Raw genomic sequence first — 57,671 nt, 5'->3', positions numbered from 1 at the left:
CCCCGGTTTGCTCCTCGACCGCGGTGCGGTCGGTGGTGAATTCGTCGCTGGCGCAGAGCACCGTGCCGCAGGGGCTGATGGTCTCGCCGTTGGCCGCGGCAATGGCCGAGATGGCGTCGATCATGCCCTGGAAGTCCGCCGCATAGTAGTAGGGCGTCATCTCCGCACTGTCGGCACTGCCGAACTGGTCCAGCGCGTCGGCCATGCTCTTCCGCTCGAAGATGTCGTCCGGATAGTCGGCGGCGGTGCCGTAGCCACCCCAGCTATCGCGCTGGGCGTTGGCGAAGGCGGAGCGGTTTGTGGATTCCAGGTAGGCCAGGCCGAAGTCGATGCTCTTCACGGCGCCGGCATCGAACTCGAAGCTGCCGTCGAACTTCGCCTGCTCTATCTCGTGCTTCATGTAGCTGTTGCGGAAGCTGCTCCCGGAAGTGAGCATCTGCGCCGGATCGAATTCCTGGCCGTCGATAAATTCGAAACTGGTGGCGGGCAGGTCGTAGCCGTAGTTCACCCGTGTGGCGGCGCGGTTGTACTGGACACCGGCGATATTGTTGTTGGTGCCGCGGCCGTCTTTTGCGCCGTTCTCCGCGCTGGAGTTGTGGTAGTCGAAGGCCAGGCTCAACCGGTCGCTGGGGCGCCAGGCCAGGTTCACGCCCACGGAATTGTTCTCGTTGACGGTGCCCCAGTCGCCGGCGTTGAAGGTCACGTCGGTACCGGTGCCGTCGACATAGATCACCGGCGCCACCACGCTGCCGTTGCCGGAGCCTTCGGTGAACTCGCCTTCCAGGGGCACGCCATTGAACCAGGCGCCCATGGCGTTGTACTGCTGCTCTACGTCCTGCTCGGCGTAGGTGTAGTCCACGATGGCTTCAAAATTGTCGGATGGGGCCCACTGCAGGGTCAGTTGCGCGTTGGTGCGCTCGCGCTGCACCTCGGTGAAGTTGTAACCGATGCCGCGCGGCACCGAGTAGATGTCGCCCTCCTGGGGCGCGTTTACGAAGTTGGGATTGTCGGGCGCAATGGAGCCCCAGTCGCCCTGGCCGCCCTGGATGGTGTACCAGCCCGGGCCCGTCTCGGCCTTGGCGAAGCCACTGTGGCGCTCGGAATAGGAGCCGGTCAGGGCCACGCCGATAGTGTCATCGGCGAACTTGGTGCTGAAGATGCCCGACACCTCCGGCGTCCAGTCGTCCCCTTCCTGGTTGGAGGTATCGTGGGTGCTCTTCGCGCTCAGGTTCAGCACCAGGTCGTCCTGTTCCAGGGGGCGCGCGGTGCGGATATTAATGACCGAGCCTATGCCGCCGGTGGACAGGTCGGCCCTGCCGGTCTTGTAGATTTCCACCGCGCTGACGCTCTCGGCGGCCAGGTTGGCGAAATCGTAGGAGCGGGACGAGGAGGCGGAGGTGGCCTCGATATTGGCCGCCGGCATCTGCCGGCCGTTCAGGGTCACCACGTTGTAGTCGGGGCCGAAGCCGCGCACTGTGACCCGGCTGCCTTCACCGTTCTGCCGGTCTATGGATACGCCGGTGATACGCTGCAGCGACTCTGCCAGGTTGGTGTCCGGCATCTTGCCGATGTCCTCGGCGGAGATGGCATCCACCACCCCCCGGGCATCGCGCTTGACGTCCATGGCGCGCTGCAGACTGCCGCGGATACCTACCACGACCACCTCTTCCAGCGCCGTGTCCTCCTGGCCCTGTGCCAGGGGTACGCCGGAGAGGGCGCAGGCGATGGCCGCGGCCATGGATTTCTTCCTAAACCCGGTTTGATTGTTCATGAAGTTCTCTCCCCATCATCGCGTCGTTATTTTTTGTTTACGGGATGCCTACCCCCGGGGAAGCCCGAAGGATAGCGCTATCTGGTGCCAGCTTATACTCCTTCCGGTGCCAGCCCGCCGTCGTCCCACCTTGGCAAATAAGCGCAAGGTGGCCCGGTCCCACCTTGCTTCCGGGGGAAACTGGAACTGAGAAAATTCAATAAAAACAATGAGTTAGGAAAACAGTACAGAAATGCGCCGGCATATCGGAACGCGGCGGAGGAAAGGAAAAAAGCAGGCGGGAAACGGACCCCGCCCCAAGCTTGCACCAAAAGTTGTGTCCGATAGCCGGAGGGTGGCTGTCGGTCAGTCGCGATTCCAGTGGGTGAGGGCGCCGTACCTGGCGCGGATGCTCCTCCGCTGGACCGCACCCTGTGGGAGCCAGCCCTGCTGGCGAATAATGGCGTTGCCATTCAGCACCGTCTTTTCGCCTGCGGGGCAGGCTCCCACAGCCTTGATCTGAATTCCGAAACTTGAGGCCCTAAGATGCCCCTATTGGCTTTAAACGCAGCAGGATCACACTGTGCGGGGGGACTTTCAGATCCAGCGCCCGCTCGGTACTGCCTCGTTCCCTGGACCAGAGGTCTTTCCAGGCAAACTGGACACGGTTAAAGTCAATCGAGCGGCTATGGACATCGTCTTCCACTTTATGTGCCCTCCAATCGTAGTGGTAGCGAGCCACCTCTCCGCTGCGATTAAGGAACATAAAGCCCCACTCATCTTCTTCCAGCGGCTTGACCCATATTTCAAAGTCGCCCTCATCGATAAACTTCATCGCCTGAATCCCGAGCCTGTCCTGATTTATGGCGATAACATCCTTATTGGTCAGGATTTCCACAGTTTGCTTTTTCATATGGCGCAGATCGTTTCCGGCAATCAGCGGAGATGCCATCATCGCCCAGATACTGAAATGTGCGCGATCCTCTTCCGGGCTCATGCCATTGCCCACCTCCAGCATATCCATGTCGTTCCAATGGCCCGGTCCGGCATATTGGCGCAGGCCCGCCTGCTTATCGAGAATCGGCAGAACGCCCCAGGACGACCAGGACCCATGGCTTAGTTCACAGTTCCAGCAAGGATAGATATCTCCGGTTGTGCGCCATGAGTGCCCCATATCCGCCGCCCACTCCCAGGGTTTATTGTCCCCCCATTCGCAAATACTGAAGAGTATGGGCCGGCCCGCCGCCCGTATGGCATCGCGCATGGTGGTGTAGGCGCCGGTGGGATCGAGGTTCTCGGTGTCGCACCAATCGTATTTCAAATAGTCTATTCCCCAACTGGCGTAGGTAAGGGCATCCTGGTACTCATGGCCGCGGCTGCCGGGCCGCCCGGCGCAGGTGGTGGCGCCGGCATCGGAATAGATGCCCAGTTTCAGGCCCTTGCTGTGGACATAGTCCGCCAGAGCCTTCATGCCCGACGGAAAATGCTCGGGGCTCGGCTGGATAAATCCCCGGGAATCCCGCTCGCCGTGCCAACAGTCGTCGATATTGATGTATTCGTAGCCAGCCTCCCTCATACCGCTGGCAACCATCGCATCCGCCATCTCGCGAATAATCTGTTCATTGATATCACAGCCGAAGTGATTCCAGCTGTTCCAGCCCATTTGCGGAGTTGCGGCCAGATCGGGAAACTTCTCCGCCCGACTGAACACACTAATGGAAATCAGCAAAACGGCCAAAATCCACTGGCTCTTCTTCACGCTTGAGCACAATATATTTTCATGGCACATATTTCTTATTTCGACTGGGATGCTCGAGTTTATTGAATTTTATCAACCCCGGATTCGGTTACCGTGACACACCACCCTGCGAAGCACAGTGCCGCGCGATATATTCTCCGTGGGAGGGCATCATCTCAAGGCGCTTGCGAATGCCGTCCCGAACTTTGACCATGCGCAGGTTGAGTTCATCGGACGTTATGGCATCGGCCACCGGGTGATACGACTGCGGCACCATCCCCTGCCCAACCAGCACAGAAAACCAACTGTTCTCCTTGAACAACTCCGTCTGCCGGACAAACACCTCGCCCCGGCTCCTGAACAAATGAAGCCGCTCCGACAGCGCGGCGGGAATCTCCATGGAGCGGACATAGCGCCAAAACTCACTGTCCTCGCGCTCGGTTACGTAGTAATGGGCAATCAGGAAATCCTTGATGCTTTCGTACTCATCCGCCATCTCGGAATTGAACCGGCGAACGACAACATCACATATATGTGTTCCGGGAAACATCGCCAGCAACTTGGAAATAGCCACTTGCACCAAATGAATACTGGTGGACTCCAGTGGCTCCAGAAACCCACCGGAAAGACCGATGGCCAGACAGTTTTTAACCCAGCACTTTTTGCGCTTTCCGGTCACAAACTTCAGCACCCTCGGGTCAGCCGTTAATTTTCCGTCCAGATTGTCCAGCAATACCTGCGTGGCCTCATCGTCGCTGATGTACTGATCACAGTACACATAGCCGTTGCCCGTTCTGTGTTGCAAAGGAATGCGCCACTGCCATCCTGCCGCCAGAGCAGTTGACCGGGTATAGGGCGTTGGCTCCCCGACTTTTTCGCAGGGTGCGGCAACCGCCTTGTTGACCGGCAGCCAGTGGCTCCAGTCATCGTAGCCGGCCTGGTACACCCCCTCGATCAGGAGCCCCCTAAAGCCCGAGCAGTCAATGAAAAGGTCACCGCTGACAGACTCGCCACTTTCCAGCTGCACCGAAGCGATGTTGCCGGTATCAGGGTCCTGCTGAACGTGAACAATCTTGCCTTCAATACGCTCAACGCCCTGTTTAATGGAGCGCTTTTTCAAGTATTCGGCATATTTCCCGGCATCGAATTGATAGGCGTAGTTGACATCCGGCATCAGTTTCGGACCGGCTTCATGCATGGTCCGCATAAACCGGTTCGATCTGGCCGCTTCGGTTTCGACATTGAAGTGGGAGAAATCGAGAGCACCGCCCTCGCGCTGCCACCGCATCCAGAAATGGGAGAAGCTGATGCCATCCATATCGACCCCATAGAGGCCAAAGGGGTGAAAATAACTGTGACCGACCTTTCTCCAGTCCCTGAATTCGATACCCAGCTTGAAGGTGGCGTTGGTTTCCCTGACAAATTCGTTTTCATCGATACCCAACACGTTGTTGTAAAGAGCAATCATGGGTATGGTCGCTTCCCCTACACCCACCGTACCGATCTGTTCGGACTCTATCAGACGGAAGCGATAGCGCTTATCGCCAAGCACCTTGCTCAGAGCAGCCGCCGTCATCCAACCCGCGGTACCACCTCCGACAATAATAATATCTTTGATCATAGGGAAAGCTTCCGCGCTTTGAATAGCGTTTAAAATAAACCCTCGGAATAGCTCGCTGCGTCATGCACCTGGACAAACCTTTCCATGTCCGGCATTTGCTCCGCCTGTTCAGCAATAAAGGAGAGCATGCGTTGAAATTGCTGAATCTGATGCTCTTCCGGTATTTTATCCACAAGCGGGTCGTAACTGTCGGGCACTATGCCACAACCAGTTAGAAGCGCGCTCCAACTTTCCTCCTGGAAGGTTTCACTTTCGCGCATGGCAATAACACCCCGCGCTTTGAACAGCTCGATTTTCTCTCTCAGCGATCCGGGCATCTCAACCGCAGCGCAATCGCGCCAGAAGGGATCGGAGGAGCGTCTATTCAAGACGTAGTGCGCCAACTGGAAATCACGCAATCTCTCTATATGGCGGGTCAAACGCGTATTGTAGGTGTTGCGCTCCAGATCGTAGTCTGCCGTTACAGGCAAAAGCGTCAGGAGATAGGACAACGTAGTGTGCAACACATGCAGTTGCACACCCTCCAGGCCATCCATACGGGCGGCGGTCTTGCCTATCGCAATACAATTCCCCACCCAGGGCTTTGTGCGCGCGCCGGCTTCAAGCGCCAGGAGCTTCGGCTCCTGCACCGGCTGCCTCACCGCGGCATTCATCACCCTTAACGCCTCGCCATCGTTTATATGACGGGAACAAAACTGCATGGTGACACCTGTGCGGGAAGCCAGTGGGTAAAGCCCCAGCCAGCCGGCGGGTACGGCCGAAACCTGGTTAAAGGAGGCCATGGGTCTCAACCTTTCGACACTGGCCACAATGGCGCGGTCACATAAAAACCACTGATCCCATCGGCTAAACCCTTCATTCAACTGGCTGATTAACTCACCGTCACCACTGGCATCAATAAACAGGTCCGCCTCTAAACTCTTACCACCCTTTAGAAACACCGACTCAATGCGCTCTTCCTTGACCCGAATCCTTTCAACCTCTGCCACAATATGCTTTACACCGGCGGCCAAAGCCACCTTGGCAATGCCTTTGAGGTATGACAGCGCCGACAGGTTGTAACCATGATTCGCGTGACTGTAGGCGGACGTCCGATCATTGAGCATGATCATTTTCCCGCGTCGAGCCGCTGCCGCCGCGAGAGAGAACTCATCCAGCGCGACATTCAGTCCCCTGTGTCGGGCTTTTGTCCAGAACTGCAGAAAATCAATACCGTCAAGCGCCGTGCCGGTCGTATCGTACACATGAAAAAAATCCGATGATTCCCCGGTCCAATTGGAGTAGCGGTAACCCAGCGACTGCACGCCCCGGCCTGCCGACAACACATTGCTTTCAGACAACCCCAACAACTCGTGAAAGGCACGTTGCGAGGGAATAGTCGCGTAAAAATCCTGCGCGCCAACGTTGGACGGCAGCTCCACCAGCGTAACCTCAACCGGTTGCACGGACTTTCCCAGGCTCAATTGCAGCATAAGCGCCGTCATCCAGGCGTCTTCATCTCGTCCTACAACGGCAATGGTTTTAATCATTGACGGCACCTATGTACCGGCCGGGCAATAGCCGGCGATAAATGCTTCATGATCCTGCATTTGTGCCACCTTCCGGTCGATGGCGGCCTTCAGGCCGGAGAGCTCGTCTCTCACTCTTTCTTCAGTCACAACGCCCACCAGGGGCTCGACGTTCTCCGGCATCAACCCTTGCCCCATATAAACGCCGAGCCAGCTGGGAGGGGCGAAAAGCCCATGGCGATACTGTTCGATGTAACCGCGCCTTCCAAATAGTTCTATCTTCTCGCGCAAGCTGTCTGGCACCGCCATACGCTGGCAGTACCGCCACAGTACAGAGTCGTCCCTGCGATTCAGGTGGTAGTGGAGGATGAGGAAATCCCGTACGCGCTCGTATTCGAGATCAATCAGCCGGTTATATTCGCGAATCACACGAGGATCAGCGACCTTGCCGGGCATGAGCTTAAGGAAATTGATAATGGCGATCTGTATCAGGTAGATACTGGTGGATTCCAAAGGCTCCAGAAAACCACCGGACAGTCCTACCGCAATACAGTTCTTATCCCAGGCGCAAGCCCTTTTCCCCGCTTCGAACCGAAGCGTACGGGGCTCAGTGATCGCCGGCTCATCCAGCCCGGAAAGCAGCGAGATGGTGGCTTCATCATTACTGATAATGTCGCTTGAGTATACGTAACCATTTCCGGTCCTGTGCTGCAGGGGAATACGCCACTGCCAGCCGGCGCCCTTTGCCGTAGCGCGGGTATAGGGTGGGAAAAACGCTCCGCGCTCACTCGCCACGGCAACTGCGCTATCACAGGCCAGCCAATGTTTCCAACTCTCAAATGACACTCCCAGTGTTTCGCCCAGCAGTAGAGACCGGAAACCCGAGCAGTCGATAAAGTAATCGCCGATGATTTTCTCACCCGATTCAAGAAGCAGGGAATGAACGTGTCCGCTGTCAGGGCTGGTCTGCACCTGGACGACTTTTCCCTCCTGGCGTTTTACCCCTTTTCGTTCGGAAAAATCTCTCAGGTATCGGGCGTAGAGACCGGCATCAAAATGGTAGGCATAGGAATAGGCGGCATTGACTGCTGTTTTATTCTCTGCCGGGAAATCGAACTTTCCGGCCCGGCAGGCATTGACCGCAAAGGAGAATGCTTCAAGTGGTGGGACCTGATGTGCCTTGGCAAGCCGCAGCCAATGTTGATGAAAATCCGTGCCCGCTATGGTTTTGCCATAGGTTCCGAACGGATGAATGTAGGAAGTTCCCTTTTCCCCCCAGTCGACAAATTCAATGCCCAACTTGAAGGTGGCGCGGGTTTTTCGCATCATTTCAGGCTCGGGAATGCCCAGCCTGTCGTTAAACTCCTTGATCGCCGGGATGGTCGCCTCTCCCACCCCTACGGTGCCAATCTCCTCGGACTCTATCAGCACCACTTCGCAGACTTTGTCCGTTGCCACGCCGGCCAATGCCGCCGCGGACATCCAGCCCGCCGTACCGCCCCCTAAGACAACTATTTTTATTTTTTTTGACATAGTCTGCTTCCGCCCGAAAGGGCAGTTTTGGAAAATGCACTGCCACTCCGCAACTACTACCCTGGGGATAACAGCAACGTCGATATCTCCCTGTAGGAGCGGCCGTCGGCCGCTCCTACAGGGAAAGAATCGTTACGCCACTCCCACAGCAGCGCATTTTCCGTTCACCACAAGTGCGCATCAGAACTGGTAGCGCAGACCCAGCGTATAACGGCGGTCGTTGACAAACCGGGCGTTGGGAAGACGCAAACCACCATCGTCAGCATTGGTCACCTGCTGCTCAAGCACGGTTTCCTCACTCAAGAGGTTACTTCCCTGGAAGGTAATATCAAGATTGTCGGTCAGACTGTATTTTATGGAACCATCCAGAGACCCGTAGGGCTCGTTCCAAACCGGGTAGGCGACGCAGCAGTCGATGGCAGTAACCATATACTCGTCGCGCCAGCTGTACGCCAAACGAGCCTGCCAATCGCCTTTTTCATACATGCCGATGATGTTATAGGCGTGATCGCTCAGGCCCTCGAGCCGGTTGACACCGATGGTATCCGGTGCCTGACCGGTGACAGTGCTACCATCGGCTTGCTGGCTCTGAACATTGGTGTTGGTAATACCCTTGTTGTCGATATAGGTATAGTTGGCCTGCATACCCAGGCCGTTGAACGGTTCCGGCAGGAAATCGAAGAAGCGCTGGAAGGCGAATTCGAATCCCTTGATCTCGGCACCGTCGCCGTTGAGCGGCCGGCGCACCTCTACCGTACGGGTTACCCCGTTGTTGGTAAATTCAATGTTCTGGGCCCCAAACTGAATGTAATTGTCAAACTCCTTCTGGAAGACGGTGAAGGTCATAGAACCCACGTCCGCAAAATAATATTCCAATGCCAGATCAAACTGGGTTGCCTCAATCGGCTCCAGGAAGGGGTTTTGCGCCCCACTGGTGTAGCGGACATTGGCCCCGACGATCTCGCCCTGATCGTTCTTTATCCACAGCGGATCATTGGCATCTTCGATGTCCGGCAGGGTAGCCCTGATGCCGGTGTAGTTACGCAGGTTGCCGATATCCGGACGGGCTATAGCCTTGGAGGCGGCGAATCGCAACAGTACTTCGTCGGTCAGGTCGAACTTGATATTGAAGCTCGGCAGCAGATGGTGATGGGTTTTCTCTGTCTGATTGGTACTGCTGGCCCCGTTCATGAAGGCTATATCTTCCTCCGAAAGGTAGCACCCCACTGAATTGGGCACAGGCGGCTCTGGCTCTCCATCCGCAACCTCTACGGGTCTACACTCAGGATCCTGGTCCGGAGTCGGATAGGCTATACCACCGGAGCCGGTATTGACGGTTTTTACATATCGCACACCGATATTCCCGGAGTAAGGCACCCCGAATACCTCGGCCTCCGAACCGCCGAAGTTGAACTGCACATAGGCCGCCTGGGTCTCTTCGTTGACATCCGCGATTTCCGCCGGGGTAAAGCAGGTGCCGGGCACTTCTTCACTGCGATCGCCCATATTGGAACATATGGGGTCCCAGAAGACTTGGTTACCAACGATATCGAAACCGAGCGCGCTCGCACCGAGCGCGTTTGCCATACGCCGGCGGTCCTGAAGCAGGTCCATATCGGCAAATACAAACTGGTTTACGTTGATGTCGTGATAGCTGGAGGTGCCGAAATCACGTATTTCGTAAAATCCCTCCGGGTAGCCGGTGAACCCCGGCTGGGCGCCCTCGCCATTGGCCGGGTCGTGTTGATCCAGGTTGTAATAGGGCGCCTGCCCGCCCGCCCAGTTGTTGGCCATGCCCGTCCAATTATAAGTGCTCCAGCGCACATTCTGGTCGCGCTCGGCCCAGCGCACGCCGGTCTTGATCGATTCCATCCAGCCGTTGTCGATATCGAACTCGAAGTCGCCGCGCAGGGCAAGCTGGTCGCCTTCACTGTCCTCGACGTGATCCATGATCGAATTGATGCGGTAGTTATTGGGGTTGGACCAGTTGCCCGGGGACATATTCACGTTGGCGGGGTCCTGCAACGTCATCACCGGGCGATCGCCGCGCAGGTCCAGGCCGAGATTGGTGTAGGCGCCAAAATCCATTGCAATATCGTAGTTTTGCACTTCGGAGTCCACGTACTGGACATCGAACTGCGAGCGGATGCGATCGGTAAGTGCCCACTTCAGGTTGACCGCAAAATCTTGGGTCATGTTTTCATTGTTGTTGGAGCGGGTGGAGGTGGTCATATCCACGCCGCGCCTGCTCGGCGTACTACATCCAGCCCAGTCGTAACAGGGGTCGATAAAGGGGGCGCCGGCCGCATTGAAAGCGAATCCATCGCCCACAAAGTTGCCATTATTGGCGGTCATGACTCCGGCCTGGAACAACCCCCCTCTATTGAAGGTAAAAGGATCGGTTCCCTCTGCAGGTTGCGGGGCGCTGGCGGAATCCTCAATTTCATAGAACACACTCTGCCCGTAGGACAGATCAGCGGGAGCCACCTCTACGACGTACTCCTCCCAGGCATTATTGTATTCCGAGCGGTTGTACTGAGTGGTGAGAACAACGGTTTCATCCGGGTTTTGGAACTGAAGCGCCAGCGCTACGCCGTTGCGTTCACGCTCGTAAACGTTTTCCCGCATATTGACCTTAGCGGGGATGTAATAGAGGCTGTCCTCCGTTGGTTCGTACACATCGCGGAACCGATTCATCCGGAACAGCTGGGAGCCTTCGGTTTTGGTTTCCACGTCCGAATGGGCAAAGTTGGCCAGAAAACCGAATTCACCCACGCCGGTTTCCCAGCGGTTGCTGTACAGACCGGACACCTCGGGGGTTATCTTTTCGGACAGGTCGCCGTAGTTGCTGTTGACCGTCAGGGCGACCATTTCGCCTTCCTGGTCGAAGGGAACGCGGGTGCGCATATTCACGGTACCTGCAATACCGCCTTCAATCAGTTCGGCCATCTGGTTTTTGTAGGTATCCACACCGGACATCAATTCAGGAGATACATCGCCCCAGCTGAGTCCGCGGGATGAATTGGCACTGAACGAGGTGCGGCCATTGAATTCGGTGCGCACCTGGTTCAGGCCGCGCACCACCACACCCGAAGGTTCGGCCGAAAAGTGGGCAGTGTCCGACGAAGCGGCAAAACGATTGACGGTAATACCGGCAACCCGTTGCAGAGCTTCGGCGACAGACTTATCGGGAAAAGACCCCAGGTCCTTGGCGGTAATCGAATCCATCACCGTAGGGGCATTGCGTTTAAGGTCCTGGGCATTTTCCAGTGACATGCGCATGCCCTGGACAACGACCTCTTCCAGGAGAGTGGCTTCCAGAGCAGTGCTCTCTTCCGCAGTTTCTTCGGTGGATTCGGCCTCCTGGGCCGACACAGCCGGAACTCCAAGCAGGCCATAGGCTGCGATACTGGTGGCCAGGACTGCCCGGGCAAATGGAAGTTTATTAGACAGCATATTGTTTTCCCTCAAGTAATTATTATTTGTTGACCGCTCTGGGCAGAGTCCGGCCTATTGAGGCGCTACTGCATTACAACGGCGCCCACACTGAGACGCTCCCTGCCGTCATCCAAAATGGATGTAACCGGTTACACACTTCAGCCCATGACCCCGACTGAGCCTACTCCCTCCGGCGGCACCTACATGGTACTCCATCTACATGTAACCGGTTCCATATCGAGATTATTACAAGCACCAGGTCAGTGCAAACTTTTTATGGCCGGCGCCATTCTGAAGCAAAAAGGTAACGCACAGGTTTGTAACCGGTTACAAACCTGTGATTGAATGGCGGGAAACTTCGGCGGCCCACTCATGCCCGGTCTACCGGTACAGGCTGTTGAGAACATAATCCCCCATCGAGTCACAAAATAAAAAACAGGGAGAAGCTGAAATGACGAACCGCAGAGATCTCGCCATAGTCCTGGCTGTTCTGATAACCGCCATTTTCGGCAGCCTAGCAGAGGCCCGAGCCCCCACAGGCTTTGTCACCGTCGAGAATAGCCACTTCAGTATCGACGGCCGGACCTACGCCTACGCCGGAACCAATTACTGGCACGGGGCCTACCTGGGACATACTGATCCGGAAAGGCTGATGCGAGAACTGGATTTCCTGCGGGACAACGGGATCACCAACCTTCGGGTACTGGCGCTGTCCGAACTGAGCGAGCTGAGCCGCAGCGTGAAACCCGCCTTTATCACCAGCCCGGGGACCTACAACGAGAAGCTGCTGCGCGGCCTCGACCGCCTTCTGGTGGAGATGGCCAAGCGGGACATGAAGGCGGTGCTCTACCTGACCAACTTCTGGCAGTGGTCCGGCGGTATGTCCCAGTACCTGGCCTGGCATAACGGTGGGAAAATTCACGACCCGGACGTGGATGGGGAATGGAATCAGTTCATGGATAAGTCCGCGGGTTTCTATCGCTGCGCGCCCTGCCAGAAACAGTACCTGCAAGCCATCGCTGAATTGACGTCGCGCACCAATCACCTCACCGGCAAGAAGTACCGCGACGATCCGACCATCATGTCCTGGCAACTCGCCAACGAGCCCCGGCCCGGCAGCGATGCCTCCTATAGCGAGGAGAGGGCGCAAAGCTATATCGGCTGGATAAACGACACCGCCAAAGCCATCAAACAGCTCGCCCCCAGGCAGCTGGTAAGTAGTGGCAGCGAGGGCATCATGGGCAGCCAGCAGCGCGCCGATCTATACACTGCGGCTCACGATACTCCCTACATCGACTACCTTACCGTACACCTGTGGATCAAGAACTGGAGCTGGTTCGACATTAAGGACCCGGATTCCACCTATCCCGATGCACTGCGGAAATCCCGCGATTACCTGCAACAGCATATAGAGATCGCCGGGCGTCTCGACAAACCGCTGGTGTTGGAGGAATTCGGTGTGGAACGGGATGACGGAAGCCACTCTCCCGAGGCGAGCACTAAATACCGGGACCGTTTTCTCGGGGAGATATACGCACTGATCGAGAAGAATCGTAAAGAGAAGGGGCCGTTTAGTGGCTCGAATTTCTGGACCTTCGCCGGCTATGGCCGTGCGGCCTCCGCGGACGCAATCTGGAAGACCGGTGACCCCTTCCTCGGAGATCCGCCCCAGGAGCCGCAGGGGCTCAATTCCGTATTTGACAGCGACACGAGCACCCTGGCGATTATCAGCGGCCATGCCGAGAGAATTGCGGAAATAACCACGCTGGCGCAGAAATCAAAAGCCGAATAAAGCGCTTAAATGGCAGTTTCGCTCTTGTAGGGTGCGCCGTGCGCACCAGAAGGCGCCGGGGCCCGCATCAGTTCTGAAATGGTGCGCACGGCGCACCCTACCGCCCAGTACTTTGTAGGAGCCTGCTTGCAGGCGAAAAGATCAGCGCTCCGTAGCCGTTCGCCTGCAAGCAGGCTCCTACAGGTGTACCTGTAGCCGATGCGGAGTGGATTCAAGTTCGATCGCGGCCGTGGGCCGCTCCTACAGGGTGCCAAGTCTTCACTCAACAGTATTGATGGCCGGCAATCAGCGATCCGCCACACCACGGTTTTCGGCACACAACGTCTGTATATTGGATGGCTCCGACTTCCCCGATTCGTTTACAGCCACCAGGCGATAACTGAAACAGCCGTTTTCCGGCGGCTGCGGTTCACGATAAAGGGAGTCGCTCTGCGGATTCCAGAAATTCTCTCCGTCCACAAGATCATCGGCCTGCAAGCTCCAGCTTTTCCCGCCGTCTTCCGAGCGGTAGAGCCGATAGTGCTCACCCACGGGAGCCCCCATCCAGTTGATTTCGCCGTTGGCTTTTACCGGGTGCAACCAGGGCGCTTCCGGAGCCGGTAGTTTTCGCGCAAACCCGATCGCCCGGGGATCACTGGATATTTCCGCCTGGGTTCGGCGCAAAAGATCAACCACCCGGCGCTCGTTGTTGTCGTCATTGACGGAAAAACCCGGCAGGTGATAGCTCAGGTGCCCATCGAACTCCCTGTGCCAGTAAAAGCCGCCGGCCTCGCGGTGCCCGCGAAAGCCCCAGAGTAAAGCGCCGGCGATGGCGGGCTCCTCCGCCAGGGCCCGGGTGACCTCCTCTATACGCGCAAACGGTTGCAGGCCGTATTCGCCGACGAACAGCGGTTTGTTGTACTTCCGGGCCAGTTTCGCCTGATGTCTGACCACCTCCGGATCCATATAAGAGCCGTAGAAATGGTTCGACTGAATGTCCACGTTTTTATCCAGCAAGCCGAGGAACTCTCCGTTCCCCAAGTCTTCCTGCCGACCGCTGTTGATATTGTCGGCCTGCTGGTCCCCATCCACCACCAATTGGTTGGGCGCCAGCCGCTTGATCAATGCCGCCGTCTCGGCCAGAAAACGTTTGTTGGTTCCGCGCAGCTCATTGCCGGTCTCCCACGCCATTATCGCTTTCTCTTCGCGGTACTCCCGGCCGGTGCAGCTATTTTTGTGGCTCAGCAGCTGCTCGATAATACCCCGGTAGGCGGCATAGGTTTTGCTGTCCACATCGTACAGGGGACCCAATTCCTTGGTCTCCAGATGGCCCTCGCCAACCATGATGGCCAGCTCCCGCTTGCCACCCCACCAGCTCCAGTGGTCGATCACCGGCACGATCAGGCGCAGGCCGTGCAGGTCAGCGAGATACACCATCCGGTCGAATACCTGCATGGCATCGGGGTTCAATTCCACCCTGCCGGTGGACGGGTTCTTGACCACATGGGCGGGCATGTTTTCCCTGACCGCATCGGGGAGCGACATATCGTCGACGGAAAGCGTATATATCCTGCTACCGGTGTGCCCGCTTCTTACAAGTGCCTTTATCCAGTTCTCCTGCTCCCGGGCACTGGGCCAGCGAAAATGGTCCGCCTTCCCGATCTCGCTGTTTTTCGAGGCCACGTCATCCTCTATCCGATGCAACTCGGTGGCGTGCAGGCCGATAAAGCGAAGCGGCCTGTCGCCGTCAAATAATCTATAGCCTTCCCTGGTAACAAAATTGTGAAACCCCGAAAAATCACTTTTCCCGTCCGGAACAATACAGTGGTCCGGTAGATCGGCTTTCGCGTTCGAACAACCCAGCAGCACGGTATTCAGAGCTGCCAGCAGAAGAGTATTAATCAGCGATTTCATAATTCCGATCCGCTCTGTTTTTATTCCCGGATAAGCTCAGGTTTTTTATTCGCCGGCACACTTCCATCATCGCACGGCCATTGTGATAAGGCCCTTTCCAAAACCCCGCCTTGTAGTTCTGCTCTTCTTTCGGGCGATCCAGCGTTGAATGATAGAGCCATTCGCCATCTTCCCAGTCTATCTGGTGGTCCTTGACAAATTGCCACACCCTCAGGAAAGCCTTCCAGTAACGCTCTTCTCCAGTTGATTGCCAGGCGTTCAAAAAACCAACCAAGGCCTCAGCCTGAACCCACCACTCCGAATCCGTGTGGCGTGTTTGCAGTGAAAAGTCATAGGTATCCAGAACCTGGCCGAGCTCTCCAATTCCTTCGCGCAAACAGCTACCTGAAAGTGTGTGTATGCAGGGGGAAAACTCAGACTGAAGATGCGGATTTCCCAGGTCCTCCAGAGCCTCCGCCAGCAACCAGCTGGCTTCGATGTCGTGACCGTATGAGAAACTCGTGGAAATATCCGTCCAATCCCTGTTTAGGAACAGGCGTAGGTGTCCGCTCTTCTTATCAAGAATCTTTTCACAGAACCACTGGATACTATTTGTTAATGCACTCTCCACCTCCCGCTTCTTGCTTGCCCTGAATAACCCCGTATAAGCCTCCATGACGTGCAGATGGTTATTCATGGTTTTGGGAGCATTCATGTCCTTATCACTAAGGCGCACGTCTTCAATAGGAAGCCAGTCTCTCCCCACCGCCTCCCAATAGCCGCCCAACTCCCTGTCAACACAGTTTTTCTCGATTAACTCAAAATAGGAAAGCGCCTTATCCAGAGCCAGTCTGTTATTGCTAAGGCGGTAATAACTCGACAAGGCATAGATGGAAAATGCCTGGGCGTATGTCTTTTTTGTCCCGTCGACTATCTTTCCCTGATAGTCTACAGACCAAACAGCACCGCCGTGCACCTTGTCATCGAAGCGTTCCACGAAATAGCGAAATGCCCGGTCGGCCAGGTGGCGGTACTTTGCTATATATTCGGGGTTTTCCAGGTACAGGCATAGTTCGCTGAAGAACCAGAGTATCCTCGCATTGAGGACAACTCCCTTATCCGCCTGCAAATCCGGAGTCCCGCGGACGGAAACTTCACCAAAGAACCCCCCAAGATTTCTATCAAGCGCATTTTCCAGCCACCAATCGGCAATAGACAGCAGTTGCCGGCTGAATTCCTCCTGCAGCTCAGCGCAGAAAGCCGGGCCCGGTAATCCCGTGGCCAAGCTGTCCTTTATTGGCGGGATGTCCATATTCAAAGATCCCGCAAAACCGCTGCATTGCGTTCGATCAGGTCAATTCTGCTGGTGACCGATGTGGCGGAGCGCAAACCATCCCCAGGCGTGTTGATACAATAGTCAATCAACTGATCAACGGTAGTGGTGGCGACATGCAGGCGGGTATCGGAAGAGGCGTAGTAGATAAACACCTCTCCGCTGTCATCGGCTATCCAGCCATTGCTGAACAACACATTGGAGACATCCCCCAGCCGCTCGCCGCCTTCCGGCGCCATCAGGTGTCCGGCGGGGCGATGGATGACCTCCCAGGGGCGCTCCAGGTCCGTCATAAACATATACAGAACATAACGAAGTCCCGCAGCGGTGTTGCGCACGCCGTGGGCCAGGTGCAGCCAGCCTTGGGCTGTCTTTATCGGTGCGGGGCCCAGGCCGTTTTTTACTTCCTTGATGGTGTGGTACACCTTGGTATCAACCAATATCTCTTCGGTGATTTCCGCAGACTCCATGCTATCGGTCAGGCCCCAGCCGATACCGCCTCCGCTGCCGACGCTGATGAAACCATCCTGTGGTCGGGTATATAGAGCGTATTTTCCATCGACAAACTCCGGGTGGAGCACCACATTGCGCTGCTGGCCCGAATAGGTAGCCAGGTCCGGAAGCCGCTCCCAGCTGCGCAAGTCCCTGGTACGGGCAATGCCGCACTGGGCTTCGGCAGCGCTGATATCCTGCGGGCGGCTTTCGTCCTTGCGTTCCGTGCAGAAAAGGCCATAGATCCAGCCATCCTGATGCCGGGTGAGGCGCATATCGTAAATATTGGTGTCCGGCCGCTCGGTTTCCGGCATGACGATCGGTTTATCCCAGAAACGGAAACCGTCCACACCGTTGGCGCTCTCTGCGATCGCAAAGAATGATTTTCTGTCGACGCCCTCGACACGAACAGCCACAAGGTATTTTTCATCGAGCTTTATCGCGCCCGCATTGAATGTGGCGTTGATCCCCTGCCGCTCCATCAACCACGGATTGCTGGACTCGTTGAAATCGTAACGCCAGGAAACCGGCACATGGTGACGGCTGACAACGGGATTCTTCCACCGCTGAAATATCCCATTACCAATCCCGCCATCAGGCTCGTTTTCCCTGGAAAGAAAATCTTCCTGCAGCGCGACAAGGGCTCGCACCTTTCCAATAAAATCACTCATAAACCACTCTTATAAACCCTATAACTCGTGCATATATCAGGCAGATGTCAAAGCACCTCGACCATCTTCAGATGCATCCGTACCTTTCACTACCGCATCCGGGTCATTGCGCATCAGGACGTACCAGTTGCGCCACAGAAACAGACTGGTAACCACAACCACTACCGCAGCTACAAAAAATTCAGGCCAGCGGCGAATCACAAGGAATATAGGTGCAGCGGTCAAAGCCGTATGCCAGAAAATACCGACGGTGCAGTTGACCATATCCCGTAGGCAGTCCCCGTTCCTGCGCAGCCCCGGGTGGCTCTCTTCGAGGGCCTCGTGCACCGGCCGCCAGAATCCCCAGGGGCGTGTTTTGAAGTAAAACTTCTTTAGTGTCTCCATATCATCCGGCTTGGTGAGCAGCGAGCCCGCGATACTGGCCACTACACAGAGCCCAAACAGTGCCGGAAAGGCGTAGAGAGGGGACAGGTCGGTGAACATCAGCGGAATGGCCACCAGCAGCCCGGCGAGCATTCCATAGAAATAGCCGAATCCATTCATCCGCCACCAATACCACTTGAGAATATTTGCCGCGGTGTAGCCGCCATAAAGCGCACTGACAATCCACAGGATGATGTCGTTCAGCGAGGGGGCAAACAGACCGATCGCGGTTCCAAGCACCACAAATGTCACGGAGACCAGGTAGCTCATACGCACGTAGGTTTTCTGGGACCCGTTGGGGTTGAAATAGCGTTTGTAGATATCGTTCACCACATAGGCCGGCGCCGAGTTGGTGGTCGCGGCAAATGTGGACATAAAGGTGGCCAGCAGGCCAGCAATCACCAGGCCAAGAAGGCCCGCGGGCACATAATTGGCCAGTGCAAAAGGCAATATCTGCTCGAAGTCGACAGCCGTCCCCATCGCGCGCAGATCGCCCATAAAGAACACCAGCGCCAGTATGGTGAGGCCGGTGATCATCATGTAGCGCGGGAACAGCAAGACCAGGCTTACCAGCCAGCTCATCTTGGCCGCCTCCACCGGCGTGCGCGCCGAGAGGATGCGCTGCATATCATAGTTCGGCGCCGGGCCGGCAATACTCTGCAGAATTCCCTTGAGCAGCACCAACATGAAAAACACGGAAAACAGCGACCAGCCGTCCTCGACAATACGCTGGTTGGCACTTTCCAGAATTCCGCTCCAGTCCAGCTCCAAAGTCCGGCCAAAGCCCATACTGAACCAGCCCTCTGGAACTGCGGCTTCGAGCATCTCCGGCGACACCTGCACCATCGCGATAACACCGATCGCAATACAGGCCACGGTCATGATGACGAACTGCATCACTTCCGTGAGCACCACACCGAACATACCGCCCTTCACCACATAGACAGCGGTGACCGCGGTCAGAATCAGCCCATAGAGGATCTCGTTGGTATGCGCATCCGCCGAGAGCTGCCAGGGCATAAACGCCGCCGCAAACTTACCGATGCCTACAAACCCGTAGGCCAGGTAGCCGAGCACCACCAGTAACGCAAAGGCAACGATCACCAGGTGGGACAGCTCCGCCCCGCGCCCCTCGCCAAAACGAAAGCGTATCCACTCCGCCCCGGTCATCACGCCGGAGCGGCGCAGCCAGATAGACAGGAAGACCATCAGGAAAACCTGGTTGAAGGCGGGCCACAGCCAGGGGATGTAGATGCTCTTCAAGCCATAGATGAAGAGCAGATAGACCATCCACATGGTTCCCGAGATATCGAACTGCCCGGAAGCATTGGATAGTCCCAGGTAGTACCAGGGCAGCTTGTTCCCCCCCAGGAAGTAACTTTGAATATTCTGCGAGGCCTTTCTGGAGACCCAGAAGCCGATAAACAGCGAGGCAAACAGGTAGAGACCGATCACCAGCAAGTCGACGGGGGCGAGGTTCATGGCAACACTCTCTCATCATTATCAGCGCCTGCCGCGTTTTCGCAGCGGCGCTTTATTATCGTTTTGGCATCCGGAGTCGGACTCAAACCCCTACCCATAGAGGGGTCCAGTCGGTATAATGTAACCGGTTACACTCAAATTTGCTAGAGCTTCTCAACAATTTGCGGTAAGTTGCCCTCGCTTTCCGCAGGCACCAGCCGTGCCATCCAGCTTGTTACGGTCGCCATAATGTCGAATATCAGGGAAGTGTCACGAGTTGCCGGGGTTTCAATTGCCACGGTATCCCGGGCGCTCAGCCATCCGGAAAAAGTCTCGAAAGAGGCGCTGGCCAAGGTCAACGCAGCGATCGAGAAGGTAAAGTACCGGCCCAACATGATGGCCCGTAACTTTCGTGCCGTGCGTGCCTACTCGATCGTTGTCCTGGTGCCCAATATCTCCAACCTGTTTTTCGCCACCGTTATCCGGGGAATAGAGGACGCCGCCCAGCAAAAGGGCTATAGCGTCCTGCTGGGAGATACCAGGGACTCCATCGCCCGCGAGCGCGATTACACCAAACTGGTGGAGACCCGCCAGGCGGACGGCATACTGCAGTTACGCCCCCATGTTCCCGGCGAGTCCCTGGAGCCGGAGGCGGACATCCCCATGGTTTCGACCTGCGGCTGCGAGGATACTCCCTACCCGTCGGTGCGCATTGATAACGCCGGCGCCGCAGGTGAGATCGTTCAATATTTGATCGGTCAGGGCCACCGCAGGATCGGTGTCCTCGCCGGCCTCCACGACAACCCCCACTCCCGCGACCGCCTGCGCGGTTATCGGGAAGCCCTGCACAAGGCAGGCATCTCCTATGATGCCGACCTGCTGGTCAATGGCGATTTCACCATGGGATCGGGACTGATGGCGGCCAGCCATTTTTCCCGCATGAAAAACCGCCCCACTGCCATTTTCTCGATGAATGATGAAATGGCCATCGGTTGCATCCAGGGCCTCAAGTCCGCCGGCATTCGTGTGCCGGAGGAGATGTCCATCACCGGTTTCGACGATATCGAGTTCGCCCGCTATAGCGACCCGCCCCTGACGACGGTTGCCCAACCCGCCGAAGAGCTGGGCCGCATCGGGTTTAACACCCTGCTGGAACTGATCGAAGGCCAGGAGCTGCAGCAGACCGAAACGGTCCTGCCCTACGAATTTATAGTGCGCAAAAGCACCCCAGCTCTTTCCTAGTGAAACATGTCCCAGGAACTCTCCGAATGGTCCGAGCGGTTGCAGAGTTGGATGGTGGATTCCGCCATCCCCCTTTGGATCAGCAGGGGATTTGATCCCGCCACCGGCAGCGCCTATGAGCAACTCGACAGCGAAGGCAATGCCGACAGGGACTGCGCCAAACGGGTTCGGGTCCAGGCGCGGCAGATGTTCTTTATTGCCTGCGCCAGCTTCCGCGGCTGGGTCAGTGACGGCGCGGAGCGGGTAGCGGCGCTGGAAAATTACCTGGCTCGCTATGCCACCCATCCCAATACTCCCGATGTCTATGTTCACCTGCTGACCAGCGACGATCGCATCGGCGACACGCGCCAGGACCTCTACGACCTGGCCTTCTTTCTCCTTGCCTGTGCCTGGCGCCTGCGCGCCTTCAACGATCTTGCAGCCCTGCGCAAGGCGGAGGCGTTGATCTGTCATCTGGATCAATATCTCAAGGGCCTCCGGGGCGGCTGGCTGGAGGGGGACTACGAGACGGAAGTGAGACGGCAAAACCCGCACATGCATCTGCTCGAAGCCTTTATCGCCCTCTACGACGCCAGCGGCGACGGTCGCTGGCTGGCCCGGGCCGGGGAGGTTTTCGCACTCTTTGAAAACTGTTTCTACGATAGTGAACGGGGACTGCTGCTGGAGTACTTCCGGCACGACTGGTGCCCGCTCTCTGAAACCGAGGGGCAGAAAGTGGAGCCCGGCCACATGCTGGAATGGGTATGGCTGCTGCATCAGTACAGCCAACGCAGCGGCGCCCCCGTCGATCGCTATACCCGCACCTTGTATGACAATGCGCTGTCACTGGGCCAGGAGAAAACCACTGGGTTGATTTACGATGCGATCACTCCCAGCGGTAAAATCCACCAGCCCACTAAACGGTGCTGGCCGATTACAGAGTTGATCAAAGCCAGCCTGTGCCAGGCCACACACGGAGATACCGTTGCTGAACAGCAGGCTGCGCACGGGATACGACTACTGTTCGAATATTACTTTTCCCCTTCCCTGCCCGGTCTATACATTGATCAACTGGATAAACAGAACCAGGTTATTAATCACAATGCTCCGGCCAGCACCCTTTATCACCTGATGGTGGCCACTACCGAGGTGATCGATCACAGCAAGGCGGCGGCAATGAAGCGGAGAGCCCGCCAAGAAGTCCTGCCCAGCTAAGGATGCAGGGCATCAGATATTGCTCTCGCACAAACTGTTCAGTTTTGCATACTGTAGCAGCATTATGGTTTTTCCATCCTTTATCAGCCCGTCCGCTATCATCGAGTAAGCCTTTTCGAGATCATATTCCAGGACTTCAATATATTCCTGCTCGGCGCCCACACCGCCGCCCCCCGACACCCGCATTTCATCCGAATACTCCGCGGTAAAAAAATGCAAAATCTCAGTAACCGAGCCTGGAGACATATAAGCTTCAAATACTTTTTTAACCTTCTCGATCCGGTAACCCGTCTCCTCCTCAATTTCACGAAGTATACAAACGTACGGGTCGTCCCCATCCAGGGCCCCAGCGCAGGCTTCAACCAGCATTCCATTGCTGTTTCCGTTCAGGAAAGTCGGCAAGCGAAACTGTCGGGTTAAGATTACCGTTCCCTTGCGGGGATTGAACAACAATACGGCGGCGCCATCCCCGCGATCATAGACTTCCCTTTGCTGGGCCTCCCAGGCGCCGTCCTCCCTGAGGAAATCAAATGTATATTTGTCGAGCCTCGACCACGACCGGTAGAGAGACTCCTTTTTGATGTTTTTGATAAACTTGGTCACAAAATCTCCCTTATAAAGATTACCCACTGAAGCACCGATATTTCTTCCAAGCAAGTCGCCAAAAGATAGGCCATACAGCGGTATTTTTCTAACCTTTGACCGCCCCGGAAGAAAGCCCCGAGGCCAGAAAACGCTGCAGCATAGTAAATAACGCAATTACCGGCAGGGAAACCAGTATGGAGCCGGCGGCGAAGAAGCCCCACTCGGAGGCGTAGTCGTTGACGAAGAAGCGCAACCCTACCGGTACCGTGTACAGGGATTCGTCGTCCATAAAAATGGAGGCGAGGATAAATTCGTTCCAGGCGGTCATAAATGAGAACAGCCCGGTCACGACGATCGCCGGGCGCGCCAGTGGCAGGATGATTTTGCGGAAAATCTGCGGGCGCGATGCGCCCTCCAGCAGCGCGGACTCCTCGATCTCGCAGGGAAGAGTATCGAAGTAACCCTTGAGCATCCACACACAAAACGGCAGCGCGGTGATCGAGTACACCAGGATCAGACCCAGCCAGGAATTGCCCAGGCCCAGCCAGCGCACCACGATCACATACAGCGGTATCAGCATCAGCAGCGCGGGGAACATCTGTGAGATCAAAAACAGCATCAACCCGCGTTCGCGGCCGGCAAAACGAAAGCGGGCGAATGCGTAGGCGGCGGGACAGGCCAGGGACAGCCCGACCAGGGTGGTGCCGGTGGCCACCACCAGACTGTTGCCCAGCCATTGCATAAACGGCTGTTCGGTAAGCACCGCGCGGAAGTTGTCCAGGGACCATTGGTGGGGTAGCGGAACCAGGGCGGCGATCTGCTGGGCGAGGCCTGCGTTTTCCGACAGTTGGACCAGTTGCAGGGATTGTTGGCCGGAAAATGCCAAGCTGATCACCCACAGTAGTGGATAGATCACGACGGCGCTGGCGAGGAATAGCAGTGCAAAACGCCAGCTGCAAATATCCGTCAGGATTTTTTTAATACGCCTTGTAGGAGCCTGCTTGCAGGCGAAAAGAATCATGCTCCGTAGCCGTTCGCCTGCAAGCAGGCTCCTACATGCACTCCGAATCATTTTCATCGGGCGGACTCCAGGGCTTTGGAGAAACGCATCTGCCACAGGGCGTAGCAGAACAGCAGCGCCAGTATCACCATGGAATAGGCTGCGGCGTAGGCGTACTGGTATTTCTCGAAGCCGATGCGGAACGCTTTGGTGATCAGGATATCAGTGGCTCCCGCCGGTGCGCCGTCGCTCACCAGGTAGATCACGTTAAACATATTGAAGGTCCACACCACCGAGAGAACAACCGCCGGCACCAGCACAGGCTTGAGCAGTGGCAGGGTAATTGAGCGGAACTGGAACCAGCGCCCTGCGCCTTCCACTTTCGCCGCTTCATAAAGTTCCCGGGGGATCGACTGCAGACCGCCAAGAATCACCACCAGCATAAACGGAATACTCAGCCACACGTTGGTGACCAGGCCGGTAAAGAAGCTCGCGCCCACGGAATCGAACCAGGCCACCGGCGCCACACCGAAGATCTGCAGCGCCTGGTTGATAACGCCGAACTGCGGGTGAAACATGCCCTTCCATACCAGCGCGGTGATGTAGTTGGGAATGGCCCAGGGCAGGATCAACAGCACGCGGAACCAGGTGCGACCGAAAACCGGTTTGTTCAGTGCCAGCGCCAGTACCAGCGCCACCCCCACCGCGATCAGCACATTGCTTGCGGTCCAGCAGACGGTGACGAAAAGGGTCCAGTAGAAATTATCGAAATTGATACTCCGCTCGGGGCCCTCGCCGTACCAGAGATTCCAGTCGCCGAGAATCCCCACATAATTGTCCAGCCCCAGCCAGCGGCTGGCGAGCGGTGTGTTCTCGTTGAGCAGCGTGGTGTCGGTGAATGACAGCAGCAGGCCGTAGAGCAGCGGGAAAAACACCAACAGCAGCATGCCGATTACCGCCGGCAGGATATACAGATAGGCGGTCCTGTGCCGGCGCCAGCCGTCGGCGATCCGGCGGCGCCGGCGCAGGAGACATACTGCCAACGCCGCGGGTACCAGCCACAACCAGGTGGGAATTTCCCCGGGCTTTGCACCTGCGCTCCGCCCGGGATCGAGTGCGGCGATTTCCCTCTCCAGCCGGCGCTGCAGCCGATGCATTTCCGGCGCCGGCCGCGCCGCTCCCTTGACCACTTTTTTTAATACATTCTCCAGCGGCATCCACAGCAGGGTCATTTCCGGCAAATTGGGAATAGGCACTGCGGTGTCCAACTGGCGACGAAAGGCCATGGCGTTTTTGTCGGCGGCAACTGTGGGGTGTTCGAAAGCGGCCAGATTGGCGGGCAGCTGGCCGCCGGCAATGGCCATTCGCTCGGCGGCGGCGCGCGCGGTGAGAAATTCCAGCAGGCGGTAGGCGGCGGCCTTGTTGTTCGACCAGGAGGAGACAAACAACCCTTCCACCGCCACCCAGGGCGCCAGCGGTTTGCCGCTGGCGCTGTTGACCGGCAGGGGCGACACCCCGTAGTCAATTCCCGGGGCTATCTCCCCCAGCATCCAGGGACCGCTGATCACCATAGCCGCACGGCCCCGGTTGAACAGGCTGGCGATCAGGGTGCTGCTGGGTTCTTCCGGCAGTATCCGGTACAACCGCGCCCAATCTTCCAGCAGTTGCAGCGACAGGATATTGCCATCACTGTCCAGCGCCAGGCGGCTGTTTTCATCGAAGGGGCCGTGGCCGAAGCTGTTCATCAGCGCGCCGTGGAAAAAGGGTTCGGTGTAGCTGTAGGCGAGGCCGAAGCGGCCGTTCTTCTGGTCAGTGTACTCGCGGGCGAGAGTGAGCAGTTCCTCCGTAGTGGCCGGGGGGCTCTGCACCAGCGCGCGGTTGTAGATCAGCGCGGTGCTTTTGAAATTGAACGGCAGGCCGTAGAGGTGGCCGCGGTAGCGCATGGCACTGAGCAGTTTTTGCGGAAAGCGCTGCAACACCGCTTCTTCCACCAGTCCGTCGATGGGCGCGACGGTGTGGCCGGCCCTGGCCCAACCGCCGATGCGGTCGTGGGCGAAGATAAATACATCCGGCCCCTGACCCCGGGGCAGCGCCGCGGAGAGTTTGTCCGCGTAACTGCCGAAAGGGACCGCCAGCGCGCGAACCCGCACTTCGCCCTGGCGGCGGTTATAGTCTTGCAGCAGTTGCTCCAGGGCCTGGCGCTCGGCGCCGCGGTAGCCGTGCCAGAGGAGTAGTTCTTCCTGGGCGGAAACTTTGGCTGCGCAGAGGCACAGCATCAGGGAGACGGCACCTTGCAGGAGCTTGCTTGCACGCGAAGACCAATGTGCGTTGTAGCGACGTGGTTGTTCGCTTGCAAGCAAGCTCCTGGGAGTAATGGCTAGCACTGTGCCAGCTCCGGCGCGGGCTGAATCTCGCGAATGCGTCGCCGGCCCTCGGGGTCGAACAGATAGACAGCGGCGGGATCGAAAGCGAGTTCGAGCGAATCGCCCGCAGTAAGCGGTTGCAAACCCGGCAGCCGCGCGACCATCCGTTCGCGGCCGTCGCCCAGGTGCACCAGCATCTCCGCCCCCAGGCTTTCGACCATTTCGATCGCGGCCCGCAACCGGGGCCAGTGACGCGGCGCCTCCGCGGCGCGGCACAGTTTTTCCGGGCGGACCCCCAGCAGCAATTCCGCCGGCAGGCTTTCCAGGCCGTCGCATTCGAACCGGATCAGGGAGTTTTTCAGAGCGCGGCCGAGGTTCTGTACGGGGACGATATTCATCGGCGGCGAGCCCATAAAGCCGGCTACGAACACATTGTCGGGATCGCCGTAGAGTTCCATCGGCGTGCCCAGCTGCATCAGTTCCCCGCCGTTCAGCACGGCGATGCGGGAACCCAGGGTCATGGCTTCCACCTGGTCGTGGGTGACGTACACCGAGGTGGTGGCGAACTCCCGATGCAGGCGGGCGATATTGCCGCGGGTCTGCACCCGCAGCTCGGCGTCCAGGTTGGACAGAGGTTCGTCGAACAGGAAGACCTGCGGATCGCGCACCATGGCGCGACCCAGCGCCACTCGCTGACACTGGCCGCCGGAGAGCTGGCCCGGCTTGCGCCCGAGCAGTTCGCCGAGCCCCAGGGTCTCCGCCGCCCGCTCCACCTTGGACCTGATCAGGGATTCCGGCTGTTTGCGCACCCGCAGGCCGAAGGCCATATTTTCGAACACGCTCATATGCGGGTAGAGGGCGTAGTTCTGGAACACCATGGCCACGTCGCGATCTTTCGGCGGCAGTTCGTTGACCAGGCGGTCTCCGATCCACAGTTCGCCGGCAGTCACCGACTCCAGGCCGGCGATCATACGCAGGGTAGTGGACTTGCCGCAGCCGGAGGGGCCCACCAGCACCATAAATTCGCCGTCGCGGACCTGCAGGTCGAGCCCCGGCACCGCGGGTGGGCTGTCTCCGTAGCGTTTGACCACCCGCTTGAATTCAACGCCGGCCACGGCTGGACCTCGTGGGGGGAGCGGCGGGCGGGGTGGCTTCTCTCATCGGCTCAGGGCCTGTTAACACTAAATTCGACGGCCGCGACGGGGATCGTGGGCGGACAATATAAGGAAGAAAGCAGCAAAACCTCTGCGGGAGGGGCTGGACAATAATTGATCAACCCCGAAAGGTCAATTGCCGGACTGGCGTGAAAACTGCGTTAGAATCCAGCGACGATCACGAAAAACAAGGAACGCGACCGTGAAAAGAGTATTCCTGCCTTTCGCCCTGGGGACGGCCCTGCTGGGCGCCGGACCGGCGACAGCCGCCGACGCGGACCAGTTGCTGAACAAAACCGAATCCAAAGTCATCGAATGGCGCCGCCATATCCACCGCAACCCGGAACTGGGCAACCGCGAATTCGAGACCGCCAAGTACATCGCCAGCCACCTGAAATCCCTGGGCATGGAGGTGGAGACCGGCGTGGCCCACACCGGCGTGGTGGGCCTGCTCAAGGGCGGTAAACCCGGCCCCACGGTGGCCCTGCGCGCGGATATGGACGCGCTGCCGGTATCCGAGCGGGTGGACCTGCCCTTCGCCTCCAAGGTGAAGACCACCTACAACGACGAGGAAGTGGGCGTGATGCACGCCTGCGGCCACGACACCCACGTGGCCATGCTGATGGGCGCGGCGGAGGTGCTCACCGGCATGCGCGAGCAGTTGAATGGCAATGTGCTGTTCGTGTTCCAGCCCGCCGAGGAAGGCGCGCCGGACGGCGAGGAGGGTGGCGCCGAGCTGATGCTGAAAGAGGGGCTGTTCAAGAAATACAAGCCGGACGTGGCCTTCGGCCAGCATGTCACCTCCAACCTGCCCGCCGGCGTGATCGGTTACCGCACCGGCCCGCTGATGGCCAGCTCCGACGAGTTCCGCATCACCGTGCACGGCCGCCAGACCCACGGCTCCCGCCCCTGGGGTGGGGTGGACCCGATCACAACCGCCGCGCAGATCGTGCTCGGCACCCAGACCATCATCAGCCGCCAGATCGACATCACCAAGGAACCAGCCGTGGTGTCCTTTGGCAAGATCGACGGCGGGGTGCGCAACAACATCATTCCCGATTCGGTGTTTTTGAACGGCACCATCCGCAACTTCGATATGGACAACCGCCGGCAGATCTTCGAGAAGCTGCAGACCACGGTGAAGCATATCGCCGAGAGCGCCGGCGCCCGGGCGGAGGTGGAGATCCTCGAGGGCTACCCGGTCACCGTCAACGATCCGGCGCTGACTCAGGCGGTACTGCCGACCCTGCGAGCCGCCGCCGGTGAGAAGCGCGTAATCGAAGTGCCCAAGATCACCGGCGCCGAGGACTTCTCCTATTTCGCCAACGAGGTGCCCGGCTTCTACTACTTCCTGGGCGTAACCCCAGCGGGCGAAGATCCGGCCACCGCCGCCAGCAACCACTCACCGGAGTTCTATGTGGACGAGAGCGCGCTGAAGGTGGGCACCAGGGCGATCACCCAGCTGGCGCTGGACTATATGGACAACCACAAAACCCTGTAACCTCGGGATCATTATCAAGCGCGGGATAGTTGTTGCCCCTCTCCTTATTGAGCGCAGGCATTTCCTTCAGGGGAACAGCCCCCGCAACAGTTCCGCTTGTCTGACCCGGTCCAGCGCCTCGATGAGCGCGGCAGTGCGCATGTCGGTGCCTTCCTTTTCCGCCCGGGTCAGGGTACGGCGGAAGGCGTCGGTCATGATTGCGTGGAGCCGGGTATTGACCTCCTCCAGCGTCCACATGAAGTTCTGCATGCCCTGCACCCATTCAAAGTAGGAAACGGTGACGCCACCCGCGTTGGCGAGGATGTCCGGCAGCACGAAGATGCCCCTTTCGCGCAGTACATCGTCGGCTTCCAGAGTGGTGGGACCGTTGGCGCCCTCGGCGAGGATCTTGCAATCGATACGCTGCACATTGTCGATGGTGACCTGGTTCTGCAGGGCGGCCAGCGCCAGAATGTCGCAGGGCAGCTCCAGCAGTTCGCTGTTGCTGATGTGCTCGCCACGGGGGTAGTCCTCCAGAAAGCGGCGCCGCGCCACGTAGGCTTCCAGGTCGTCGATGTCGAGCCCTTCCGCATTGTGTACGGCAGTGCTCACATCGCTGACGGCGATCACCTTGACGCCGTTTTCCCGCAGGAAACGGGCGGTGTGGGCGCCGACGTTGCCAAAACCCTGGACCGTCGCGGTGCACTGCCTGAGATCGAGCCCGAGGTGGCGGGCGGCTTCGACGATGCAGTACACCAAGCCGCGGCCGGTGGCTTCGGTGCGCCCCTGGGAGCCGCCCAGCACCACCGGTTTACCGGTGACCACCGCGGGCACGGTGTAGCCGATGCGATGGCTGTAGGTATCCATGATCCAGGCCATCACCTGTTCGTTGGTGCCCATGTCGGGGGCGGGGATATCCATGTCCGGACCGATGATATCGATAAACGAGAGAGTGTAGCGCCGCGTCAGGCGCTGCAACTCGGAGCGCGACAGATCCAGTGGGTTGATGCGGATGCCACCCTTGGCGCCGCCGAAGGGCAGGCGCATCAGGGCGCACTTCCAGGTCATCCACATCGCCAGTGCCGCGACCTCGCCCAGATCCACCCCCTGGTGATAGCGGATGCCCCCCTTGGTGGGTCCCATGGCCAGCACGTGCTGCACCCGGTAGCCGAACACGGTTTCCACCTCGCCGTGCTCGTCGCGCCGGAACGGCAGGGCCGCCACCTGGGCCCGTTCCGGAAACAGCAGCCGCTGGCGCACGTTGTCATCGAGTTCGACGATGTAGGCGGCCTTGAGGAACTGCTGTTGGGCGAGGTGGAACATGCCGGAGGCCCACTCCGCGCCGCGGGCCCGCATCCGCTCCACCGCGTAGCGGATCGAGCGCACCAGCCCGACCCGGCCGATGCGGTCCTTGATCAGGTAATCCTGGGCACCGCCCTCCACCGCCTTCGACGCCAGGGTGACGTCGTCAAATCCCGTCTGGATGACGATGGCCGTGTCCGGCGCCCGACTGCGCAGACGGAAGAATGTTTCGTGGGCCTCGCTGTCCGGCAGCAGGAGATCGAGCAGCACCACGTCGAACGACTGCCGGTCGAGACTCTCGAACGCGGCCGACAAGCGGTCGACGGAGGTAACGTCGAAGGGGGGAGATTGGCTGCCGGCGAGCAGTTTTTCGATCAGGCGCCGGTAAACCGGATTATCTTCCACCAGTAATACCCTGAGCGGGCGCATGTCCAAGGTTCGTTCCTCCCGTGTCGGGCCCGGCCGGCTGTCGCGGGGTCAGTTGGCCGGGGGCGTATCGTTTTGCAGGTGATTCCTGAGCTCGCTGCACAGGCGACCCACTTCCTCTTCCAGCTTAGCCAGGGCCCGGTCCGCGCCCTGGAAGTTGGCATCGCGGCCCATCTTTTCCAGATCAAATGCGGCGGCGGTGGCGGCATCGGCGTGAAACACGCGAACCGCGCCCTTCAGGCTGTGGGCGGAGCGGCGCAATTCGGCGGCGTGCTCCCACTCCACCGCGTTGCGGACGGCATCCGTCATGGCGTAGGCTTCGGCGAGGAAGACCTCCGCCAGATCGCGCAGGATTTCCTCGTCGCCGTCCAGGTCGGCCAGCGCTTTTTGCCATTCGAAAGTGCTCATGGTGCGCTCCTGTTTCACTGTGGTCCCCCCGGTCCGGGCCCTTCCGGTGAGCCGGCGGCGCCGGGCATCACCCTGGCGATTTCCTCCTCCAATACCCGGATCCGCAGCGGCTTGGCGACGTAGCCGTCCATGCCCGCCGCCAGGCAGCGCTCCCGGTCTCCCGCCAGGGCATGGGCGGTCATGGCGATGATGGGAACGTGGCTGTCCGTATCCTGTTCCCTTGCGCGGATCTCGCGGGTGGCGTTCAGTCCGTCCATTTCGGGCATTTCCACATCCATAAGGATCAGGTCGAAACCGCCGGATTCCCAGGCGGTCACGGCCTGTCGGCCGTCGTCCACCAGGATTACCCGGTGACCCCGTTTGCCAAGGCTCTTGCTGGCGACAGCCTGGTTGACCTTGTTGTCCTCGGCCACCAGGATACTCAGCGACCGGAGGGCAGGGGCAGGGGGTTCCGCATCGGTCGGGGCTGCCTCGGGCTCCTCCCGCTCCGCCAGCCCCATGACCTCGACGATGGCATTCAACAGGGCCGACTGGCGCACCGGCTTGGTGAGCCAGACTGCTACCTGTCCGTCGGCGTCCAGGTAGCGGCCGCCGCCGGTGTCGGCGGAGGACAGCAGGATAATCCCGGGCAGGTGGGGCAGGCCGAGTTGGCCGATGCGACGTGCCAGTTCGACGCCGTCCATTTCCGGCATCCGCAGATCACTGACCACCAGTGCGAAGTCCTCGCCGGCCCGGCGCAGTACCTCCAGGGCCTCTTCGCCGTCGGCCACCGCCGTGGGCGCCATTTGCCAGCTTTGCAGCATCTCTTCGAGAACTATGCGGTTGGTGTGGTTGTCGTCGACCACCAGCACCCGCAGGCCGTGCAGGTGCCGCGGCTCCCGCTCGATACCGCTGTCCGCACGGTCCGCCGCCAGCCGGAAAGGCAGGCTGAAATGGAAAGTGGCCCCCTTGCCCTCCTCGCTTTCCAGGGCGATCTCGCCGCCCATCAGTTGGACGAGTTGGGCCGCTATGCTGAGGCCGAGACCGCTGCCGCCGTAGCGCCGTGAGACGCCGACACCGGCCTGCTCGAAGACTTCGAAAATGGTTTTCTGGAATTCCCGGGGGATGCCCGGCCCGGTATCGCGCACGGTAAAGCGGAGCCGCACCGCCTCGCTGTCCTGGGACTCGACGGCAATGTCCACGACCACTTCGCCGTGCTCGGTGAATTTGATGGCATTGGCCACCAGGTTCAGCAGCACCTGCCGCAACCGACCCGGATCGCCCAGCAACCGGTCCGGCACCTCGGGCGGTATGTGGTAGACCAGCTCCAGCTCCTTGTTGGCGGCCTTCACTGCCAGGGTTTGCAGCATATCCACCAGGGTGTCGCGCAGCCCGAAGGGCATGGACTCCAGCTCGATCTTGCCGGCTTCGATCTTGGAGAAATCCAGGATCTCGTTGATGACCCGCAGCAGGGAGTCCGCCGACTGGTCGATGACCCGCAGGTAATCGCGCTGTTGGGGCGTCAGATTGGTGTCCATCAGCAGTTCGCCCATGCCGATGATACCGTTCATGGGGGTGCGGATTTCATGGCTCATGTTGGCCAGAAACTGGCTCTTGGCCTGCGTCGCCGCCTCCGCCTGTTCCTTGGCGGTTTTCAGGTTGTCCCCCATTTCGAGCAGATCGATGGTCTGCTGTTCGAGCCGCTGGTTGGCGGACCGGAGGTCGGCCGTGCGCTCTTTAACGAGTTGCTCCACCCGGCTGGTCTGTCGCATCAGCAGCATCAGGTAGGCGACGATCAGAGCGGTGCTCAGCAGACCTACGGCGAGGGCGATATGGGGGGCCCGGATCCAGGCGGGGTCGAAGGGTTCCAGCGCATTTACCTCAACCAGCCAGGGATGGCCCGCAACGGTCAGCAGACGGGTATAGCTGAGCAATCCCTGACGGTCTATTGGGGCGGTTTCTTGGGGAACACGCCTGTACACCGGGACTGACGGGGAGCCACTGGCGTCCAGGAGTATGATCTCGAACTCCCAGTTGGGAAGGTAGGCCAATGCCCTCTCGACAATCTTGTCGAGGCGCAGAATGGCGACGACGAACCCGGCCAGGTCCTGTCGGCGTTCGTCCACGGAATCCGGGGCGGAACGTCTCCCGTAAATGGGCAGGACGGCCAGGATGCGCTGTGTTGCCGTGTCTTTCATGCCGGGCAAGGCGAGCGGGGGCGTTGTCGCAGGCCTGCCGGTATCACGGGCTCGGACCATGGCCTGGCGAACCAGCGGCAGGGATGCCAGGTCCAGGCCCAGCAAGCCCCTGAAGTCCGGCTGCGCGGCTTCCAGAAAGAATACCGGAAAGTGGGACTGAAGCCCGTTTGGCGAGGTGTCGTTTTCCCGGGGGGGGGCCTGCCAGATACGGTACTGGTCATTCAGTTCCTGCCGGCCGAGCGTTTCATGGGCTGCCCGCCCGTCCACCTCCGTTCTGGGGGCCCAAAACACCGACTCCAGACTGGGAAAGGAATCGATAAAGGGGACGGCGAAATCGGTGAATTCGTGCCGTTCGACCAGCTCCGATGCCCGGTAGAAAGCCCCGAAAAATTCGAGAATGGTGAGACGGGTTTCGAAACTGCGGCCGATGTCGTCGATAAGTACCTCGCTGGCCAGCTCGAACCGAGTCCGTGCAATGGTCTGCTCAGCGGTATAGAGCCAGTACCAGACCCCGAAGGTGAGCAGCAGGCAGAGCAGGCCCACTGCCAGCACGGCCCACTCCCTCGGGCGCAGGCCGAGCGGCGCCCGGTGGCCTCGCCCGTTCTTTGACCTGGGGGATCTTCGATCATTGCCGGCATCGACCATGTGGGCCTCACACAGGGCGTTGCTTCCCTATCACTGAGCGTGATAAAGGGCATACAACCTGTTAACGAGGATAGCTGATTTTCTCAGTGTACACGCCCTGCGAGAGGGACCTGGAGCAGGCTCTGGAATGTGTCTGAACAGTACTGTATGAAGCGGCCCTCGCGATCGGATTTTGCCAATCGCGCAGCATGGGCCGCCCCTACAACTTGCTTTTGTCGTTCCGGCGCAGGAAAGTCATGCCGGACTTGATCCGGTACCGGAATACCGGCTTGCGCCGGTACGACGAGTCAGTATGAGCTTGATTCGAGACAGAGTATCTGCAATGGGTTCTTATGCGGATTCCGTGCGTGCCGGCCGCCTTCTGCGCCGTTGCGGACGCTGTGCATCGCCGCGCGGCTGCTGCCCGTCGCGTCGCTGCCCGTTATTGCCGTTCCCACGCCCCGGTCCGGCGCCCTGCCTGCCTCGCCCGCCGTCACCGTGGCCGCGGTTTGCCGCGCCGGAAGCCGGCAGCGAGTGACCCGGCTCAAAACCATCGATCTCTTCCCGCGGAATCGGTTTCTTGATCAGCCGCTCGATATCCTTCAACTGCTTGATTTCATCCGCGCTCACCAGGGATACCGCCTGCCCTTGAGCGCCGGCGCGACCGGTGCGGCCGATGCGGTGCACATAGTCCTCCGGCACATTGGGCAAATCGAAATTCACCACCTGGGGCAACTGGTCGATATCGATACCGCGCGCGGCGATATCCGTGGCCACCAGTATCTGCACCTTGCCAGCCTTGAAATCCGCCAGAGCCTTGGTGCGCTGGTTCTGGCTCTTATTGCCGTGGATCGCCGCGGCGCGGATACGGTCCGCCTCCAGCTGTTTGACCAGTTTGTTGGCACCGTGCTTGGTGCGGCTGAACACCAGCGCCTGGTGCCAGCCGTTCTCGCGGATCAGGTGGCTGAGCAGCGCCGTCTTGCGGGTCTTGTCCACCGGGTGCAGCTTCTGCTGCACGGTTTCCGTGGCGGTGTTGCGCGGGCTCACATCGATCTCCACCGGGTCCTTTACCAGGCCCTTGGCCAGTTGGCGGATTTCCGGGGAAAAGGTCGCAGAGAACATCAGGTTCTGGCGGTTTTTCGGCAGGCGCGCGAGGATCTTTTTGATATCGTGGATAAAGCCCATATCCAGCATGCGATCGGCTTCATCCAGTACCAGCACTTCCAGCTTTTCAAAATTGATCGCGCGCTGGTTGTACAGATCCAGCAGGCGACCCGGCGTAGCAACCAACAGATCCACACCGCCGCGCAGCTTCATCATCTGCGGATTGATCTTCACTCCGCCGAATACCACCGCCGAACGCAGCGGCAGGAACTTGCCGTAACTCTGCACATTGTCGTGCACCTGGGCCGCCAGCTCGCGGGTGGGGGTCAGCACCAGGGCGCGCACTTCGTTATTGCGCGCCGGCTTGCCGCCCTTCAGTCGGTGCAGCAGCGGCAGGGTAAAACCGGCGGTCTTGCCGGTACCGGTCTGCGCCGCCGCCATCACGTCGCCGCCGCGCATTACCACGGGGATGGCCTGGGCCTGGATAGGCGTGGGTTTGTCGTAGCCCTGTTCAGCTACCGCACGGGCCAGCTCCGGAGCCAGCCCTAAATCTTCAAATAACATATAAAGTTTTCCCAACCGCCCGAGGGCAGCAGTGTAAATTTCGCAGGGGTCAATTTGCCGCTGTCGTAACATGCCGGCGCAGCTTGACTGCACGGGCCCGGTGCGGCATTCAGTAGGGGAATTCAGAGGAAGCTCGGAAGAGTTCCGGAAAGGTGCCGACGGCTCGCCGGCCTACAGATGACGCAGCTGGCGTTGCCACCAGCCGCGGCACTATAACACACCTGCAGTGACTGGGTAGTTTTATTTCCCGGCAGGGGGGCAGGCCTCTATTAAGCCTCTGCTCAAGCGAACTTAAACCAGCCCATTGAAGAACAGAAAATAAATCGCAATAAATCCCAAAACCGCCGGAATCACGAAGGACAGTATGCTGGCATTAATAAATTGAACGGCCACCGTCCCCGCCACAGCACCGGCAAAAGCGGAAAAAATCAGCGGCCGGTTTTCCTTCAGGTTTATTTTCTTTTTTCTCACCAACATAAATGTCGAAGTAGCGGTACCCATACTGCCCTGAAGCTTGTTTGTTCCCAGGGCGGCCAATGGCGGCACACCGCTCATCATCAGGGCCGGTATTGCGATCAGCCCGCCGCCTCCCGCAAGGGTATCCAGAAAACCGGCGACTACCGCGACAATAAAAAGAAAGGAAAGCAGTTCGACGGAGTAAGAGATAACTTCCAAGTGTGTTCCCACTGTACAGCGTAAATCCCGGGCGTCTATGTTAGCGCATCGTTAGCGCACCTGCTGTTACTGGTGCTGCCGAGCCTCTGGTCCTTCCTTGAGACCGGGCTAGCCGGGCACCGGCCGGTAGCGGCGCTCGGGCCGGCCGATGCTGCCGTAGGCGTGGTCGGCCTCCAGTTCATGGCGCTGCAACAGGTACTCCAGGTAGCGACGGGCGGTGGAACGGCTGACACCGGCGCGCTGGCCGACTTCTTGGGCACTGAGGAAGTCCCGCGGCGATTCGGCCAGCGCTTCGCGCAGCCGGGACAGGGTGAGGGCATCGATGCCCTTGGGCAGGCGTGCCTGCCTGGGGGCGACGGCCTCCCCCGAATCTCCCTCCCGGGAAAACAGGGCGTCGGCGACGGACTGGGTCACCGACGGCGCCTGGCGCAGGCGGTGTTGGCGTTGCAGGAAGGTATTCAAGGCACGATCCAGGCGCTGCAACAGCACCGGCTTGACCAGGAAATCGAAGGCTCCCAGTTGCAGCGCACGCTCCAGGGACGCCACCTCGGAGGCGGCGGTGATCATCATGACCTCGCAGCCGTGGCCGGCGGCGCGCAGCTCCGCCAGCAGGTCCAGGCCGCTGCCGTCGGGCAGGTAGACGTCCAGCAACAGCAAATCCGGCTGGTATCGCTCGAGCAGCGCGCGACCGCCGGCCAGATCCCCCACCACGGCGGTGACCCGGAAATCGTTGCCGCGCTGCAGGTACTCCGCCAACAGGCTGGCCACCTCACTTTCGTCTTCGACGATCACCACCGAATAGGTCATGGCGCTGTCTCCTCATCCTCCGGCGGGCGGGGCAGGTAAACGGTGAAGCGGGCGCCGCCCAGGTCCGCCTGGCCCACTTCCAGGGTGCCCCCGAGGGCGCTCACGTGGGTTTTCACCAGGTAGAGCCCGACCCCGTGCTCGCGCCCGGATTTGGAGGAGTAGTCCGGGCGGAACAGGGTTTCGAGCCGCTCCGGGTGCAGACCGGTGCCGCTGTCCTCCACGTCGAAGACCAGACTATCCCCCAAGTCGTCGAAGGTTACCCGTACCCGGGGTGGCCGTTGCGGCCCGCTGCGCGCCGCCTCTATGGCATTGTCGATCAGGTTGCCGAGAATGGACACCAGACGGTCCAGCAGGACCTCGGGCAAAATCCCCTCCAGGGTGCTCTCCTCGGCCACCTCGAACACCACGCCCTGCTCCTTGGCCTTGTGGTATTTGCCCAGCAGCAGCCCCGCCAGCAGCGGCTCGCCGGCGCTTTCCAGCAGTTGGTTGACCACCGCCTGGTGCCCCCGGCTCTCCAGGCCGATCAGATCCACCGCCTTGTCGTAGGCGCCCATTTGGACCAGGGCACCCAGGGTATTGAGCTTGTTGGAGTAGTCGTGGGTCTGTACCCGCAACAGTTCGGCGAACGCCTCCACCTGGGCCAGTTGCCGGCTCACCTGGGCCACCTCGTCCTTGGGGCGGAAGCTGAGGAAGAGGCCGCGCACCGTCCCGGCCACCCGCAGCGGCCGGCGGAACAGCACCAGTTCCTGGTCGGCGGCGAAAACCTCCACGCCGTCCAGCACCTGCTCCCCATTCTCGAGCAGGAACTCCGCCTGATCGGGGAACAGGTCGCGCAGGTGCAGGCCGCCCGCCGCGGGCGCCTTCACCCCCAACAGCTCCCGCGCCCGGCGGTTGCTCTTCTGCACCCAGCCCTCCGGGTCCAGGGCGACGATACCCGAGCGCACCGTATCGAGAATGGCGTTCTGTTCGGCGAACAGGCGGGCGATTTCGTGAGGTTGCCAGCCGAACAAGGCAGCGCGCAGCCGACGGGCCATCCACAGGGAGGCCAGCACGCCCACCAGCAGTACCGCCAGCACCGCGGGCAGCCACTGCAGGTAGCGGCCGGCGAGCACGGATTCCACCGAGCGGTCGAGAAAGCCCACGGACACCAGGCCGATTACCCTGCCCTCGGCATCGCGCACCGGCGCCTTGCCGCGCACCGAAAAGCCCAGGGAACCCCGGGCAGAGGAAATAATGGAACGGCCGGCGAGCACTTCCTGGCTGTCGCCACCCTGCATGGTCTTGCCCAGGCGGTCGGGCTTCGGGTGAGCCAGGCGCCGCAGCCGGGTATCGCCAACGACGATAAAGTCTGCATCCGTCTGCCGCCGCAACCCTTCGATGAAACCCGCCAGGGCGTCGCCCCGGCCGGACCCCACCCCGGCCTCCAGCGCCTCGCGCACCTGCGGCAACTCCGCCACCAGCCGCGCCAGGTTCAGCGCCTTGCGCCCGGCCTCCTCGCGCACGCTGCGCTCGAGCAGGTATTGACCGGCGCCGGCAAAGAGCAGCACCTGCAGCAGGCTGAACACCAGTACCCAGAGGATCAGCCGGGACTCCAGCCGCTGGATGCGCCAAGGTCCCATGCCGGCGATCGCGGTTGGGAGATTTCTGAAAAACACCATATTGCCCCTGGGCGGGCCGGAAGCGGATATCTGCTGCATTCTACCCCCTGCTCAATATTTGCGCAGCGGCGTTATTATGGCCTTTGGTGTAGGGTGCAATTTCAGAGACCGCCCTTCAGGCATTCCCCGTAAAATCGCCGGCCGGCTCGTCCGGCACCGTGCCCGCCATCATGCGGCGACGCAGGATAGGGCCGACGATATACGGCAGGACCAACCCCGCGATAGCGAAGGTCCACAGGCTGATGGCCAGGCCGCTGCTCCACAGCACCGTCCAGTCGCCGTCGGAGATCTCCAGGGCATGTCCCAGGTTCTTTTCCATCTCCGGCCCCAACAGCAGGCCGAGGATAATGGGCACCAAGGGGATCTCCAGCTTGCGGAACACATAGCCGGCCACCCCGAAGGCCACCATGAAGTACAGGTCGAAGGTGGTGTTGCTGATCGAGTAGATGCCGACGAAGGCGACCATGGTCACGATCGGCAGCAAGTACATCGGCGGTACCGACAGCAACCGGACGAAGATGCCCACCAGCGGGATATTGAGCACCAGCAACAGGAAGTTGCCGATCAGCAGCGCCGCGATCACGCCCCACACGATATCCGCATTCTGGGTGAACATCTGCGGCCCCGGTGTAATGTTCAAGGAGACCAATAGCGCCAACAGCACGGCGGTGGTCCCGCTGCCCGGCACGCCGAGCGTCAGCATGGGCACCAGGGCCCCGCTGGAGGCCCCATTGTTGCCCGCTTCGGGAGCGGCGACACCACGCGGGTCGCCCTCGCCGAAGTTGCCCTTGCGCCCCAGCACCCGCTTCTCCAGGGTATAACTGATGAAACTGCCCAATGAGGCGCCCGCGCCCGGCAGCACCCCGGCGATGAAGCCAAGAACCCCACCGCGGATACTCGAGGGCATGATCTCGCGGATGTCCTTCCACGACAGCTTCAGCTTGTTGACGACCATCTTCGCCTTGCCGCCGCCGGCCCGCTCCTCGATGAAGAACAGCAGCTCGGAGATCGCGAACAGGCCGACGATGGCGATGATGAAGTCCACCCCCTCGTAGAGTTCCAGGATTCCGAAGGTGAAGCGCTGGACGCCGGTGTTATCGATGCCGACGGTGGCGATCATCAGGCCGATGGCCGCGGCGACCACCGTCTTCATGGGATTCTTGCCGGTGATCCCGCCCAGGGTGGCGAAGGCCAGCAGGAAGAGCGCGAAATACTCCGCCGGGCCGAAGGTTAGCGCGAACCTGGCCAACAGCGGCGCCAGCAGAATCAAGCCGACCGTAGCGATCAGGCTGCCGATGAACGAGGCGACCGCGGAGATCGCCAGGGCCTCGGCGGCCTTGCCCTTGAGCGCCATGGGATAACCGTCCAGACAGGTCATCATGGCCGGCTCATCACCGGGGATGTTCAACAGGATCGAGGAAATGCGTCCGCCATACATGGCACCGGCATAGACCGCGGTGAGCATGATCAGCGCCGTCTCCGGCGCCAGGCCCAGGCTGAACGCCAGCGGAATCAGGATCGCCACGCCATTGGCCGGCCCCAGCCCCGGAAGCCCCCCGATCAGGGTGCCGAGGAAGGCCCCCAGCAGGGCGAACATCAGGTTGTGCGGGGCCAGCGCCACGCCGAACCCGTCGATCAGAAAGCCCATGGTTTCCATCAGCTCACCTCCAGGAACTCGAGCAGACCCAACGGCAGCGACAGGTCGAGCGCGAAATTGAACAGCAGGAACACCACCACGCCGGCGGCGGCTCCGGCGACGTACGACCTGGCCGGACGCGCCCCCATGCGCCAGCACAGCGTGCCTACCGCCAGGGTGGTACTGAGGATGAAGCCCAACGGCTGCAGCAGCATGGCGTAGAGCACCAGCACCACCACGGCGATGATCAGCTCCAGCCCGGTGCGGCTCCACGGCCAGGCGTTATCCGGATCGGGGCGCACGACCATATACAGGCTCGAAAGCGCCAGTACCACGGCCAATAGCCTGGGAAAGGTATCGGGACCGACGGCTTCGCTCCCGCCGAAGGGCTCCGGGAATTGACTGGCGCCCCAGCCGTACGCGACGGCCAGGACGATCATCAGGACTCCGAAGATGCGGTCGTTGAAGGTCATTACCGAATCAACCCTATGTCTTTGGACAGGTCTTCAATGGATTGAATCTGCGACTTGACGAAGTTCTCGAACTGGCCGGCGCTCATGTGGAAGGGCATCAAGCCGTTCCGGGTCATGATGCCCTGCCACTCCTCGCTGTCGTAGACGGTATCCATGGCATCGATCCAATACTGCTTGGCCTCATCCGAGACATCCGCCGGCATGTAGAAACCACGCCAGTTGGGGCCCAGCGCATCGATCCCCTGCTCGCGGGCGGTGGGGATGTCGGAGAAATCGCCGGGCAGGCGTTTTTCGGAGAGTACGGCCAGCACACGCAAATCGCCGGATTTCATGAAGCCCTGGGCCTCGGAGATATCGCCGGTAAAGGCATCCACATGGCCGCCGATCACCTGGGTCATGGCCTCACCACCGTTGTTGTACGACAGGTAGGGGATACGCGGCAGCTTCTCGACCCCAGCCGCCTGAGCGGCGATCAGCACCTTGAGGTGGTCCCAGCCACCCTTGGCGCTACCACCGGCAAACTTGACGCTGCGCGGGTCTTTCTTGAGCGCCTCCATCAGTGCCGGCAGATCCCGGTACTTGGAATCCCTCGACACAGCGATGATCCCGTAATCGGCTCCCACGGCGCCGATCCAGTTGACCATGTCGGCGTTCATCCCGTGGAACTGCCCCTGGGCAAGACGCGTGGTGGTCGCGGTGGAGGCGGCGACCAGCAGTTGCTCGTCACCGGCCCGCTTGCTCACCGTGTGGGCATAGGCGACCCCGCCACCGGCCCCCGCCATGTTGATGGTCTGGACATTGCGCGGCACCAGATGGAGATCCTCGAGCACCTTGCCAATACTGCGACACGTGAAATCCCAGCCGCCACCGGGATCGGCGGGCGCCAGACATTCGACCTTGCCCTGCGGCTCAAAGGCCATGGCCATGCTGGAAACCAGTGTCAGAGCCGCAGCGGCGAACAGCTTGAGTGGCATTCTTATCGGCATGGTTGTTTTCCCCTTAATGGTCCTTGCCGGACTTGGAAATGAAATCATGGCTGCCTCCTAGAACAGATACTGGGCGCGCAGCACCAGGGAATTGCCATCGCGCTCCTCGCCCACCAGCGCGAATGCGCCGGGGCCGCTGACCCGGGAGCGCACCAGGTTGAGCGCGAATTTGATGCTGGGGTCGTAGTAGTAGGAAACGCCCAGGGTGTGGGTGGTGACGTCGGTACCCTGGGTGGCACTGCTGGCGTTCACCCGCGAACTGCGGGTCGCCACCTCCCAGGCATTGCGCACTCCGGCGGGCTGCTTGAAGACGCCCTGACCCGCGCTGTATTCCCGGGTCTCGCCGGTGAGGAAGTGGCTCAGGGTCAGGGAGTAGCCGTCGAAGTCCTCTCCATCCAGCGGCGATGCACTGTCGGTGGTATTCAATTCGCGGCGGGCGTATTCCGCCTGCAACAGCGTGCCCTGCCACTGGGCCGCCAGTTCCAGGCCCTGCTGGGTCAGGTGATCCACTGCCACGGGGGTGCCGCCAGCGGCGTAATCCACCAGCCGCACCGGCGTCTCGCGCACCTCGCCCCTGGCCCAGGCGGGACTCAGCTCATCGCCGGACATTTCCCGGTAGGAGCCCCAGAGTCCCAGGTGCAGCACCCGACCCGGATCGCGCCAGGGCGCCCAGGTCAGGCGGCCGCTGCCGGCGTAGTCGAGGTCTTCGTAGTCGTCCTCGCCGCTGCCGCCGAAGGCGTCGTTCTTGTATACGCCGAAGGCATAGCGCAGGCCGCTGGAAGGGAAATACTGGTAGGCAGAGGCGCCCCAGCGGAAATAGGGGGACACGGTGTTTGCCAGACTGTTGCGCTCGATCATCACCAGGTACTTGCTGCTGGACAGGGCCTCCAGTGAGATATCCTCGCGCAGCTTGCCGAGCTGGATTGTGGGGCCGCCATCGAAGCCGCTGTAGCGCAGCCGCGCCATAACGATCTCCGCCTCTTCGGCGAAGTCCATCAGCAGCTTGTAGTCCCAGTCGCCCTGCTCGGATTCGATATACGCCCGCACCCGCCGGGGGAAGAGGTTGGAACCGGTACGGCCCTCGTTAGTGGCGTTATAGGCGCCGTCGAATTGGTTGTAATCCAATTGCACGCGGCCGCCTATTTCCAGGTTTTCCCAGAACGAGGACACGGCTTCGCCCTGGACGGGTAGTTCGGCCTTGCTATTGAATTCACTGTTTTGGTTGAGCTGGTTCTGGTTATCGTCGCTGCCTTGCGCACCGCTGGCCAGCCACAGGCCGGCACAGACCAGCCCCACGGAGGTGGAGATTCTCATCATATTCGCCTTTTTATAGTTTTAGGTGTACGCGCCGCAGCGCGCCGGTCAGCTGGCGGAAGCTACTTGCACCGGCTATCCGGATAGCAGAAGTTAACCCCCAACCGCGGGGTCGGAAATGTAAAGGCGATATTGATCGTTTTGTTCATATTGATCACGGGGCCCAAGACAGAGCCCCTATTCGCTAGCGGTCTCTGGTGTTCAGGCAAGGCCTTCTACACCGACACCAGGACAGTGACCGCTTGCTGGTTCGATACAGATATCCGGTTGTGGCGCTGGCAGCAGTTGCAAAGGCTCGGCACCCTCGCTGTCTGCCCCTACGCCCGCAAACCGATTAATCGCGATAGCGCTTGGTCAGATCCCCATAGGCCTCGATCCGCCGGTCGCGCAGGAAGGGCCACCAGCGCCGCACATTCTCGCTGCGCGCCAGATCCACATCCGCCACCAGCACTTGCGCGCTCTCGTCGGCGGTCGCGATAAATTCGCCCTGGGGACCGGCGACAAAGCTGTGGCCCCAGAACTGCGAACCCTGGGTCTGCGTCGATGGGTCCGCCTCGAAACCGACCCGGTTGGCCACCAGCACCGGCAGGCCGTTGGCCACTGCGTGGGCGCGCTGGATGGTGATCCAGGCATCGCGCTGCCGCGCCTGTTCGGCCGCGTCATCCACCGGATTCCAGCCGATGGCGGTGGGGTAGAGCAGCAGGTCGGCGCCCGCCAGTGCCATCATGCGCGCCGCCTCCGGGTACCACTGGTCCCAACACACCAGCAGGCCGAGCTTGCCGACGCTGGTCTCGATCGGCTGGAAGCCCAGGTCGCCGGGGGTGAAATAAAACTTCTCGTAGTAGCCCGGGTCATCCGGAATATGCATCTTGCGGTAAATGCCCGCGATACTGCCATCCCGCTCCAGCACCACCGCGGTGTTGTGGTACAGGCCCGCCGCGCGCCGCTCGAACAGGGAGGTGACGAGCACTATACCCAGCTCCCTCGCCAGCGCGCCGAACTGCTCGGTGGACGGGCCGGGAATCGGCTCGGCCAAATCGAACAGGTCCGTGCTCTCGTGTTGGCAGAAATACAGGCTGGTGTGCAGCTCCTGCAGCAGCACCAGCTGCGCGCCGCGCGCGGCGGCCTCGCGGATACCGGCGATGGTCGCCTGCACCGTCTGCTCGCGGTTGTCGGAACAGGCCTGCTGCACCAGGCCGACGCGCAGGATTTTCTGGTTCGGTTTTTTTGAGGTCATAGTACCTCCGGGATTTGCGGTATTTGCCCACTCGGTATCTGCATCGTCACACAGTGCAGGCTGCCGTACTGTTCGATCAGCGCGCGGCAGTCGATCCCGATCACTTCACGGCCCGGGAAGCAGGGGCGCAGGCGCGCCAGGGCCTCCTCGTCATTGTTGTCACCATACACGGGCACCAGCACCGCGCCGTTGATAATCAGAAAGTTTGCATAGCCCGCCGGCAGGCGCCCGCCGTCCTCGTCGTAAATCGGCGCCGGCAGCGGCAGCGGCACCAGCTTGTAGGGCTGGTCGTCCGCACGGCGGAAAGCGGCCAGCTCAGCGGCCATGACCTGCAGGTCCGCGAAATGCGCATCATCCCGATTCTCGCAGGCCTGGTAGGCGATGGTTTCGGCATCGCAAAAGCGGGCAATGGTGTCGATGTGGCCGTCGGTGTCGTCGCCGAGCAGGTCCCCGTGGCGCAGCCAGAGCACTCGCTCCACCCCAAACAGCGGCTTGAGGAAATCCTCTATCTGCGCCTTGTTCAAGTGCGGATTGCGGGTGGGCGCCAGCAGGCAGCGCTCGGTGGTCAGCAGGGTGCCGGCGCCATCCACCTCGATGGCACCGCCCTCCAGCACGAAATCCAGTGTTTCGACTTCCGCCGCCAGCGCGCCCTGCTCCGCCAGCTTGCGCGTGACCTGGTTGTCGCGACCGGCCGCGAACTTGCCGCCCCAGCCGTTGAACACGAAATCCAGGTGCCGCGGGTGCCCGCCGCGGAACACGGTGATGGGCCCGTGATCCCGCACCCACACATCGTCGCTCTCCACCTGGTACACCTGCAGGCGCTCCGGCCGGGCCCCGGCCAGCACCAGGCGGTCGCGCAGAAGGGCCGGCTCCAAGCCGTAGTTGATATGCACATTCTGGTAGCGGCTGATGGTCGCGGCTATCTCCACGAAGCAGCGCTCCACCGCAGCAAAGTGCCGCGCGAAGTCACCGTCGGCGCGCGGCCAGGTCAGCATCACTGCCGATTGCGGCGCCCATTCGGGCGGGAGGAATGATGGGCTCATATAAAGGCTCACCGGGAATAACTCAGGGTGCTGGATTCTAACCGCTTTGCGTACCCTTTGCCTGCTAGTGTTGTAGGAGCCTGCTCGCAGGCGAACAGCTATGGAGCCTCGCCCATTTCGCCCAGGCCTTTGAAGCGGGAGACCTGGATTTTGCCCTTTTCATTTGCAGCAGCGATGTGGTCGAGGATGCCCTGTTTTTCCGCTTCGTCCAGCGCGTAGTAGACGTCCTTGTCGATATCCACACGGAACAGCGGCGTTATGACGGCGCGGCTACGAATCAGCCCTAGTGGGCATATTGTCCTCGCTATTTGTGATCATCGATGCGCCACGGCTCAGGCCCGGGCGTTCAGTTGCGCCTAAACTGTCCAGGCACATTCCGCCCAGGTAACGAGCATGAACAAGAGCATTCCCACCAGGCTGCCGCTGTACCTGCACGGCGACTGGGTTCAGTCCCGAAGTGACCACTGGCTCGATGTGACCAACCCGGCCACGGGCGAGGTGTTGACCCGGGCTCCCTACACCACCGGCGACGAATTGCAGCAGGCTGTGGATTCCGCCAAGGCGGCCTTCCAGGAGTGGAAAAAGACCCCTGTGCCCAGTAGAGCGCGGCTGATGCTCAGGTACCAGGAGCTGCTGAAGATACACCGGGACGAATTAGCGGAAATACTCTGCGAGGAAACCGGCAAGACCTTCGAGGACGCCAGGGGCGATATCTGGCGCGGCATCGAGGTGGTGGAGCAGGCTGCAAATATTGCCGCGTTGATGATGGGGGAGACGGTGGAGAACGTGGCCTCTTCTATCGACTGCTACTCCTACACCCAGCCGCTGGGCGTCTGTGCCGGTATCACTCCGTTCAACTTCCCGGCGATGATTCCGCTGTGGATGTTCCCCATGGCGATCGCCTGCGGCAATACGTTTATCCTCAAACCGTCCGAACAGGACCCGATCACCCCCTGCAAGCTGGCCGAACTGTTCGAGGAAGCGGGCGCGCCCAAGGGTGTTTTACAGCTGGTGCACGGCGGCGGGGAGCAGGTGGATTTTCTGCTCAGGCACCCGGATATCAGGGCCGTCTCATTCGTCGGCTCGGTGCCGGTGGGCCAGCATATCTACCGCACCGGCACCGAGCACCTGAAGCGGGTACAGGCCTTCGCCGGCGCCAAGAACCATATGGTGGTGATGCCGGACGCCAACAAGTCCGCGGTGCTCAACAGTATCGTCGGCTCCTCAGTGGGCGCCGCCGGCCAGCGCTGCATGGCAATCTCCGTGGCGGTGCTGGTGGGCGAGGCGCAACAGTGGATTCCGGAAATCCGCGGCACCATGGCAAAAGTCAGGCCGGGCCCCTGGAAGGACCCGCAGGCGGACTTCGGCCCGCTGATCTCTCCCCAGGCACGGGAGCGGGTGCTGAACTATATCGACAAGGGCAAAGCCGAGGGCGCCACCTGCCTGCTGGACGGCTCGGGCGCGAAGGTGGAAGGCTACCCGGACGGCAACTGGGTGGGCCCGACGCTGTTTGCGAATGTCACTCCGGAGATGTCCATCTACAAAGACGAAATCTTCGGCCCGGTGCTCTGCCTGGTGAATGCGGATACCCTGGACGACGCCATTCAGCTGATCAACGACTGCCCCTACGGCAATGGCACCTCCATCTTCACCGCCAGCGGTGCGGCGGCGCGCAAATACCAGCACGAGATTTTGGTAGGCCAGGTGGGCATCAACGTGCCCATCCCGGTACCACTGCCATTTTTCAGCTTTACCGGCTGGCGCGCGTCCTTCTACGGCGACCAGCACGCCTACGGCAAGCAGGCGGTGCGCTTCTACACGGAGACCAAAACGGTTACCGCGCGTTGGTTCGATTCGGATATCGAGCACGCAGAAAACCCGAATATGACCATTCACCTGAAATAACTTCCGGGAAAAAGCGATGAACGGCAATGTGGCATTTTTCGGCCTCGGCCATATGGGCGGCCCCATGTCCGCAAACCTGGTCAAGGCGGGATTCAACGTGACCGGCTTTGATCCGGTGGGCGAACTACTGGACGCGGCCACAGCCCAGGGCGTAAAAAAGTCGACCTCACCGCTGGAGGCAATAGCGGGTGCGGATTATGTGGTAAGCATGCTGCCGAACGGCGAAGATGTGGAGGCGCTGTATATCGACAGCGACAAACTGCTGGACCATATTGCCGAGAACACACTGGTGATCGACTGCTCCACGGTCGCCGCCGCCAGCTCCACACGCCTGATTGCGGAGGCGCAAAAGCGCGGCCTGCACGCGGTAGAGGCGCCGGTTTCCGGCGGCGTGGCCGGCGCCGTGGCGGGCACTCTCAGTTTTATGTGCGGCGGCGATGCGGCGGATGTGGAGTGCGCGCGCCAGGTACTGCAACACATGGGCAGCAACGTCTTCCACGCCGGCCCCGCCGGCGCCGGACAGACGGCAAAGATCTGCAACAACATGTTGCTCGCCATCCATATGATCGGCACCGCCGAGGCACTGCAACTGGGTGTGGACAACGGCCTGGACCCCAAGGTGCTGTCGGAAATCATGCTGAAAAGCTCCGGCGCCAACTGGTCGCTGGAAAAATATAACCCCTATCCGGGTGTGATGGAGAATGTTCCGGCTAGCAAAAACTATTCGGGCGGCTTTATGGTCAAGCTGATGTGCAAGGACCTGGGCCTTGCCCAGCTAGCCGCTACTGCGAGCAGGTCCTACACGCCGCTGGGTTCACTGGCACGCAATCTGTACGGGCTGCACGGCCAGGCGGGGAACGAGGGGCTGGATTTTTCAAGTATTCAAAAATTGATTGGTTGCTAAACGGAGCCTAATGTCGCCCCTCGCCTGGTTTCGTCGCGAAAATCTTTCCAACCTCTTTGAAGTCTATATATTTATTGACATCTAATCACGGATTGTCTATATATTTATTAACATTAATTCTTATGTTGTCTATATATATGTAGACACAATTAGTATACTCGTCAATATATAGCTACGCACCAATGAGCTTAAAAGGCATTGTAGCTCGCCAGTATCGCGAGCTGGTTAACCAGGCGGAACCACAACTCCGACACCTTCAAGTGCCGAGGGAGGGCTGGATTGCGACCGTTCGCAAAGCCCTGGGAATGAGCGGTGCCCAATTGGCCAGGCGCCTGGGACTCACGCGGGCCCGGGTCTCTCAGATGGAAAATGCGGAGCCGACGGGCAGCGTCACATTGAAATCGATGCAGGCTGCCGCCGAGGCGATGAACTGTCGCTTTGTGTACGCCATTATCCCAGCCGGCGGGTCCATTGAGACCCTGCTGACAGACCATGCCCGGAAAAAAGCTGAGGCCCTGGTGAAGCGCGCCAGCCAACACATGGCTCTCGAAAATCAAGCTTTGCGGCAGGAAAGCCATAACCAGGAAATTGACCGATTAGCCAGAGAACTGCTTGAAAACCCGCCGGCCGACTTCTGGGAGGAAGCATAGTGGATTCCATCATGGAGCCCATGGAGGGGGCGACGCCACTCGATCCGGACGAAATGGAAGGATTACGGTTTAAGCATATTGTGAACCGCAGGCAGTTGGACGAATTGGAGCAGAAGAATATTGAGGAAGGTCTTCTCTGGCTCGGCCGGATACGCAGGCGTGGATTTGACCCTCTCTCCGAAGCGTTCGCACGTGAACTGCACCGGCAACTATTCGGCCAAGTCTGGCATTGGGCCGGCAGTTTCCGGCGAACAGAAAAAAATATTGGGGTCGATCCCATTCAAATCAGCGTATTGCTTAGGGACTCGCTGGAGAACGCCCGCTGCTGGGTCGAATATCAGACCTACCCGCCTTTGGAGGCCGCTGCACGCCTGCACCACCGGCTGGTGTACATCCACTTGTTCCCCAACGGAAACGGCCGGCATGCCCGGATACTGGCCGACTGCTACCTGGAACACTATTTTGGACTGCCGGCAATTGACTGGGCCGCAGGGCAGTGGCTCCAAAACAACAGCCCGCGGCGCCTGGAGTATATCGCCGCGCTGAGGGCAGCCGATGCCGGTGATTTCTCCCCTCTACTGCGATTTGTCGGCGTCGATGTCCCTCAAGCCTAGGTAAATTTACATTTACTTTACAAGCCACTCAGCTCAGCTGACTTCGGCAAGGTTACCCTTACTTTCAAGCCATTGTTTCCTGTCCCCCGCGCGCTTCTTCGCCAGCAACATATCCAGCAACTGGTTGCTGTCATCCCCGGCATCGATGTAGAGCTGCACCAGCCGGCGCGTGTCCGGGTCCATGGTGGTTTCGCGCAGTTGCAGGGGGTTCATCTCGCCCAGGCCCTTGAAGCGGGTGACCTGGATCTTGCCCTTTTTGTTTTCCGCGGCAATGCGGTCGAGGATGCCCTGTTTTTCCGCGTCGTCCAGCGCGTAGTAGACGTCCTTTCCGATATCCACGCGGAACAGCGGCGGCATGGCGACATAGACGTGGCCGTGGGTGACCAGGGGACGGAAGTGACGCAGGAAGAGTGCGCACAATAATGTAGCGATGTGCAGACCGTCGGAGTCGGCGTCGGCGAGGATGCAGATTTTGTTGTAGCGCAGGCCTTCCAGGTTGTCGCTGCCCGGATCTACGCCCAGGGCTACGGCGATGTCGTGCACTTCCTGGCTGGCGAGGATTTCCGTGGAGTCCACTTCCCAGGTGTTCAGGATTTTTCCGCGCAGGGGCATGATGGCCTGGAATTCGCGGTCTCGGGCCTGTTTGGCGGAGCCGCCGGCGGAGTCGCCCTCCACCAGGAAGAGTTCACTGCGCGCGGTGTCGCCGCTGGAACAATCCGCCAGTTTGCCGGGCAGCGCGGGGCCCTGGGTGACTTTTTTGCGCGCGACTTTTTTTGCGGAGCGCAGGCGTTTCTGCGCGTTGCCGATGCAGAGCTCGGCGAGGCGGTCGCCGTCTTCGGTGTGCTGGTTGAGCCACAGGCTGAAGGCGTCCTTGGCCACGCCGGAGACGAAAGCGGTGGCCTCGCGGGAAGAGAGGCGCTCCTTGGTCTGGCCGGAAAACTGCGGGTCCGCCAGTTTGGCGGAAAGCACATAGGAGCACTGACCCCAGATATCCTCCGGCCCCAGTTTGACTCCCCGCGGCATCAGGTTGCGGATTTCGCAGTACTCGCGCATGGCTTCCAGCAGGCCGGAGCGCAGGCCGTTCACATGGGTACCGCCCTGGCTGGTGGGAATCAGGTTGACGTAGGATTCGGCGGTGACTTCGCCGCCCTCCGGCAGCCACTGAACTGCCCAGTCGGCGGCTTCGCTGGTGGCAGCGAAGCTGCCTATAAAGGGTTCAGCCGGCAGCACTTCCCAGCCGTGGTTCGCGTCCGCCAGGTAGTCCTTGAGGCCGTCTTCGTAGTACCACTGCTCGGATTCGCCGTCCTGCTCGTTGATGAATACCACGGTGAGGCCGGGGCAGAGTACCGCCTTGGCACGCAGCAGATGGCGCAGGCGGGGCACGGAGAATTTGGCGGAGTCGAAATATTTCGGGTCCGGCATAAAGCGCAGGCTGGTGCCGGTGGTGCGCTTGGGGCAGCTGCCGATCACTTCCAGGTCCGAGGCCTTGTCGCCGTTCTGGAATCCCATGCGGTACACCTGGCCGTCGCGCTGGATGGTGATTTCCAGCACCTTGGACAGGGCGTTGACCACCGACACCCCCACGCCATGCAGGCCGCCGGAGAACTGGTAGTTTTTGTTGGAAAACTTGCCGCCGGCGTGCAGGGTGGAGAGGATGACTTCCACCCCGGGGCGGCCCTGTTCCGGGTGGATGTCCACCGGCATGCCGCGGCCGTCGTCGCTCACCGACAGGGTGTGGTCTTTGTGCAGAACCACTTCGATTTTTTTCGCGTGGCCGGCGAGGGCCTCGTCCACGCTGTTGTCGATGACTTCCTGGGCCAGGTGGTTGGGGCGGGTGGTGTCGGTGTACATGCCCGGACGCTTGCGCACCGGGTCGAGTCCCGTGAGTACTTCGATATCTTCGGCGGAGTAGTTGGCCATATTCTTATTGACTGCTCTTTGACAAATTCTGTTGTGTGCCCTGTAGGGGCGGGCCTGCGGCCCGCTTGCCGAGCTGGAGCTCGGCCTTCCCAGGGGGAGCGCTCCTACGGGTTAAATAAAAACTCAATTATCGGCGCGCAGTAGCGCGCGAAACCCTGGAAGCTGTGATCGCCCCCGTTCTCGAGGGTCTGGCGCTGGCCGCGGTAGAAGTCTTCTGCCTCGCGGCAGTCGAGGGTCTCGTCGCCGCGCTGGGCCAGCAGCCAGTAGCGCGCGGCGAGGGGATGCGGCAGCGATTCTTCCAGTTGGCGCATGGTATCAACGTCGGCCGGGGTAAGGCGATACTCCTGTGCCCCACCGCTGTAAGGCGTCAGCGTCTGCCCCAGGTAGTTGGGCATAAAGTGTGAGGGGTGCACCGCCGGGTTGACCACCACCGCCGGCAGCCGGTAGCGCTCGGCCAGGTAACTGGCCCAGAAACCGCCCATGGAACTGCCCACCAGGCCGATGGGACCGCACTCCGCGCTGTTGACGAAATTTTCCACCAGCGCACTCAGGGAGTGGGCGGCGACCGCCGGGTAGGGGGAGATCTGCGGCGCGCAGAAGACGATGCGCGGATGTGCCTCCGCCAGCCATTTGCGCAGCAGCTGGCATTTGGACGACTGCGGCGAGGAGAGGAAGCCGTGCAGGTAGATCAGCAGGGGGCGGTTTTTTGGGTTTGGCATGGGCGGGGATTATAGCGCGGGTGTGGTGGTGAGTGCGCCCCGGTCAAGGTGATGGTGCACGACGCGTCCTTCGCAGGAAACAAACTCGTTATTGGCGGGCCTGCGGCCCGCGAGCCGAGCTGGAGCTCGGCGTTCCCAGGGCGGAGCTGGAGCTCCGCGGTCCCGGGGTTCAGCCCAAGGTTTTGTCCAGGCTGCTGAAGGCGCGGCGCAGGTCCAGTTTCATGTCGTTCCAGAAGGTGACGCTGGTGAAGCGCTCCAGGCGGCCCGGGCCCAGCCCTCCGAATTTTTCACCGATATCCCGGCGGTCGCGGAAGCGCATCACCACTTTGCCCTCGTCGTTGTAAAGTTCGCCCATCAGCACACCGTAGGCGCTCTGCTCGGTGTACACCCGCCACAGCCAGGCGGAGGGCTCCAGGGGCGCGGCCAGGGAGAAGCGCTCCAGGCGCAGTTGCAGCGTGTAGTCCGCCTCTTCCGGGTCGGCCACCACTTGGCTGTTGCGCGGGGCGAGAAATTTTTCGCTGAAGATCTCCGCCATCAGTTCCTGCAGCCTGGCCCGGTCTTTTGCGTCCAGTTCATAGTCCCTGGCGCGCAGGGGCTGGCCGGGGCCGGCGAAGCGTTTGGTGTAGTCGATTTCCACCGGCGCCACGTAGACACCGGAGCCGCTGAGATCGAAGGCGAAGGCGGCGGCCACGCTGTCGAGGCCGCTGTCGCGGGGCTGCAGGCCATCCGCGATCTCCGCCGCCGTGGGGGCAGCAGCCTGCTGTGTGCAGGCGGAAAACAACGATAGGGAAAACAGGAAAAACAGCGGAGAAACCACGCGCATCTTCAACCTCACAACTTCCGGGGGACAGAAGTTTCATTGTACGGGCGCAGCGGTGGGAAAGGCAGGTTAATAAAGGTTAATAACCGGCGGAGGCGAGATCGACACTGTATTCAGAGACGGTGACCCGCTCCACTCCGGTGCGGTAGCTGCCGTCGTCGCACAGTTCAAACCAGCGATAGCCGGGCATCTTCTCGTCCACGGAAAAGGGACCGCTGCCGGGGGTGAACTGGACGGAGGTGGAAGGAGTGGCGTGCAGGCCGATATGCCCCAGACGGCTGTCGAACTGCTGGTGCACATGCCCCCACACCACCGCTTTGATACTGGGATTGTCGCCGATCAGTTGCAGGAAACGATCTCGCCCGCTGCGCAGCATATGGCCGTCGATCCAGGCACTGCCCACCTGTACCGGCTGGTGGTGCATCAGAATCATCAGCGGGTGCAGGGTATGCAGGGCCAGCAGCTCTTCCAGGCGCTCCAGTTGGGAGTCGTCGAGGCCGCCACAGATTTGCCCTTCCAGGCTGCTATCCAGCAGCAGCAGACGCCAATTTCCCAGCGACACCACTTCCGGGTGTCGCCCCGGTGCCACCCGGTTCATACGCGCGGGGTTGTCGTGATTGCCGGGCAGCCAGTACCAGGGGGATTGCACCCGCTGCATTTTTTGCAGGAAGCGGCGATAGGAGCCTTCGGAACCATTGGCACTGATATCGCCGGTGGCGACCAGCATGTCGGCGCCGGACTGCTCCCGCTCGATCGCGCGCAGCACTTCGTCGAAAGTATGCCCGGTATCCAGGCCGAGCAAGTGGTAATCCGGCCGGCCGCCGATATGGGGGTCGGTAAACTGCACCAGACGATGTACGGGCCCGACTGACTCTTCTATCACACGCTCACCTTGTCCACACGTCCCTGTGGAGGCTCAGCGGGTCAGAGCCGCCGGCCGTCCAGTATCAGTTCAATTTCCGCGCGACCGTTCGCCAGGCAGTGGCCCAGCCACTCGCCGAGGAAGCGGTTGGCCTGCTGCCGTTCGTCCGCACAGTGCATGCGCGGGTTGGGGTAGGTGAAGCCGACTCCGTTGTCACCCACCGGTCCGCGCCCGTCCACTGCCACCACCTCCGCCATGCGCGCGTCGTGATAGAGGCGCACGGTGATCTGGGGCGGTGCCAGCCAGTTCCGCTCGCCGGTCTCAGCGCTCGCGTTCAGGCACACCTCGGTGGTGTAGCGGGAGCGGGATTGGACCGACAGTTCCAGGGCCCCGTTGGGCATCTGGTAGCGCCAGTGCTCTCTGTTCGCCAATTCGGGCAACAGTTTGCGCAGGCGCAGATAATTGGCGTCGCAATCGGCATGATAGGCAGGTAAATCCACCCGATATTCTGTCTTGCCACCCGCCTCCCGGAAGCGACGCGTGCGCTTGTCCGCCACCGCTCCCGTTTTTACCGATAGGCCCATTATCGACACTCCAATTCTATTGTCGCCGTGATTCAGCTCTCAGTTTGCGCCCCTGCCGGGCAATTGAACGGGATTCTTTTGTGACCCGCCATTCACAATGAGTTTTTATTCCTCTTTGCGGCGATTTATTGAAACAATATTTCAACCGCCACCCAGGCGCGTCCGGTTCAACTGCAACCACTGCAGGCTGATTACCGTGGCCGCGTTGTCGATCGGGCCGCCCGCCTCGGTGTGGGTCTCCAGCACATCGAACACCGCCTGCAGCGGGAGCACCCGCAGGCGAATGTCCTCGCTTTCGTTATCCAGGCCGAAATGCCCCCCGGCGTTGCGAAGATCCGCCAGGGCGCAGAAGAGATGCAGGCGCTCGGAGCTGCCGCCGGGGCTGGGCATATAGCTGCGAATGTAATGCAACTGCTCCACTTCCAGCCCGGCCTCCTCCTGCAGTTCGCGCCGAGCCACTCCTTCCAGGGACTCGCTCTCCTCCACCATACCCGCCACCACCTCCAGACACCAGGGCCCTTCGGGGCGATCCAGGGCGCCGATACGAAACTGTTCAGTGAGCGCGACCAATTCGTGGACCGGGTCGTAGAGCAGCACCCCCACGGCGGCACCGCGCACAAACAGTTCGCGCTCTATCTCGCCGCTCCAGCCGCCGCGGAACAGCCGGTGGCGCAGGCGCAGTTTCTGCATGGTGAAGAACCCTTCAAACACCGCCTCCCGGGAGACGATTTCCACCGCGTCGCGGGTGAATTGCGGGGAGAGGTCGATTTCGGGGGTTTTATCGTTATCGGTCATTGTTCAGTTTTTCGCTTTGTCGATGGCGTCCGTGAGCTTCTCTAGTGGAAAGTGTGGAAAGTAGGGTGCGCCGTGCGCACCGCCCCTCTCAGCGGTGCGACGGCGGAGTCCCGGATTTCCGCTCAGTACGGCGGGAAGCGGTTGAAGATCAGTGCCATCTCCTCGCGCAGCCGCTGCTGGTTCTGCGCCGGGTCCCGGTAGCGGCCGGCGGAGGATACCGTGCTGCCGCGCCAAAGGGGGGAGCGCTCGGGGGAGAGTATATCCACCACCAGGGTGTTTTCGCGGTAGTGGCGCACGTCCAGCGGTGCGCGCCAGCCCCACCCCCAGTAGCGGTAGCCGCCATAGAGGGCGAGGCTGTCTTCATAGACTGCGACCTTGTCCACCGAGTTGAGCTGGACCCTGACCACAAAATCGGCGCTTTCGGCACTCTCCGCCGGCCGGTAGCGCATGCGCAACAGACCGTCCGCCGCCTGCCGGACGCGCTTCAACTCCAGTGGCGATACCGGGCCACTGGCCAGCGGGTCCAGCAGGTAGAAGCTTTCGAGCCGGGAAAAGTCGGCCTGGGGATCGTAGTCCACCGCCACTGGGCTGGTGGCGACGCAGCCGGCCAGCGCGAGCGCCAACAGGGGGAAGAGGGTTCGCAAAATGACAGTCATGCCAATCTCCTACTGCTGTTTTCAGAAGATGGCTTCCCTGCCTGGGGTAATTGGGTACTAGAGCCCTAGGGCGCCGCCGGGGGGAGATCCTTCAAAAGGTCGCGCACCGCAGCACTGAGTATATGCCGGCGTTCGGCGGCGTCCTCCGAGCGCGTCATCAGCTTGGTGGCAGTGCCGCCCCAGATGGACGGCTCCCCGGGACGGCCGATGCCCAGGGTCAGGGTGACTCGCGGCGCGCCGGTGCGCGTGGGCAGTTCCACCACCCCGGGGGTCGCGTTGCTGTCGAATTGCGCGTCCCAGCTGGAATCGGTGGGGTCGCCGGCAAACTGCTCCTCGATCACCGCCACCTGGTAGTCCACCACCATATCCGCGCCGGCGCCGTTCTCCACCAGACGGTAACCCCGGGCGCCCATCTCCGCGGCCACTACGTCACGCATTTCCTGGTCCAGTTCCACCAGTTGTGCCGACACCTCGGGCACATCACCGAGTGCCGACGGGCCCCAGGTATAGGTGGAGAAGGCCACCGGTGCCACCCGCGGCTCCACCCTTTGCACCTCCATGGTTTCACAAGCGGCCAATAGCAATACGGCAAGCAGGCCAATTAATTTTATACGCATAGCAAATCCCTGTTCCCTGTTCACTTGGCCGGCTCGGTCGAACCGTACAACTCTATTTTAGGACTCCAGCGCAGCCACTCCGGTTTCGCCTCTGGATAGAGGGGGTAGTGGCTGCCGGATTCCACCTCCCGCCCCATATTCGGCCCTTCAGGGGTGGCGAAGGCGACGCCGCCGGCGAGAAGTGCCCGGGCCGACTCGGTGTGGACGTTGAGGCCGCTCATCAGGCCGAAATTGACATCCACGCCGCTGGCATTCCAGAACACCGTGTGTTCGCGCACCAGGGTGCGATAACGCGGCTCGATATAGACATAGATATAAACCCGGTCCGCCAGTTCCCCTAGGGCAAAACCGGTAACTTCCCCAACTTGCACCTGACGGTAGTAGACCGGGCTGCCGGGGGCCAGCGAACCGCGCCGCGGCGCGTCCAGGATTACCGTGAGCCCGGGGCGCATCATGGTGTCCGCCAGGCCGGGAGTCGGCGGCTCGGCGAGGGCGATGAACTCCAGCTGCACTTCACCGCCGCCGGGTTCCAGCGCCAGGTAGCGGCCGCTGATCAGGGTGTCCAGGTTCTCCACTTTGTCGATATCTATCTGCGGCGACACCACCCAGAAGCGGGTGCCGGCTCGCGCGAAGTGCTCGGCGCGGTGATAGAGTTTGGCGGTGGCGCGCACCGATTCCAGCTCGCGGCCGAGGCGCAGGCGGGTGATTTCCCCAACCTGGACGCCCTTGTAGCGGATCGGCGACCCCTCTTTGAGGCCGGAGGCGTCGGACAGGGCGATATGAATGGTCACGCCCTCTTCCAGCGCAGCCTCGCGGCTACTGTAGAGATGGAAGGTGTCGCCGCTGCGAGCCGGGCCGGCGCTCTCCTGCGCTCCCGGGGGGCTCCCGAAGGCGACGCCGCCGCGCACCAGAGACATCAGCGAGTCGGCCTCCACCTCGACGCCGCCGAAGCTGGCGCTGGCGCGCAGGCCGCTGATATTCCAGAAGCGGGTGCGATTGTTCACCAGATAGGCATAGCGGGGCTCGATTACCACGAACACCTCCACGCGCTCGCCGTCTCCGCTCAGCTTCATACCCTGAACCGTACCCACCGGGATACGCCGGTAGTAGACGGAGGCGCCGCGCTGCAGGGAGCCGGTGGTGCGCGCGGTCAGGCGCAGGTGCAGGCCGGGTGCCCGCGGGTCCCGCGGCGGCGGCGAGGCGAGGGCGTCGAAGGTGCGCCGGGAGCGCTGGCCGCGGCGCAGATCCACCTCGATGCGGTTGCCCTTGAGCAAATCGCTGAGGCCGCTGGCGATATCCAGGGTGGGAGGGGCGATCCAGAAGCGGGTATTTTCGCTCAGCAGCTCGTCGGTGATCGGGTCCATCAGCACCGTCACCTCCATGCCATTCATATTGCGACTGGCCTTCACTGAGCTGACCTCGCCCACCTTGATACCCTGGTAGAGCACCTGGGTGCTGCCGGGGGTGACACTGACCCCGCGATCGAAATTGAGTGTCACCGGAATACCGGCGTCCGCCTCGGCAAAACTCTCGTAAAGCTT

General features: G+C 60.6%; 45 protein-coding genes (2 of these 45 cut by a window edge). 8 read left to right on the top strand and 37 right to left on the bottom strand.

Annotated elements, in window-relative coordinates; genetic code table 11:
• From PP263_RS19085 to PP263_RS19060, 6 genes are all read right to left on the bottom strand, one after another.
• A protein-coding gene (locus PP263_RS19085; protein WP_308365540.1) for a TonB-dependent receptor crosses the window boundary here: on the bottom strand, positions 1-1,771 show its 5' portion. Its footprint begins 1,163 nt before the window's first position; the window shows 1,771 of its 2,934 coding nt (coding positions 1-1,771); its start codon is at positions 1,769-1,771; its stop codon lies beyond the left edge, outside the window.
• Positions 1,772-2,291: 520 nt separating this feature from the next.
• A complete protein-coding gene (locus PP263_RS19080) occupies positions 2,292-3,479 on the bottom strand; it encodes a glycoside hydrolase family 27 protein (protein WP_308365538.1) in 1,188 nt (395 codons plus the stop codon).
• A gap of 118 nt (positions 3,480-3,597) precedes the next feature.
• Positions 3,598-5,109, bottom strand: a complete 1,512-nt coding sequence (locus PP263_RS19075) for a tryptophan 7-halogenase (RefSeq protein ID WP_308365537.1) — start codon at positions 5,107-5,109, stop codon at positions 3,598-3,600.
• Between the two features lie 29 nt (positions 5,110-5,138).
• The gene (locus tag PP263_RS19070) at positions 5,139-6,638 is read right to left on the bottom strand and encodes a tryptophan 7-halogenase (RefSeq protein WP_308365536.1); all 1,500 of its coding nucleotides are present in this window, start codon (positions 6,636-6,638) and stop codon (positions 5,139-5,141) included.
• A 9-nt stretch (positions 6,639-6,647) separates the two neighbouring features.
• Complete coding sequence (locus PP263_RS19065; RefSeq protein WP_308365534.1) at positions 6,648-8,150, bottom strand: tryptophan 7-halogenase; 1,503 nt, start codon at positions 8,148-8,150, stop codon at positions 6,648-6,650.
• Positions 8,151-8,330: 180 nt separating this feature from the next.
• Positions 8,331-11,606, bottom strand: coding sequence for a TonB-dependent receptor (locus tag PP263_RS19060; RefSeq protein WP_308365533.1), 3,276 nt, complete (start codon positions 11,604-11,606; stop codon positions 8,331-8,333).
• Between the two features lie 433 nt (positions 11,607-12,039).
• Between PP263_RS19060 and PP263_RS19055 the strand changes: the two genes are divergently transcribed.
• Positions 12,040-13,380 (top strand): beta-galactosidase, encoded by a 1,341-nt coding sequence (locus PP263_RS19055; protein WP_308365531.1) that lies wholly within the window; start codon positions 12,040-12,042, stop codon positions 13,378-13,380.
• 285 nt (positions 13,381-13,665) lie between these two features.
• Here PP263_RS19055 and PP263_RS19050 read toward each other — a convergent pair whose 3' ends face one another.
• The 4 genes from PP263_RS19050 to PP263_RS19035 are packed head-to-tail and all read right to left on the bottom strand — an operon-like array spanning position 13,666 to position 19,653.
• Complete coding sequence (locus PP263_RS19050; protein ID WP_308365530.1) at positions 13,666-15,273, bottom strand: beta-mannanase man5E; 1,608 nt, start codon at positions 15,271-15,273, stop codon at positions 13,666-13,668.
• The gene (locus PP263_RS19045; protein WP_308365528.1) at positions 15,257-16,564 is read right to left on the bottom strand and encodes an AGE family epimerase/isomerase; all 1,308 of its coding nucleotides are present in this window, start codon (positions 16,562-16,564) and stop codon (positions 15,257-15,259) included. The genes PP263_RS19050 and PP263_RS19045 overlap by 17 nt, the downstream gene beginning before the upstream one ends.
• Positions 16,565-16,566: 2 nt before the next feature.
• The gene (locus PP263_RS19040; protein WP_308365526.1) at positions 16,567-17,748 is read right to left on the bottom strand and encodes a glycosidase; all 1,182 of its coding nucleotides are present in this window, start codon (positions 17,746-17,748) and stop codon (positions 16,567-16,569) included.
• Between the two features lie 36 nt (positions 17,749-17,784).
• Complete coding sequence (locus PP263_RS19035) at positions 17,785-19,653, bottom strand: sodium:solute symporter family protein (RefSeq protein ID WP_308365525.1); 1,869 nt, start codon at positions 19,651-19,653, stop codon at positions 17,785-17,787.
• Positions 19,654-19,881: 228 nt separating this feature from the next.
• On the opposite strand from PP263_RS19035, the gene PP263_RS19030 reads away from it, so the two are divergent.
• On the top strand, positions 19,882-20,874 hold the full coding sequence (locus PP263_RS19030; RefSeq protein WP_308365524.1) for a LacI family DNA-binding transcriptional regulator: 993 nt from the start codon (positions 19,882-19,884) through the stop codon (positions 20,872-20,874).
• Between the two features lie 6 nt (positions 20,875-20,880).
• Entirely contained in the window at positions 20,881-22,068 is a 1,188-nt protein-coding gene (locus PP263_RS19025) for an AGE family epimerase/isomerase (RefSeq protein WP_308365523.1), read from the top strand.
• Between the two features lie 12 nt (positions 22,069-22,080).
• On the opposite strand, the gene PP263_RS19020 is transcribed toward PP263_RS19025, so the two are convergent.
• The 4 genes from PP263_RS19020 to PP263_RS19005 form a co-directional block, all read right to left on the bottom strand.
• On the bottom strand, positions 22,081-22,671 hold the full coding sequence (locus tag PP263_RS19020) for an NUDIX domain-containing protein (protein ID WP_308365522.1): 591 nt from the start codon (positions 22,669-22,671) through the stop codon (positions 22,081-22,083).
• 88 nt (positions 22,672-22,759) lie between these two features.
• Positions 22,760-23,674, bottom strand: a complete 915-nt coding sequence (locus PP263_RS19015; RefSeq protein WP_308365521.1) for a sugar ABC transporter permease — start codon at positions 23,672-23,674, stop codon at positions 22,760-22,762.
• Between the two features lie 53 nt (positions 23,675-23,727).
• Positions 23,728-25,929: an extracellular solute-binding protein gene (locus tag PP263_RS19010; protein WP_308365519.1), complete on the bottom strand. Its 2,202-nt coding sequence runs from the start codon at positions 25,927-25,929 to the stop codon at positions 23,728-23,730.
• Positions 25,930-26,030: 101 nt separating this feature from the next.
• Positions 26,031-27,131: a sn-glycerol-3-phosphate ABC transporter ATP-binding protein UgpC gene (locus PP263_RS19005; RefSeq protein ID WP_308365517.1), complete on the bottom strand. Its 1,101-nt coding sequence runs from the start codon at positions 27,129-27,131 to the stop codon at positions 26,031-26,033.
• Positions 27,132-27,372: 241 nt separating this feature from the next.
• Between PP263_RS19005 and PP263_RS19000 the strand changes: the two genes are divergently transcribed.
• Complete coding sequence (locus tag PP263_RS19000; RefSeq protein WP_308365516.1) at positions 27,373-28,671, top strand: M20 family metallopeptidase; 1,299 nt, start codon at positions 27,373-27,375, stop codon at positions 28,669-28,671.
• Between the two features lie 66 nt (positions 28,672-28,737).
• Here PP263_RS19000 and PP263_RS18995 read toward each other — a convergent pair whose 3' ends face one another.
• The 14 genes from PP263_RS18995 to PP263_RS18930 all read right to left on the bottom strand — a co-directional run bounded on the left by PP263_RS18995 (position 28,738) and on the right by PP263_RS18930 (position 45,326).
• On the bottom strand, positions 28,738-30,381 hold the full coding sequence (locus PP263_RS18995; RefSeq protein WP_308365514.1) for a Glu/Leu/Phe/Val dehydrogenase dimerization domain-containing protein: 1,644 nt from the start codon (positions 30,379-30,381) through the stop codon (positions 28,738-28,740).
• Between the two features lie 48 nt (positions 30,382-30,429).
• Positions 30,430-30,786: an Hpt domain-containing protein gene (locus tag PP263_RS18990; protein WP_308365512.1), complete on the bottom strand. Its 357-nt coding sequence runs from the start codon at positions 30,784-30,786 to the stop codon at positions 30,430-30,432.
• A 14-nt stretch (positions 30,787-30,800) separates the two neighbouring features.
• A complete protein-coding gene (locus PP263_RS18985) occupies positions 30,801-33,515 on the bottom strand; it encodes a response regulator (RefSeq protein ID WP_308365511.1) in 2,715 nt (904 codons plus the stop codon).
• A 423-nt stretch (positions 33,516-33,938) separates the two neighbouring features.
• Positions 33,939-35,255 (bottom strand): DEAD/DEAH box helicase, encoded by a 1,317-nt coding sequence (locus PP263_RS18980; protein WP_308365510.1) that lies wholly within the window; start codon positions 35,253-35,255, stop codon positions 33,939-33,941.
• A gap of 291 nt (positions 35,256-35,546) precedes the next feature.
• Positions 35,547-35,930, bottom strand: coding sequence for a TSUP family transporter (locus PP263_RS18975; RefSeq protein ID WP_308365509.1), 384 nt, complete (start codon positions 35,928-35,930; stop codon positions 35,547-35,549).
• A gap of 108 nt (positions 35,931-36,038) precedes the next feature.
• On the bottom strand, positions 36,039-36,737 hold the full coding sequence (locus tag PP263_RS18970) for a response regulator (protein WP_308365508.1): 699 nt from the start codon (positions 36,735-36,737) through the stop codon (positions 36,039-36,041).
• On the bottom strand, positions 36,734-38,434 hold the full coding sequence (locus PP263_RS18965; RefSeq protein WP_308365507.1) for a sensor histidine kinase: 1,701 nt from the start codon (positions 38,432-38,434) through the stop codon (positions 36,734-36,736). Before PP263_RS18965 ends, PP263_RS18970 begins: the two co-directional genes overlap by 4 nt.
• Positions 38,435-38,510: 76 nt before the next feature.
• Positions 38,511-40,052, bottom strand: coding sequence for a tripartite tricarboxylate transporter permease (locus PP263_RS18960; RefSeq protein WP_308365505.1), 1,542 nt, complete (start codon positions 40,050-40,052; stop codon positions 38,511-38,513).
• A complete protein-coding gene (locus PP263_RS18955; protein ID WP_308365503.1) occupies positions 40,052-40,504 on the bottom strand; it encodes a tripartite tricarboxylate transporter TctB family protein in 453 nt (150 codons plus the stop codon). Before PP263_RS18955 ends, PP263_RS18960 begins: the two co-directional genes overlap by 1 nt.
• A complete protein-coding gene (locus tag PP263_RS18950; RefSeq protein WP_308365501.1) occupies positions 40,504-41,490 on the bottom strand; it encodes a tripartite tricarboxylate transporter substrate-binding protein in 987 nt (328 codons plus the stop codon). The genes PP263_RS18955 and PP263_RS18950 overlap by 1 nt, the downstream gene beginning before the upstream one ends.
• 57 nt (positions 41,491-41,547) lie before the next feature.
• On the bottom strand, positions 41,548-42,807 hold the full coding sequence (locus tag PP263_RS18945; protein WP_308365499.1) for a porin: 1,260 nt from the start codon (positions 42,805-42,807) through the stop codon (positions 41,548-41,550).
• 331 nt (positions 42,808-43,138) lie between these two features.
• On the bottom strand, positions 43,139-44,041 hold the full coding sequence (locus PP263_RS18940; RefSeq protein ID WP_308365497.1) for a carbon-nitrogen hydrolase: 903 nt from the start codon (positions 44,039-44,041) through the stop codon (positions 43,139-43,141).
• Positions 44,038-45,084, bottom strand: a complete 1,047-nt coding sequence (locus PP263_RS18935) for an agmatine deiminase family protein (RefSeq protein ID WP_308365496.1) — start codon at positions 45,082-45,084, stop codon at positions 44,038-44,040. Before PP263_RS18935 ends, PP263_RS18940 begins: the two co-directional genes overlap by 4 nt.
• Before the next feature lie 98 nt (positions 45,085-45,182).
• Positions 45,183-45,326 carry a hypothetical protein gene (locus tag PP263_RS18930; RefSeq protein ID WP_308365494.1) on the bottom strand — a complete coding sequence of 48 codons (144 nt, stop codon included), beginning with the start codon at positions 45,324-45,326 and terminating at the stop codon, positions 45,183-45,185.
• Positions 45,327-45,477: 151 nt separating this feature from the next.
• On the opposite strand from PP263_RS18930, the gene PP263_RS18925 reads away from it, so the two are divergent.
• From PP263_RS18925 to PP263_RS18910, 4 genes are all read left to right on the top strand, one after another.
• Positions 45,478-46,989: a CoA-acylating methylmalonate-semialdehyde dehydrogenase gene (locus tag PP263_RS18925; RefSeq protein WP_308365492.1), complete on the top strand. Its 1,512-nt coding sequence runs from the start codon at positions 45,478-45,480 to the stop codon at positions 46,987-46,989.
• 16 nt (positions 46,990-47,005) lie between these two features.
• Positions 47,006-47,893 carry a 3-hydroxyisobutyrate dehydrogenase gene (mmsB, locus tag PP263_RS18920; RefSeq protein ID WP_308365491.1) on the top strand — a complete coding sequence of 296 codons (888 nt, stop codon included), beginning with the start codon at positions 47,006-47,008 and terminating at the stop codon, positions 47,891-47,893.
• Positions 47,894-48,075: 182 nt separating this feature from the next.
• Positions 48,076-48,543 (top strand): mobile mystery protein A, encoded by a 468-nt coding sequence (locus PP263_RS18915; RefSeq protein WP_308365489.1) that lies wholly within the window; start codon positions 48,076-48,078, stop codon positions 48,541-48,543.
• Positions 48,543-49,157, top strand: a complete 615-nt coding sequence (locus PP263_RS18910) for a mobile mystery protein B (RefSeq protein ID WP_308365488.1) — start codon at positions 48,543-48,545, stop codon at positions 49,155-49,157. Before PP263_RS18915 ends, PP263_RS18910 begins: the two co-directional genes overlap by 1 nt.
• A 33-nt stretch (positions 49,158-49,190) precedes the next feature.
• Here the strand turns inward: PP263_RS18910 and parE are convergent, their stop codons facing one another.
• The 9 genes from parE to PP263_RS18865 all read right to left on the bottom strand — a co-directional run.
• Entirely contained in the window at positions 49,191-51,077 is a 1,887-nt protein-coding gene (parE, locus tag PP263_RS18905; RefSeq protein ID WP_308365487.1) for a DNA topoisomerase IV subunit B, read from the bottom strand.
• A gap of 104 nt (positions 51,078-51,181) precedes the next feature.
• Positions 51,182-51,796, bottom strand: coding sequence for a YqiA/YcfP family alpha/beta fold hydrolase (locus tag PP263_RS18900; protein WP_308365485.1), 615 nt, complete (start codon positions 51,794-51,796; stop codon positions 51,182-51,184).
• A 169-nt stretch (positions 51,797-51,965) separates the two neighbouring features.
• Complete coding sequence (locus PP263_RS18895; RefSeq protein WP_308365484.1) at positions 51,966-52,619, bottom strand: hypothetical protein; 654 nt, start codon at positions 52,617-52,619, stop codon at positions 51,966-51,968.
• A gap of 76 nt (positions 52,620-52,695) precedes the next feature.
• A complete protein-coding gene (locus tag PP263_RS18890) occupies positions 52,696-53,499 on the bottom strand; it encodes a metallophosphoesterase (RefSeq protein WP_308365482.1) in 804 nt (267 codons plus the stop codon).
• Positions 53,500-53,540: 41 nt separating this feature from the next.
• Positions 53,541-54,062 (bottom strand): DUF1249 domain-containing protein, encoded by a 522-nt coding sequence (locus PP263_RS18885; RefSeq protein WP_308365481.1) that lies wholly within the window; start codon positions 54,060-54,062, stop codon positions 53,541-53,543.
• A 141-nt stretch (positions 54,063-54,203) separates the two neighbouring features.
• Positions 54,204-54,857, bottom strand: a complete 654-nt coding sequence (locus PP263_RS18880; protein WP_308365480.1) for an NUDIX domain-containing protein — start codon at positions 54,855-54,857, stop codon at positions 54,204-54,206.
• A gap of 122 nt (positions 54,858-54,979) precedes the next feature.
• Positions 54,980-55,513 (bottom strand): DUF4136 domain-containing protein, encoded by a 534-nt coding sequence (locus tag PP263_RS18875; protein ID WP_308365479.1) that lies wholly within the window; start codon positions 55,511-55,513, stop codon positions 54,980-54,982.
• 65 nt (positions 55,514-55,578) lie between these two features.
• Entirely contained in the window at positions 55,579-56,130 is a 552-nt protein-coding gene (locus PP263_RS18870) for a DUF4136 domain-containing protein (protein ID WP_308365478.1), read from the bottom strand.
• Positions 56,131-56,150: 20 nt separating this feature from the next.
• A protein-coding gene (locus tag PP263_RS18865; protein WP_308365477.1) for an MlaD family protein crosses the window boundary here: on the bottom strand, positions 56,151-57,671 show its 3' portion. Its footprint extends 819 nt past the window's final position; 1,521 of the gene's 2,340 nt are visible here — the last part of the coding sequence; its start codon lies beyond the right edge, outside the window; the stop codon is at positions 56,151-56,153.

It is taken from the genome of Microbulbifer sp. TB1203 (assembly GCF_030997045.1).
In the GTDB taxonomy this organism is placed as follows: Bacteria; Pseudomonadota; Gammaproteobacteria; order Pseudomonadales; family Cellvibrionaceae; genus Microbulbifer.
Note: the sequence above shows the minus strand (reverse complement) of the source record. Positions and strands in the feature narration are given on the sequence as shown.

Bases quoted from the DNA above. Each gene is read 5' to 3' on its own strand.
- PP263_RS19075 (WP_308365537.1), bottom strand. From the start codon at position 5,109: ATGATCAAAGATATTATTATTGTCGGAGGTGGTACCGCGGGTTGGATG.
- PP263_RS19070 (WP_308365536.1), bottom strand. From the start codon at position 6,638: ATGATTAAAACCATTGCCGTTGTAGGACGAGATGAAGACGCCTGGATG.
- PP263_RS19065 (WP_308365534.1), bottom strand. From the start codon at position 8,150: ATGTCAAAAAAAATAAAAATAGTTGTCTTAGGGGGCGGTACGGCGGGC.
- PP263_RS19060 (WP_308365533.1), bottom strand. From the start codon at position 11,606: ATGCTGTCTAATAAACTTCCATTTGCCCGGGCAGTCCTGGCCACCAGT.
- PP263_RS19055 (WP_308365531.1), top strand. From the start codon at position 12,040: ATGACGAACCGCAGAGATCTCGCCATAGTCCTGGCTGTTCTGATAACC.
- PP263_RS19050 (WP_308365530.1), bottom strand. From the start codon at position 15,273: ATGAAATCGCTGATTAATACTCTTCTGCTGGCAGCTCTGAATACCGTG.
- PP263_RS19045 (WP_308365528.1), bottom strand. From the start codon at position 16,564: ATGGACATCCCGCCAATAAAGGACAGCTTGGCCACGGGATTACCGGGC.
- PP263_RS19040 (WP_308365526.1), bottom strand. From the start codon at position 17,748: ATGAGTGATTTTATTGGAAAGGTGCGAGCCCTTGTCGCGCTGCAGGAA.
- PP263_RS19035 (WP_308365525.1), bottom strand. From the start codon at position 19,653: ATGAACCTCGCCCCCGTCGACTTGCTGGTGATCGGTCTCTACCTGTTT.
- PP263_RS19030 (WP_308365524.1), top strand. From the start codon at position 19,882: ATGTCGAATATCAGGGAAGTGTCACGAGTTGCCGGGGTTTCAATTGCC.
- PP263_RS19025 (WP_308365523.1), top strand. From the start codon at position 20,881: ATGTCCCAGGAACTCTCCGAATGGTCCGAGCGGTTGCAGAGTTGGATG.
- PP263_RS19015 (WP_308365521.1), bottom strand. From the start codon at position 23,674: ATGATTCTTTTCGCCTGCAAGCAGGCTCCTACAAGGCGTATTAAAAAA.
- PP263_RS19010 (WP_308365519.1), bottom strand. From the start codon at position 25,929: ATGCTGTGCCTCTGCGCAGCCAAAGTTTCCGCCCAGGAAGAACTACTC.
- PP263_RS18995 (WP_308365514.1), bottom strand. From the start codon at position 30,381: ATGCGCCCGCTCAGGGTATTACTGGTGGAAGATAATCCGGTTTACCGG.
- PP263_RS18990 (WP_308365512.1), bottom strand. From the start codon at position 30,786: ATGAGCACTTTCGAATGGCAAAAAGCGCTGGCCGACCTGGACGGCGAC.
- PP263_RS18980 (WP_308365510.1), bottom strand. From the start codon at position 35,255: ATGTTATTTGAAGATTTAGGGCTGGCTCCGGAGCTGGCCCGTGCGGTA.
- PP263_RS18970 (WP_308365508.1), bottom strand. From the start codon at position 36,737: ATGACCTATTCGGTGGTGATCGTCGAAGACGAAAGTGAGGTGGCCAGC.
- PP263_RS18965 (WP_308365507.1), bottom strand. From the start codon at position 38,434: ATGCAGCAGATATCCGCTTCCGGCCCGCCCAGGGGCAATATGGTGTTT.
- PP263_RS18960 (WP_308365505.1), bottom strand. From the start codon at position 40,052: ATGGAAACCATGGGCTTTCTGATCGACGGGTTCGGCGTGGCGCTGGCC.
- PP263_RS18955 (WP_308365503.1), bottom strand. From the start codon at position 40,504: ATGACCTTCAACGACCGCATCTTCGGAGTCCTGATGATCGTCCTGGCC.
- PP263_RS18950 (WP_308365501.1), bottom strand. From the start codon at position 41,490: ATGCCGATAAGAATGCCACTCAAGCTGTTCGCCGCTGCGGCTCTGACA.
- PP263_RS18945 (WP_308365499.1), bottom strand. From the start codon at position 42,807: ATGATGAGAATCTCCACCTCCGTGGGGCTGGTCTGTGCCGGCCTGTGG.
- PP263_RS18940 (WP_308365497.1), bottom strand. From the start codon at position 44,041: ATGACCTCAAAAAAACCGAACCAGAAAATCCTGCGCGTCGGCCTGGTG.
- PP263_RS18935 (WP_308365496.1), bottom strand. From the start codon at position 45,084: ATGAGCCCATCATTCCTCCCGCCCGAATGGGCGCCGCAATCGGCAGTG.
- PP263_RS18925 (WP_308365492.1), top strand. From the start codon at position 45,478: ATGAACAAGAGCATTCCCACCAGGCTGCCGCTGTACCTGCACGGCGAC.
- mmsB (WP_308365491.1), top strand. From the start codon at position 47,006: ATGAACGGCAATGTGGCATTTTTCGGCCTCGGCCATATGGGCGGCCCC.
- PP263_RS18915 (WP_308365489.1), top strand. From the start codon at position 48,076: ATGAGCTTAAAAGGCATTGTAGCTCGCCAGTATCGCGAGCTGGTTAAC.
- parE (WP_308365487.1), bottom strand. From the start codon at position 51,077: ATGGCCAACTACTCCGCCGAAGATATCGAAGTACTCACGGGACTCGAC.
- PP263_RS18900 (WP_308365485.1), bottom strand. From the start codon at position 51,796: ATGCCAAACCCAAAAAACCGCCCCCTGCTGATCTACCTGCACGGCTTC.
- PP263_RS18895 (WP_308365484.1), bottom strand. From the start codon at position 52,619: ATGCGCGTGGTTTCTCCGCTGTTTTTCCTGTTTTCCCTATCGTTGTTT.
- PP263_RS18885 (WP_308365481.1), bottom strand. From the start codon at position 54,062: ATGGGCCTATCGGTAAAAACGGGAGCGGTGGCGGACAAGCGCACGCGT.
- PP263_RS18880 (WP_308365480.1), bottom strand. From the start codon at position 54,857: ATGACCGATAACGATAAAACCCCCGAAATCGACCTCTCCCCGCAATTC.
- PP263_RS18875 (WP_308365479.1), bottom strand. From the start codon at position 55,513: ATGACTGTCATTTTGCGAACCCTCTTCCCCCTGTTGGCGCTCGCGCTG.
- PP263_RS18870 (WP_308365478.1), bottom strand. From the start codon at position 56,130: ATGCGTATAAAATTAATTGGCCTGCTTGCCGTATTGCTATTGGCCGCT.